Here is a 57,671-nt window from a genome sequence, read left to right on the forward strand (position 1 = left end):
GCCGGCCGCGGACCACCTCGACGACCACGCCTTCGCGCAAGCGGTGCTGAAGGCCGTGTTCGTCGGCCTGCCACTGCACGGCGTGAGCGGCCTCGACAGGCGGGTCACGCCGGACCTGTCGCGGATGCTGGCCGGCTACGTGCACGAGCGGATCGCCGCCGGTCGCGACGTCCCCGCCGAGGTGTGGCCGCTGATCGACCGGCATCCGCCCGCCGACGAGCTCGCGGCCATCACCGCCGAGCTCGACCATCCCGTCGCCGACCGCCGTGACGCCGCCCGCGCCGCCCTGCGCCAGCGGGCCGTCCGTACCTGATCGGAAAACCCAGATGCGCCTGTTCGACCCGCACGTCCACATGACCTCCCGCACGACCGACGACTACGAGGCCATGGCGGCCGCCGGGGTGCGCGCGATCGTCGAGCCCGCGTTCTGGCTCGGCCAGCCGCGCACGAACGTCGGCAGCTTCGTCGACTACTTCGACGGCCTGCTCGGGTGGGAGCCGTTCCGGGCCTCGCAGTTCGGCATCCGCCACTTCTGCACGATCGCGCTCAACCCGAAGGAGGCCAACGATCCCGGGCTGCGGCGCGACGTCCTGGAGCTCCTGCCGCGCTACCTCGCCAAGGACGGGGTCGTCGCGGTCGGCGAGGTGGGCTACGACAGCGCGACGCCCGAGGAGGACGAGGCGTTCGCGGCACAGCTCGAACTCGCCAAGGCCCACCGGCTGCCCGTGCTGGTCCACACCCCGCATCGCGACAAGCTCGCCGGCACCCGCCGCACGCTGGACGTCGTGCGCGAGGCGGGGATCGATCCGGCGGACGTCATCGTCGACCACAACAACGAGCTGACCGTCGACGTCGTCCGTGAGCACGGTTGCTGGGCGGCGTTCTCCATCTATCCCGACACCAAGATGGACGAGGTGCGGATGGTGCGCCTGCTCCAGCAGCACGGCACCGAGCGCATGCTCGTCAACTCCGCCGCCGACTGGGGCCGCAGCGACGCGCTGAAGGTCGCCAAGACGGCGCGGGCCATGCTCGACGCCGGCTTCGACGAGGACACCGTCGACCAGGTGGTGTGGCGCAACCCGGTCGAGGTCTTCGGACGCAGCGGGCGGCTCGACCTCGACACCCCGGCCGACGGCTTCGACGCGACGGCGACCTTCGCGGGCAACTCGGTGCTGCGGGGCGAACGGCCCGCCTGATGCGCCTGCGACACGCGGACGGCAGCACGCTCCACCTGGCCTACTGCAGCAACGTCCACGCCGAGGAGACCCCGGACGCGATCGCCCGCCGCCTGGCGACGATCGCCGGCCGCATCCGTGCGCGGACGGACATGGCGCGCATCGGCGTCGGGCTGTGGCTCCCGGCGGCCGCCGCCCACCACCTGCGCCGCGACGGCGACGCCCGTGCCCGGTTCCGCGACGACCTCGAACAGGCGGGCGTCGAGGTGGTGACCTGCAACGCGTTCCCGTACGCGGCCTTCCACGCCCCGGTGGTCAAGCGCGATGTCTACCGGCCGGACTGGGCCGATCCCCGGCGCGCTGCGTTCACCGTCGACGTCGCCCACGTCCTGGCCGACCTGCTGCCCGACGACGTCGCGCAGGGCTCGATCTCCACGCTGCCGCTGGGCTGGCGGGCGTGGCTGGACGCCGACGGCCGGCGGGCGGCCGCCGAGGCACTCACCGACCTGGGTCGCGCGCTGCAGGACCTGGCCGAGCAGCGCGGGCGCACCGTCCGCGTCGGCCTGGAGCCGGAGCCCGGCTGCACCCTGGCGACCGCGGCAGCCGTCACCGAGTGGGTGGCGGACCTGAGCCAGCCGATGATCGGGGTCGCGCTGGACGCCTGCCACCTCGCGGTGGAGTTCGAGGACCCCGCGAAGACGGTGCGCCGGCTCGCGCAGGCCGCCACGCCGGTGGTCAAGCTGCAGGTCGCCAGCGCGATGCGCTCGGCCGACGGGCGCCTCGACGACCACCGCGAGCGTCTCGGGCCCTACGTCGAACCCCGCTTCCTGCACCAGACCCGGGCCGCCCCCGCCCCCGACGACGGCCGCGTGCCGGGGACCGACGACCTGCCCGAGGCGCTGGCCGGCGGCCTGCCGGACGGGCGCGAGTGGCGCTCGCACGTCCATGCCCCGGTGCACCGTGCCGAGGGCACGACCCAGGACGTGCTGATCGCGCTGCTGGACGAGGTCGTCGGCGGGCCGGCGCCGGTCACCACGCACCTCGAGGTGGAGACCTACACCTGGACCGTGCTGCCGCCCGCCGAGCGGCCGGTCACGGACCACGACCTCGCCGACGCCCTCGCGAGGGAACTGACCTGGACGCGCGACGCCCTGCTCGCGCGCGGATGCACGGAGATCACGCCATGACCACCCCCGTCGTCGTCCTCGACGTGGTCGGCCTGACGCCGGCGCTGCTGCGGTCCATGCCGCGGCTGCAGGCGCTGGCCGCCGAGGGGTTCGCCGCCCCGCTGGACACGGTGCTGCCGGCCGTGACCTGCACGGTCCAGTCCACGCTGCTGACCGGCCGGCTGCCCCGCGACCACGGCGCCGTCGCCAACGGCTGGTACTTCCGCGACCTCGGCGAGATCCTGTTCTGGCGCCAGCACAACGCGCTCGTCCAGGGCGACAAGGTGTGGGAGCAGGCCCGCCGTGCCCGCCCCGACCACCGCACGGCCAACCTGTGCTGGTGGTATGCGATGGGCGCGAGCACCGACCTGACCCTCACCCCCCGGCCCGTCTACCACGCCGACGGGCGCAAGTCCCCGGACTGCTACACCTCGCCGCCGGAGCTGCGCGAGCGACTGCAGGCGAAGCTCGGTCCCTTCCCGCTGTTCCACTACTGGGGCCCGACCGCCGACCTCACCTCCTCGCGCTGGATCGCGGACGCCGCCCGACACGTGCTGCGCGATGACCCGGTCGACCTGCTGTTGGTCTACCTGCCGCACCTCGACTACGACCTGCAGCGCTACGGCCCCGACGACCCGCGCGTGGTCACGGCCGCCCGCGAGATCGACGGTGTCGCCGGCGCCCTCGCCGACGAGGCGCGGTCGGCCGGAGCGGCGGTCGTCGTGCTGTCGGAGTACGGGATCACCGCGGCCGACCGCCCCGTCGACGTCAACCAGCACCTGCGTCGGGCGGGGCTCCTGGACGTGTACACGCAGGATGGGATGGAGTACCTCGACCCGTGGACGTCGTCGGCCTTCGCGGTCGCCGACCACCAGGTCGCCCACGTCTACGTGCCGCACGCGGACCTCGTCCCGAAGGTCGCCGACCTGCTGCGCGGCCTCGATGGCGTCGAGGAGGTGCTCGACGAGGACGGCAAGCGGCGGGCCGGACTCGACCACCCCCGGTCGGGCGAGCTGGTCCTCGTCGCCGAGCCCGGCGCCTGGTTCACCTACCGGTACTGGCTGGACGAGGCCCGGGCACCGGACTTCGCCCGCACCGTGGAGATCCACCGCAAGCCCGGCTACGACCCCGCGGAACTGTTCTTCGACCCGGCCGACCGGTTCGCGAAGGCACGCGCCGGGCTGACGCTGGCGCGGCGCAAGCTGGGCTTCCGTGGCGTCCTGGACGTCGTCCCGCTCGACCCGTCGCACGTCCGCGGCTCGCACGGCCGACTGCCGGACAGCGACGACGAGGGGCCGATGCTGCTGTGCAGTGACCCGCGCTTCGGCCGGGACCGGTTCGCCGCCACCGACGTCGCGTCGTTGCTGCTGGCCCTGTCCGGGCTGGAGGCGCCGGTCGGCTGACGTCACGCCGGTCGGGCTGGTCGGCGGCCGGCCACGTCGGTCAGCGGTCGCGGTCGACCACCAGGCGCAGCAGGTCGAGCAGCGGCTCCCGGGCCGCCGGCGGCAGGTCCTCGACGGCACGCCGCGCGCGGTCGGTGCAGCGCTCGATCTGCGCGTGGACCTCGGCCAGGGCCCCGCTCGTGACGACGAGGTCCCGTACCGCCGTCAGGGCGGCCTCGCCGGCCTCCGGCGTCGCCAACAGCTGCTGCAGCCGTCGACGTGCGTCGTCTCGCGCCCGTGCCCGCGCGAGCACGAAGAGCGCGGTCGGGCGCCCCTGGCGCAGGTCCTCCAGCACACCCTTGCCGGTCCGGCCGGGACCACCGAACAGCCCGAGGACGTCGTCACGGAGCTGGAACGCCAGCCCGGCCGCGTCCCCGAAGCGGGCGAGTACCCCGCACCACGGGCCGTCGTCGGCGACGACGGCCGCGCCCAGTTGCAGCGGCCGGGTCACGGTGTAGCGGCCGGACTTCAGCACCGCGATCCGCAGCGCCTCCTCGGGCCGGTCGACGACCCCGCCGGAACCACGAACCTCGAGGTACTGCCCCGCGATCACCTCGGCGCGCAGGCGCCGCATCGCGCGCAACAGCGCGAGGCGGCGGGCGGGCGGCAGGTCGACGTCCTCGAGCAGGTCGTCGGCCCACGTCATGGCGAGGTCACCGACCAGGATGGCGCCACTCGCGCCGAACCACGCCGCGTCGTCGCGGACGTGGGCGTGCTCGCCCCGCGACGCGGCCAGCGACGCGTGCACCGACGGCACGCCGCGGCGGCGCGGCGAGCCGTCCATGACGTCGTCGTGCACCAGCGCGAACAGGTGCGTGAGTTCCACGGCGGCCCCGACCGTCGCGACCGCATCCTCGGGCACCCCCTCGCCCGATGACGCCGCTGCGGCGTGGGCACCGGCCGCGACGAAAGCGGGCCGCAGGTGCTTGCCGCCGGCCCCCGCCAACCGCTGGAGCTCGGTGCCGAGCCGGGCGGCGGCCGCGTCCAGCTCGGTCAGTTCGCGGGTGCGCTCGGCCAGGAACGCCTGGAGGCGGCGCGACGCCGCGAGGCTCACCGCGGGCGCCGCCGTCCCGAGCACCGTTCCCCCCTTCTGCCGAACTTATGGCCGAAGTTTGCCGACTTCCGTCGAAGCTAGCCGGTCGCGGGTGCGCAGGGAAGGGTGAACCGCAGAACCACCCGCCGTTCCCGGCCGACCGCCGGACCGGGTCGCTTACAGTGCCGCTCCGCGTGCGGCAGCGCGCGTCGTCCACCATGAGAAGGCGAGGCATGACGGCAAGCGGCAGGCGCAGCGGACGACGCGGTGGCAGCTCCCCCGGCGAGTTGCTGCGGCTGATCATGGACGGGCGCGCGACCACACGCACCGCGCTCGCCGAGGTCACCGGCCTGGCCCGCTCGACGATCGCCCAACGCCTGGAACCGCTGGTCAGCAGTGGCCTCGTGCAGGAGACGGAGACCGGCGTGTCGACCGGCGGTCGGCCGCCGATGGTGCTGACCTTCAACCGCGCCGCCGGCGTCATCCTCGTCGCGGACATCGGCGCCACGCTGGTCCGGGTGGCGCTCACCGACCTGGCCGGCACGGTCCTGGCACGCACGTCACAGGAGCTGGCCGTCGCCGCCGGACCGGAGATCGTGCTGGGCGAGGTGCAGGCGCGCTTCGACGAACTGCTCGCCCAGGTGGGCCGCGCCGACACGGACGTGCGCGGCATCGGCATCGGCGTGCCCGGGCCGGTGGAGTTCGCGCGTGGCGTCGCGGTCAGCCCGCCGATCATGCCCGGCTGGAACGACTACCCGATCCCCGTACCGTTCGCGGCGCGCTTCCATGCGCCGGTGCTGGTCGACAACGACGTGAACATCATGGCGTTGGGCGAATACGAACGCTGCTGGCGCGACAAGGTCAACGACCTGCTGTTCGTGAAGATCGGCACGGGGATCGGGGCCGGCCTGATCGTCGACGGACGGATCCGCCGCGGCGCCCAGGGGGCGGCCGGCGACATCGGCCACATCCGCGTCGTGGGCGCCGACCACGTCGTGTGCCCGTGCTCGAACGTGGGCTGCCTGGAGGCGGTGGCGGGCGGCGGCGCGCTGGCACGCCAGTTGCGCGAACACGGCAAGCAGGCGGCCGGTCCCGCCGAGGTCGTCGACCTGGTGCGACAGGGCGACCCGGACGCCGTCGGCCTGGTGCGCGGTGCGGGGCGACAGCTGGGCATCGTGCTGGCCGGGCTGGTGAACCTGCTCAACCCGGCGGTCATCGTGGTCGGCGGGCGCCTCGCCAACGTCGACCAGCAGCTGCTGGCCGGCGTCCGCGAGTCGATCTACTCGCGCTCGCTGCCGCTGGCGACCCGCAACCTGCAGATCGTGCGCAGCCAACTGGGCGAGAACGCCGGCATCGCGGGCGCCGCCGCGCTGGTGCTCGAGCACCTGCTGACGCCCGACGCGGTCGACGCCCGCCTGGCCAGCGGGGGCCTCGCCGGCGTGACCGGCGCATCGGCCGCCACCGGCTGACGGCGACCCGCGCGCCGGGTCGCGCGCGTCGATCCGAGGGCTGCGAGCGGCTGCGCGTGCCCCCCGGTCCGCGCGCGGCCGACCCCGCCGCGCCGCGCACCGCCGAGGAAGATCCCGGGTGCCGCCCGCGACGCCGTCGGCGGCATCGAAGTCGGCCCCGCGGCGGACCGCCGGCCGACTTCCATGTGCGTCCTCGCCACTTCTTCGCGCGATCACGAACGAAGCTGGGCATCTTTTGTTTGCTCTGCGACGGAAGACCACCTAGCGTCTGGTCACAACGGGGGATCCGTTGCCGTCCGGGGGTGGCCCGGACGGGTGATGTGTGATCAGGGAGAGGAGCGCGCATGTCCGCGACCAGACATCGATGGTCCGTGGTACTCAGCATGTTCGTCGTCAGCGTGCTGGCGCTGGCGACGTTGCCGACCCAGCCGGCCAGCGGCCAGGAGGGCCCGGACCCGGAGGACTGGGACAACTTCGCCAAGGTGACGCTGACCCGCGAGGTCGGCGAGCCGATGTCCATGGCGGTCCTGCCCGACGGGCGGGTCCTGCACACCAACCGCCAGGGGCAGTTCCGTCTGTACGACCCGCTGACCGCGTCGACGCGGATCATCACCAGCCTGCCGACCTACTCGTTCTCCGAGGACGGCATGCAGGGGATCGCCATCGACCCGGACTTCGAGGACAACGGGTGGGTGTACGTCTACTACTCGCCGGTGATCGAGGGCTTCCCGGAGGGGGCCGCCCCCGACGAGGTCGAGCCCGGCAGTGACACCAGCGTTTTCGACGACTACGTCGGCAAGAACCACCTGTCGCGGTTCCAGTTCGTCGACGACCCCGTCAACCCCTACATCGACCTCGACTCCGAGCAGGTGATCCTCGAGGTGCCGATCAACCGCGGCATCTGCTGCCACAACGGCGGTGACATCGGGTTCGACCACGAGGGCAACCTGCTGCTGTCCACCGGTGACGACACCAACCCGTTCCAGTCGAACAACTACGCCCCGATCGACGAGCGCGACTACCGCAACCCGGCCTTCGACGCCCAGCGGACCTCCGCCAACACCGCCGACCTGCGCGGCAAACTGCTGCGCATCACGGTGCAGGAGGACGGCTCCTACACCGTGCCGGAGGGCAACCTCTTCAACAGCGGTGCGTACGACCACCTGTTCCCCGACGAGGTGTACGACCCGGAGCTCGCGCTGCCCGAGATCTACGCGATGGGCTTCCGCAACCCGTTCCGGTTCTCGGTCGACCCGGTCACGGGCGTGGTGTACCTCGGCGACTACGGGCCGGACGCGAGTCAGCCCAACCCCGACCGCGGACCCCGCGCGACCGTCACGTGGCACGTCATCGACTCGCCGCGCAACGTCGGCTGGCCCTACTGCATCGGCGACAACTTCCCGTACATCGACTACGACTTCGAGACGGGTGAGTCCTTCGAGGCCTTCGACTGCGAGGGCGGGCCGGTCAACGACTCGCCGCGCAACACCGGCCTCGAGCAGCTGCCGCCGGTCACCCCGGCCGACGTCTGGTACCACAACAGCACGGTCACCGAGGCCTTCCCGGAGCTGGAGAGCGGCGGCGGCGGCCCGATGGGCGGTCCGGTCTACCGCTACGACGCGGACCTCGACTCCCCGTACGCGTTCCCCGAGTACTACGACGGCGTGCCGTTCTTCTACGAGTGGACCCGCAACTTCATCAAGCAGTTCCGCCTCGACGAGGACGGGCAGCTCGACGAGATCCGCGACTTCCTGACCCGCGGCGACGTCCGCGCACCGATGGACATGGAGTTCGGCCCCGACGGCTCGCTCTACATCCTGGAGTACGGCGGCGGCTTCTTCGTGGAGCACCCCAACGCCCAGCTCTCGCAGGTGATCTGGGTCCCCGACGGCCGCCCGCCGGTCGCACGGGCCAGCGCGCAGCCGACCTCGGGTCAGCAGCCGCTCGAGGTGACCTTCACGAGCCAGGGCAGCCACCACCCCGAGGAGGGTGCCTCGATCGTCGACTTCGCGTGGGAGTTCGGTGACGGCGCCACGTCCGACGACCCGAACCCGACGCACACCTACGAGGAGCCGGGTCGCTACACCGCCACGCTCCTGGTGACCGACGAGGAAGGCCGCACCGGCCGCGCCGGCGTCACCGTGGTCGTGGGCAACACCGCGCCCGAGGTGGACGTCCGTTGGCCGGCCGACGGCGGGTTCTTCGACTGGGGTGACGAGATCGACTACCGCGTCGTCGTGACCGACCGCGAGGACGGGGACATCGACTGTGACCGCGTGAGCATCAGCAGCGCACTCGGTCACGACCAGCACGCCCACCCGATGGCCGTCTTCCGCGGCTGCGAAGGTTCCTTCACCACGCCGCTGGACAGCGGTCACGGTGCGGACATGAACCTGTGGTGGCTGCTGTCGGCCCGCTACACCGACCTCGGTGCGGGCGACCTGCCGGCGCTGACCGGTGAGGACCAGGCGACGCTGAACCCGATGCGTCGGCAGGCCCAGCACTTCACCGACAGCTCGGGGGTCTCGACCCAGAACGCCCAGGACCCGGCCGAGGGCGGTGGCCAGCGTGTCGCCTCCATCGACCACGGGGACTGGATCGCGTTCGACCCGGTCAACTTCGTGAACATCGACGCCATCGACTTCCGCGTCGCCGCGGCGGGTCCCGGTGGCACGATCGAGGTGCGCAAGGACGCGCCGGACGGTGAGCTGCTGGCCTCCGCCGAGGTCGAGACCACCGGTGCGGACGACACGTGGACCAACGTCACGGTCGATGTCACCGACCCGGGCCGCACGTTCGAGCTGTTCCTCGTCTTCACCAACGAGGACGCCGGCGCGGACGAGCACCTGTTCGTCCTGAACTACTTCGAGGCGCAGGGCGAGGGCGTCGCCGGTGACCCGCCGGCACCGGTCTGCGAGGGCACCATCACGGTCGACGGGCACCCGACCGGCGTCCAGGACCGTGCCGCCGACGACGACTACTGCGCCGGTGAACTGATCGACGACGGCCGGACCTGGCCCAACCACGGGGCCCTGGTCTCGCACGTCGCCGAGGTCACCGACCAGCTCGTCGAAGACGGGGTCCTGACCCGTGCCGAGCGGCAGGCGATCGTGCGGACCGCGGCGCAGTCGAACCGCAACCGCTGATCCGATCCCGACACGACGCCCACCCGGTCCAGGCGGCCGGGTGGGCGTCACCCGTTCCAGGGAGAATCCGAGGTTGTCAGCGCCCTGGCAGCCTTGCCAGCGGGCTTACCACTCCGGCGACCCGAAGAGGACCTCGCGGCCGAGGTAGGGCTGCAGCGGCTCGGGAACCGCGACGCTGCCGTCCTCGCGCTGGTGGGTCTCCACCAGCGCGATGATGGCGCGCTGCACGGCCAGGGCGGTGCCGTTGAGGGTGTGGACCAGCAGGTTGTCGCCCTCACGCCGGCGGATGCGGGCCTTGAGCCGGCGCGCCTGGTAGTCGGTCGTGTTGGAGCACGACGTGACCTCGCGGTAGGCAGCCTGCCCGGGCAGCCAGGCCTCGATGTCGAACTTGCGGGCCGCGGACGCGCCGAGGTCGCCGACCGGGATGTCCACCACCTGGGCGTGGACGCCGAGGCCGGTGAAGATCTCCTCCTCGATGCCGAGGATGCGCTCGTGCTCGGCGTCGGCGAGGTCGGGGTGCACGAACGAGAACAGCTCGACCTTCTCGAACTGGTGCACCCGCAGGATCCCGCGCGTGTCCTTGCCGTGCGTACCGGCCTCGCGCCGGAAGCAGGGTGAGTAGCCGACGTAGCGGATCGGCAGCTGCTGCTCGTCGAGCAGTTCGTCCATGTGCAACGCGGCGAGCGGCACCTCCGAGGTGCCGACGAGGTAGTAGTCGTCGTCGCGGGTGAGGAAGATCTGCTGCTCGTCCGTGGGCAGGAAGCCCGTGCCGTACATCGCCTCCTCGCGGACGAGCACCGGCGGGATCACGGGCGTGTGCCCGTGACGCATCGCCACGTCGATCGCGTAGCGCACCAGCGCGAACTCCAACAGCGCCCCCTCGCCCTTCAGGTAGGCGAACCGGGCTCCGGAGACCTTGGCCGCCCGTGCGAGGTCGAGCGCGTCGGCCGCCTCGAGCAGCTCGACGTGGTCGCGGACCGGGAAGTCGAAGCCCGGCTCGTCGCCGAAGGTGCGCAGCACCACGCCGTCGCCCTCCTGCCCGTCCGGCGCGTCGGGGTGTGGCAGGTTGGGCACCGCGGCGAAGCGGTGGGCGTGCTCGCGCTCGACCTCGGCCAGCTGCTTCTCCAGGTCGGCGACCTCGGTCTTGAGCTCGGCCGCCGCCGCGATCAGCGCGGGCCGGTCGTCGGGCGCGGCCCGGCCGATCGACCTGGACGCGTTGCGCTGGTCGGCGCGGGCGCGGTCGACCTCGGCGATCAGCGAGCGGCGACGTTCGTCGAGCTCACGCAGGGCGAGGAGCTCGTCGCGGTCGTAGCCGCGGCGGGCGAGGGCGGTGGCGAGCGACTCGAAGTCGTCGCGGAGCAGGCGCAGATCGATCATGCGCGCGAGGCTAACGCCTCGTCGGCCCGCACCCGAGCCGACGGCCCACCCGAGCCGACGGCCCACCCGAGCCGACGGCCCGCCCGACCCGACGGCCGGCGACGCGCCCGTCGGGGTCAGCGCTCGGCGGGGGGCTCGCGCTGGATGCGCTCGCGCCACCGCGCGAGCCAGGCCGCCGACTCGCGGTAGGCGGCGTCGTCGGCGGCGATGCGGTCGGCCTCGGCGGTGCGGCGGGCGCCGGAGCGGCGGTACGAGCCCAGCACCTTCACGTCGCGGTGGGTGCGTTTGACGGCCGCCAGCGCGTCGCCGACCCGCTCGTCGGCGAGGTGGCCCTCGACGTCGAGGAAGAAGCAGTACTCACCGAGCTCGTGCTTGGTCGGCCGCGACTCGATCTTGGTGAGATTCAGCTCGCGTTCGGCGAAGATCTCCAGTAGTTGCAGCAGCGCGCCGGGACGGTTCTCCTCGATGAACACGACCAACGAGGTCTTGTCCCAACCGGTCGGCGCCGGCAGTCGCGTGCCGACGACCACGAACCGGGTGGAGTTGCCGCTGCGGTCGGCGATGTCGCGGGCGAGCACGGGCAGGCCGTACCGCTCCGCGGCGAGCGGGTTCACGATCGCCAGGCGCGGACCGCCCGCCTCGGCGACGTGCGCCGCCGCCCGCGCCGTCGAGGCGGCCACCAGCCGCTCGGCCTGCCCGACGTGCTTCGACAGCCACCGCCGACAGGCCGACAGCGCCACCGGATGGGAGTGCACCTCGGTCACCGCCGACAACTCGAGATCGGCGTCCACGGCCGCGGCGACCAGCGCCACGGGCAGCTCGAGTTCGCCTTCCAGCAGCAGGTCGGTGTCGAACGCGAGCGCGTCGAGGGTGGCCGTCACCGAGCCCTCGAGGGTGTTCTCGATCGGCACCACCCCACGGGCGGCGTCCCCCGACTCCACGGCACGCAGCACCTCGATCACGTCCCCGCACGGCACCAGCCGCGCGGGGTCGCCGTCACCGGCGACCAGCCGGGCGGCCGTCTCCGTGAAGGTGCCCTCGGGGCCCAGGAAGGCGATGCGGTCGCTCACGACGACGCCTTTCGATGTTTCAGGAGACACGACGGCGGCGCCGGGTACGGCCCGGCGGCACGACCGCGGGGCCACGACCCTCCAGGGCCGCGTCGACGGCGGCCTGTTCCTCGGTCGACAGGTGCTGCTCGCTGCTGCCGTCGGCGAGGGGCTTCGCGTAGCAGCGGGTCTCCGTGCGACCGTTGATCGCGGAGACCACCACGCCGCTGCCGCGCTCGTCGAGCAGCGCGGCAGAGAACGACAGCGCGCCGCCCATGTCGTCGAAGGCGTCGTAGCGCACGACGCCGACCTTGGAGACGGCGCCCCGCAGCAGTTCGCGCAGGTGCTCGGTGTTCGCGTGGATGGTTCCGACGTCGCGGCGCACGCCCTGCACCTCGGCGTCGATCCGGCCGAGGGCGCCGACCACGTCCTGGTCCGAGCCGCTGGCGCACGCGCGCCGCTGCTCGCGGCGAAGGGCGCGCACGCGCACGGCGAGCACCACCACGACGACGCCCAGCAGGACGCTCAGACCCGCGCTCGCCAACACGAGCCACGTCAGCAGTTGCGGATCCAGCTCGATCATCGACCCCTCGACGGGCGGTCTCGGAACACGGCGAAGCGGTCGACTCGGCGACCGGCGCGCGAAAGGGTAGCGGCGCGTGACGCCGGCCCCCGTCGGTTCCGCACGGCGGCCATCGGGCCCGCGAGGGGGTCGAACCGGGCGTTTCGTCCGCGGCCATGGCCGAACGACGGTCGGCCCGCGCGCGCAGGCGGAGCCCGCACACCGCCGCGGGGCGAGTCGCGACTTAGACTCCGCCGACCATATACCGGGACTGCATGGGAGGGAGCAGGTGTCTGCCCGCCTGCGAGCCGTCGTGCTCGCGTGGAGCGCGCTGGCCGCCATCGCTTTGATGGCCGGACCAGCGTTCGCTCAGGCCACCGCACCGAAGGACGCCGCCCTCGCGCAGGGCGACACGATGGTTCTCGCACAGGGAGGCGAGACCATCCGTGGCACGTTGCGCGACGGTGAGGGCGAACCGGTGCCCGACGTGGCGATCAGCGTCGCCACCGCCGACGGCGCCGAGGTCGGTGAGACCACGACCGACGGGGAGGGCAGCTGGGAGGTGGAACTGCCCGAGCCCGGCGACTACGTCGTCACGCTCGACGAGGCCACGCTCCCCGACGGCGTCGACCTGCGGGACGCGGATCGCAACCCGCTCGAGGTGAGCGTGCGGTCCGGCCAGAACCGCACGCTGATCTTCGCCCTTGGCGAGGGCGCCGCGACCGGACGGTTCACCGCCGCACTGCTCACCCAGACCGTCTCCGGACTGCGTTTCGGCCTCATCATCGCCATCACGGCGATCGGCCTGTCGCTGATCTTCGGCACGACCGGGCTGGTGAACTTCGCCCACGGTGAACTGGTGGCGCTCGGCGCCGTCATCGCCTGGTTCCTGAACGCGCCCAGCACGGCGGGCGGTGTCGGCCTCACGCTGATCGTGGCCGGCATCATCGCCACGGCGCTGTCCGCGGGGGCCGGTGGTGCGATCGAGCTCGGCCTGTGGCGGCCGCTGCGCCGGCGCCGGACCGGCCTGATCCAGATGCTGGTCATCTCGATCGGTCTGGCCCTGCTGCTGCGCAACGCCCTGCAGGTGTGGTTCGGCGGCTCCAGCCGCCCCTACTACGACTACACCATCCAGCAGGCCTGGACGCTGGGCCCGATCCGCCTCACGCCGCGCGACCTCACGGTCATGCTGCTGGCGACGCTCGCCCTGGTCGGGGTCGCCACGATGCTGCAGCGCACCCGCATCGGCAAGGCCATGCGTGCCGTCTCCGACAACCGCGATCTCGCGGAGTCGTCCGGCATCGACGTGCAGAAGGTGATCCTGATCATCTGGGTCATCGGCGGCGGACTGGCCGGGTTCGGCGGCGTGCTGTACGGCGTCGTGGAGAACGTCAGCTACCTGATGGGCTTCCGCCTGCTGCTGCTGATGTTCGCCGGCGTGATCCTCGGCGGCCTCGGAACCGCATACGGCGCGATGTTCGGGTCGATCGTGGTCGGGTTGATCACCGAACTGTCGACCCTGTGGTTCTCCACGGAGCTCAAGTACGTCTGGGCCCTCGGGGTGCTCATCCTGATCCTGCTGGTCAGGCCGCAGGGCTTGCTCGGCCGAGCAGAGAGGATCGGCTGATGGATGTCGACCTGATCCGCGTGATCCTCGACGGCCTGCGGACCGCCATCGGTCCGGTGGCGGCGGTCTACGCCCTGGCCGCGATCGGCCTCAACGTCCACTACGGCTATACGGGCCTGCTGAACTTCGGGCAGGTCGGTTTCATGCTCGTCGGCGCCTACGGCATGGGCATCGCCGTGTCCATCCACGCCATGCCGCTGTCGCTGGGCATCGCGCTGGGCATGCTCGCCGCCGTCGTGCTCGCGCTGCTGCTCGGCTTCCCCACGCTGCGGCTACGTGCCGACTACCTCGCCATCTGCACCATCGCGGCGGCCGAGATCCTGCGGTTCGTCTTCCGCTCCAGCCCGATGGCGGAGACCACCGGCGGCGCGTTCGGCATCCCGAGCCAGTTCGGCGGGTCCGGGTTCACCGGCTCGTTCGTCCGCGCCAACCCGATCCCCGAGGGCAGCTACGGCATCGGCCCGCTCGGGTTCTCGCACACCCGCCTGTGGGTGATGCTGGTCGCCTGGGGCGTGGTCGCGCTGGCCGCCCTGATGGTGTGGGCGCTGATGCGCTCGCCGTGGGGCCGGGTGATCAAGTCGATCCGCGAGGACGAGGACGCCGCCCGCTCGCTGGGCAAGAACGTCTTCGCCTACAAGATGCAGAGCCTGGTGCTCGGCGGCGTGTTCGGCGGTCTGGCCGGCATCCTGCTGGTCCTCAACCAGGGCGCGATGACCCCCGACCAGTTCCTGCCGCAGATCACCTTCTTCGCCTACACCGTGCTGCTGCTCGGTGGCGCGGCCACGGTGCTGGGACCGATCCTCGGCAGCGTGCTGTTCTGGTTCGTGCTGCAGAGCATGGACAGCCTGCTGCGCCAGACCGGGTTCGGCAACGCCGCGATCGGCGCCGTGCGGCTCGCACTCGTCGGCCTCGTCCTGATCCTGCTGATGGCCTTCCGCCCGCAGGGGATCATGGGCAACAAGCAGGAGATGATGCTCGATGCGTGAGACCGCCGCCTCGCGGGCGCTCGCCGAGGTCGAACCTCGTCCCGGCGTCCCCAAGCCCGACCCGATCCTGGTCGCCGACGGGGTCGTGCGCGCCTTCGGCGGTCTGCGCGCCGTCGACGTCGAGCACCTGGAACTGCAACGCGGCGCCATCACCTCGCTGATCGGCCCCAACGGTGCCGGCAAGACCACCTTCTTCAACCTCATGACCGGCTTCGACCGGCCGAACGAGGGCAGCTGGAGCTTCGACGGGCACGACCTGTCGAAGGTGCCGGCCCACAAGGTGGCCAACTACGGCATGGTCCGGACCTTCCAGCTCACCAAGGCCCTGACGCGCCTGACGGTGCTGGAGAACATGAAGCTCGGCGCGACCAGCCAGAAGGGCGAGCGCTTCCTGACGTCGCTGTGGCCAGGGGCCTGGCGCTCGCAGGAGCGCGACATCGAGCAGCGCGCCGACGAGCTTCTGGTGCGTTTCCGCATGGACCACATGCGCGAGCAGCTGGCCGGCACCCTCTCCGGCGGGCAGCGCAAGCTCCTGGAGATGGCCCGCTCGCTGATGGTCCAGCCCTCGATGGTCATGCTCGACGAGCCGATGGCCGGCGTGAACCCGGCGCTGACCCAGTCGCTGCTCGAGCACGTGAAGGACCTGCCCAACCACGGCATGACCGTCCTGTTCGTCGAGCACGACATGGACGTCGTCATGGACATCAGCGACTGGGTGGTCGTGATGGCGCAGGGCAGGATCATCGCCGAGGGTCCGCCCGAGGCGGTCTCCAAGGATCCGGCCGTGATCGACGCCTACCTCGGCGCCGACCACGGTGACGAGAGCCGCTTCACGCCGATCCCGTTCGCCGGCGCCCCCGCGCTGGACGCCGCCGGGCCCGCGATCGCGGAGGCCCCACCGGACGAGCACGAGGGCGAGGAGGAACTCGCCCACGGCGACCACGACGGCGTCCCGTCCGCGGGCAGCCACGACGCGGAGGAGCAGGCGTGAACGAGCCCCTGCTGATCGCCGAGGACGTCACGGCCGGCTACCTGCCCGGCATCGACATCCTGACCGGCTGCAACCTGACCCTCGCCGAGGGCGAGTTCGTCGGCATCATCGGCCCCAACGGTGCCGGCAAGTCCACCCTGCTGAAGTCGCTGTTCGGCCTGGTGGACGTCCGCGCCGGCGGTGTCCGCCTGCGCGGGCAGGACATCACCAACGCGCCCGCCAACAAGCTGGTGGCCCAGGGCGTCGGCTACGTCCCGCAGACCCGCAACGTGTTCCCCAGCCTCACCATCGAGGAGAACCTCGAGATGGGGCTGTACCTGAAGCCGAAGGAGTTCCGCGACCGGTTCGCCTACGTCGCCGACCTCTTCCCGCTGCTCGGCGACCGGCGCAAGCAGCGGGCCGGTGGGCTCTCCGGCGGTGAGCGGCAGATGGTCGCCATGGGCCGCGCGCTGATGATGCAGCCGTCCGTGCTGCTCCTCGACGAGCCCTCGGCCGGCCTGTCCCCGGCCCTGCAGGACGAGGCGTTCCTGCGGGCCCGCGAGATCAACGCCACGGGCGTGTCGATCGTCATGGTGGAGCAGAACGCCCGCCGGTGCCTGCAGATCTGCCACCGCGGCTACGTGCTCGACCAGGGCCGCAACGCCTACACGGGCACCGGACACCAGCTGCTCAGCGACCCCAAGGTCATCGAGCTGTACCTCGGCACCCTCGCCCAGCAGCAGGTGGACTGAGTCGCGCACCGCGTGTGCGCGAGCGCACGCGACCCCGGGATACCACGAACCCCCCGCCGTCGGACGGCCCCCGACGCGCGGGGGTTTCGCGTCTCCCGGAGGATGATCAGCCCTGTTCGGAGGCCCGGCCGGGTGGGTTTGGTCGTGTTCGCACCGTGCGGCGATGGTCGTCCAGATGCATTGCGCGGCACGAAGCGCGGACACCTGCCCGAACCGGACCGTGAGGAAACACCCATGAAGCTACGCGTCTTGGCTGCCTCGACGGCGGCCCTGCTGTTGCTCGCCCCGACCGCCGCCTTCGCCCAGGACGACACCGCCGAGGTCGTCGCCGTGCACGGCATCCCGCAGAGCGTCTTCGACACGCTCGGCGCCGACTCCACCGCCGTCGACGTCTACGTCGCCGGCAGCTACGACGACCCGCTGCTCACCTTCGAGTTCGGCGACGTGGAGACCCTCGACGTCCCGCCGGGCGCCTACGACCTCGAGGTGTTCCCCGCCGGTGGCGACACCAGCGGCGACCCCGTCATCTCGCTCAGCACGCCCGAGCTGGCAGCCGGCGCCAGCGCCTCCGTGGTCGCACAGCTGAACGAGGCCGGCGACACCCCGTCGCTCGAGGCCTACATCAACGAGAACGACGCCACGGGCATCCAGGTGTTCCACACCGCCGCCTTCGGCCCCGTCGACGTCATCGCCGGTGGCGAGCCCGTCCTGGAGGGCGTCACCAACGGTGACACCGCCCGCGTCGACGTACCGGGCGGCACCAGCGTCGAGGGTGTCGGCATCGCCCCGGCTGGCGGCGACGTCGCGCTCGAGGTCGGTGACGTCGAGGTGCCCGACGGCACGCTGGTCCTGGCCTACGCGATCGGGTCCGCCGACGACGAGTCGCTGCAGATCGTGACCGGCAGCACCGCCGTCGCCGGTGACGACGCCGCGGACGGCGGCGACGACGCCCCGACCCGCGTCGACGCCGGCTCGGCCGGCCTGGCCGACTCCGGCACCAGCACCGGGCTGCTGGCCGCGCTGTTCGCCGGCGCCGCCCTGCTGTTCGCGCCGGCCGCCGCCCGGGTGGTCCGTCGCCGTCGCTGAGCCGACCGCTCCCGTTCGGGGAGGAGGGGCCGACGCCCCTCCTCCCCCGCGGCGTGTCCGCCGCCCCCGCTGGGAGGCCGTGTCGGCGGGGCTCGGTGCGCTGCTGCTGCTGGGCTCGCTCGGGTCCGCCGAACTCGCGCGCAGCGGCGACACCGTCGGCGAGGTACCCGACGTCGCACGCGAAACCCCGCCGCCGTCCTCGGCCGCCGAACTCCCCGAGGCACCCCGGGCGTCGGCGCCGACGGCCCCGCCATCGCCGGCCGACGAACCGGGGGCCGACGAACTCGGGGCCGACGAACCGGGGGCCGACGACGCGGTGGCCGCCGAGACACCGCCGGCGGCCGACGGGCCGGCGACGACGGCGGCATCCGGGGCCGCAGACGACCCCGAAGAGGCACCGGCGCCGGTCGCCGACCCGGCACGTCTACGCATCGACGCCATCGGCGTCGACCACCGGGTCGTCCCGGTCGGCCTGGAGCCCGACGGCGCCATGGAGTTGCCCGCGGACGTGCGCGAGGTCGGCTGGTTCTCGCCGCGCGCCCGGCCGGGCGAGCGGGGCTCGGCCGTCCTCGCCGGCCACGTCGACTCGCGCTCGCAGGGGCGCGGCGCGCTGTTCGACCTGCGGACGCTGGCGGTGGACGACCGGATCGAGGTCGAGACCGTCGACGGTGAGCGCCTCGACTGGCGGGTCGTCGGCCGTACGACCTACGACAAGGGTGAGCTGCCCGTCGACGAACTGTTCGCCCGGGGCGGGGACCCGCGCCTGGTCCTGATCACCTGCGGCGGGGCGTACGACCCGGCGACCCGGAGCTATGCGGAGAACGTCGTGGTCATCGCCGAGCCCGCCTGAGCCGGCACCGCGGTCACGCCAGGGTGATGGCCCGGCCCTCGGCGAGCGCCTCGACGATCCGGGCGGCGCCGACGATCACGGCGCCGTCGACGAGTTCCCGGTCGCCCGTGATGCCGCGCTTGACCGCGCAGGCGCTGCAGAGCCAGATCTCGCCGCCGGCGTCCGTGAACTGACGCACCAGGTCGCCGAGCGGCGGCATGCCCTCCTCCTCGATGCCGTCCGCGACGCCGGGCAGGCCGAGGTTGACGGCCTCGACCGTGCAGACGACGACGGCCGACTTGCCGCTGACGGCGGCGGTGGCGGCGGCGATGAACGGCACGGTGGCGCGCTCGGGGGCGTCGGCGCCGTGGGAGTTGCAGAACAGCAGGGTGTCGGCCATCGGTCAGGCTCCTTCGTGGGGACGTCGAGGCGGCACCGTAGGCGTCCGGGCGGGACCGGGCGGACGCCGAGCGCGCAAAAGCGCTTCCCATCCTCCTACACGCGTAGTAGCGTCCCCCCGGGCACCGTGCGACCGCACGGGTCCGAGAGGCGCTCGCCGCACCGCCGGGTGGGGACTGGTGAGGCGGCGGCGACGACCACCCCATGGGGAGGGAGTAGATGAAGCGTTCGTTGTGGCTGCGCCGCATGGCGGCCGTCACCGCGCTCGCGCTCGCGGCCGCTGCCTGCGGCAACGGTGATGACACCGCGACCGAGCCCGAGCCGACCGAAGAGGAGACCGGTGCCGACACCGGTGCCGAGGAAGAACCCGCAGAGGAGGAGCCCGCAGAGGAGGAGCCCGCCGAAGAGGGTGACGGCCAGGCCGTCGAGGGCGACGGTGTGCTGAACCTCGGCTACATCCTGCCTGAGTCGGGCCCGCTCGCCTTCCTCGGCCCCCCGCAGATCCAGGCGGTCGAGCTCGCCATCGCGGACATCAACGCCGCCGGTGGTGTGCTCGGAGAGGACGTCACGCTGGAGTCCGGTGACGAGGCCGGTGACACCACCATCGCCTCCGAGTCGGCGCAGCGCCTGATCGGCGCCAACGTCAACGCCGTGATCGGCGCGGCGGCCTCCGGCATGTCGCTGTCGTTCGTCGACGCGCTCACCGGCGCCGGCGTCGTGCAGTGCTCGGCCTCCAACACCTCGCCGACCTTCACCGGTGGCGACTACGGCGGCCTGTACTTCCGCACCGCGCCGACCGACGCCCTGCAGGGCCCGGTGCTCGCCGAGGTCATCGTCGGTGACGGCAACACCAACCCGGCGATCATGGCCCGCGCCGACGACTACGGTCAGGGCCTGATGGACGCCACCGTCGCGGAGCTCGAGGCGCAGGGCGCCACGGTCGCCGCGGCCATCACCTACGACCCCGAGGCCGCGAACTTCGAGGCCGAGGTGAACCAGGTCGCGCAGTCCGGCGCCGACTCCGTCGCGCTGATCGCCTTCGACGAGGGCGCGCAGATCCTGGCCACCATGGTCGAGGCGGGCCTCGGTCCCCAGAACGTTCCGGTGTACGGCGCCGACGGTCTGGCCTCGGACGACCTGGCCGGCCTGGTCGACCCGAACGACGAGTCGATCCTCGAGGGCATGAAGGGCACGCGTCCGTCGCCGGACGCCGACCCCGAGTTCCTGAGCCGCTTCCAGGACGAGACCGGCCTGTCCGACACCACCTACGCCGCCCAGGCCTACGACTGCGCGATGATCATCGCGCTGGCCGCGGAGGCCGCGGGTTCGGACGACGGTGCCGCGATCGCCGGTGAGATGGTCAACGTGACCACCGGTGACACGGAGTGCGGCTCCTTCGAGGAGTGCCGCGACGCGCTGGAGGCGGGCGACACGATCGCCTACCAGACCGTGTCGGGCGTCGTGCTGACGGAGACCGAGTCCGGCAACGGCGAGCCCGAGTCGGGCACGTACGACGTCTGGGAGATCGGTTCCGACGGCGCGCTGTCCAGCCTCGAGACCGTCGAGTCGAACTTCTGATCCGACGTCTCGGGTGAGACACCCGGAGGACCCCGCCGCTCGCGGCGGGGTCCTCCCGCGTTTCCGGGGGTTGCCGGCCGGCGCGGCGGCAGCGACGGGCCTTCGGACCAAAGAGCGCCGCCCCCGGCTGGGAGAGGCCGGGGGCGGCGAAGCGCGCGGCTGGGAGAGGCCGGCGCGGGAGCGCGCGCGGTGTGGGAGAGCACCGTCGCGCGGGGCGCACCCGGTGGGGAGAGACACCGAGCGCGGGTCTGGTGCGGATCAGGCCTTGAGCTTGTCCGCGATGTGGTTGAAGTGAGCGGCGTACTTGAGGGCGATCTCGCGCTCGTCCTCGTCGATGCCCTCCTTGTCGTCGCCCATGGGGCTCCAGTGGGTCGGCCCGTACGGGCTGCCCCCGGTGCGGGTGCTGCCGACCTCCTCGGCCAGGCCGTAGCCGACCGGCACGATCACCATGCCGTGGTGATAGGCGAAGGTGGACAGCGACAGGATCGTCGACTCGTGCCCGCCGTGGATGGTGGCGGCGCCGGTGAAGAAGCCCACCGGCTTGCCGACGAGCCGCCCGGCCTGCCACAGGGGGCCGGTCTGGTCGATGAAGTTCTGCAGCTGCGCGGTGTTGGAGCCGTAGCGGGTGGGCGAACCGAGGATCAGTCCGTCGAACTCGGGCAGCTCGTCCACCGTTGCCTCGACCACGTCGGACTGGGCCTGGTCGGCGGCGGCGACGCCCTCCATCTGCTTCACCTCGTCGGGCAGCAGCGGATCCGGCACCCGGCGCAGCAGCCCCTCGCCGCCGGCCTTGTCCACGCCCTGCGCCAGGATGCTGGCGAGCTCGTAGGTGGAGCCGTACATGGAGTGGTAGACGATCCCGATCTTGGCCATGCGATGCCTCGGTGGTCGCGGTTGGCGTGTGAGTAGACAACCGGTCTTCGGGGCGGCCCGTGGCCTGTCTCCGTGGACGGACGGTCACACGCGTCCGGCCCCCGGCCGGGCTGCCGGCCGCCCGGGAATGCGACGGCGCTGCACCGGCACCGCGCTCAGGGCTGGTGCAGCCAGGCGTCGAACGGTTGACCCGTGAGGCGTTCGTACGCCTCGACGTACTTCGCGCGCGTCGCGGCGACCACGTCGTCGGGCAGAGCGGGGGCCGGCGGCGTGCGGTCCCAGCCGGTCGAGGTCGCGTAGTCGCGCACGAACTGCTTGTCGAAGCTCGGCGGGGTCGTGCCGGGTGACCACCGGTCCGCGGGCCAGTAGCGCGACGAGTCGGGCGTGAGCACCTCGTCGGCCAGGACGAGACGGCCGTCGAGCAGACCGAACTCGAACTTGGTGTCGGCCAGGATGATCCCCTGGGCGGCGGCGTGCTCGGCCGCGGCCGCGTAGATCGCGAGCGAGCGCGAGCGCAGCTCCTCGGCCAGGTCGGGCCCGACCGCTTCGACGACCGCCTCGAAGGGGACGTTCTCGTCGTGCTCCCCCAGCGCGGCCTTGGTGGCCGGCGTGAAGATCGGCGTCGGCAGCCGGTCGGCCTCGACGAGCCCCGCCGGTAGCGGCACGCCGCAGACGCGTCCATCGCGCTGGTACTCCTGCCAGCCCGAGCCGGCGAGGTGACCGCGCACCACGCACTCGAACGCCACGATCTGCACCTTGCGGACCAGCATGAACCGCCCCCGCAGGTGGGCGGCGTCGTCGGCCACGGCGGCCGGCAGGTCCGCCGTCGCGGTCGAGACGAGGTGGTTCGGGGTGAGGGCGCGCAGCCGCTCGAACCAGTAGGCCGACAGCCCGGTCAGCACCCGACCCTTGTCGGGGACCGGCGTGGGGTGCACGACGTCGTAGGTCGACACGCGGTCCGAGGCGACCAGCAGCAGGTGGTCGTCGTCGACGTCGTAGAGGTCGCGCACCTTGCCCGAGCGGAGGTGAGGCAGGGCGTCCAGTGGCACGGGCGACTCGCGGTCTCGGCGGGGGCACGAGCCTACTCGGGTGCCTCCTCGACCCGGCCGGCCGCGTCGGCCCCATCGACCCGGTCCCCGCCGCCCGCGAGCAGACCGGCGAGGTCCGCCGGCCGGTCGACGTCCGGCGGGGCCCCACTGCCGACCCGCACCACCGCGACGTCGTACCCGTCGAACAGCTGGCGGGCGCCCGCGTCCCCTTCGAGCTCCACCAGCCGCGGCCAGATCCGCCGGTCGAGCCCGACCGGGTGACCCGGCACGTCGGCGTAGCGGGCCCGCGCCAGCCCGTCGGGGGCCGCGGCCGCGGCGTCGGCCACGGCCGCGACCACCTCGGGCCGCACACCCGGCTGGTCGGCGAGCAGCACGACGACCACGCTCGCATCCGTCTGCGCCGCCACGGCCTCCAGGCCGCATCGCAACGAGCTGGCCTGCCCCCGTGCGTACTCCGGGTTGTGCACGACCACGACGTGCCCACCGCGGCGGGCGGCCTCGGTGACGGCCGCCCGGTCGTGGCCCACCACGACGAACACCTCGGCGAGCCCGGCGGCGTGGGCCGTCGCGACGGCGTGCGCGACCATCGGCAACCCCGCCACCTCGGCCACCTGCTTGGTCGCCCCGAACCGGCTGGCCCGCCCGGCGGCCAGGACCAGGCCGACGGCGACGGTGGGGACGGCGGGGATCGTCACGGGTCACCTCGTAGGCTCGGCGGCGTCGACACCAGGGGATTGGCATGGACGAGCATGCACGCCGGCGCGCCGCCGTGGTGACCGCCTCCGACGGCGTCACGACCGGTCACCGCGAGGACCGCTCCGGGCAGGCCGTCACCGAACAGCTCGGCGCGGCCGGGTTCACCGTCGTCGAGCGCGAGGTGGTGCCCGACGAGCGCGATCGCATCGCCGACGTGCTGCGCCGGCTGTGCGACGTCGAGCAGGTGGCACTGGTGGCGATCACCGGCGGAACCGGGTTCGGGCCACGCGACGTCACCCCCGAGGCGACCCGTGACGTGCTCGAGCGCGAGGCGCCGGGGCTGGCCGAGGCGATGCGCGCCGCGGGGCGTGCGCGCACGCCGATGGCGGACCTGTCCCGTGGAATCTGCGGCGCGCGTGGCCGCTCGCTGATCGTGAACCTGCCCGGCAGCCCGAAGGGCGCCACGGAGAGCCTGGCGGCGATCCTGGACCTGCTGCCACACGCGCTGGACCTGCTGGCCGGCGACACCCAGCACCGGTGAGCTCACCGCGGGCCGCCTCCACGACGGCCCGGTTGCGTCGGCGGTCACTCCTCCCGCTGCTGGCTGGTACGGCGCCAGAACACGAAGATCGTCACCAGCAGCGCGAGCACGGCCACGACCGGGGCGACGCGCTTGAACGTGGCCGCGCCCGCGACCTCCATCAGGTCGAGCGCGTCGTCCTCGCGCGAGAGGTCCGGCTCGATCCGCCGCCGCCGCGGGGCCGGTGGGGCGCCGTCCCACGCCGGGGCTGCCAGCGTGGCGGCCTCGGCACCCGTTGGCGCGCCGCCGGGCGCGCCGCCCGTCTCCACCGCACCGGCCGCCGCTTCCTCCAGTGCCGCCTCGGCCGCGGCGCTCGTCATGGCCGCCTGCGCCGCCTCGGAGGCGGGCGTGGCCACCGCGGCCGCCTCGCCGACGACCGACTCCTCGGCCGGGACACCCGTGCCGACACCGGCGCCGACACCGGCGCCGGCGCCGGCGTGCTCCTCGTCCAGCATGGCCCGTAGCCGCTCCGCGAAGGAGTCGATGATCTTCGTGCCGACCTCCGCCATCACCCCACGCCCGAACTGGGCCGGCTTGCCGGTGACGGTCAGGTCCGTCACGACGGTCACCACGGTCCCGTCACCGTCCGGGCGCAGGGCCGCGTGCACGTCGGCCTTCGCGGTACCGGTGCCGCGGGTCTCCTTGCCGTTCGCCTGGATCCGGGCCCGCTTGGCCTCGGCATCGGTCTCGGCGAGCTGTGCCTGCCCGCGGTAGGTCATGCTGATCGGTCCGACCTTGACCTTGACCCGTCCGGTGTAGACGTCGCCCTCGACCTCCTCCAGCTGGGCGCCGGGCAGGCAGGGCGCGACCTTCTCCAGGTCGGTGAGGATCGCGAAGGCCGTCTCCACGTCGGTGGGCACGGTGAACTCGTTGGTGAACTCCACGGGGCTCCTCCTGCGGTCTGCCGGTCGCGGGCCGGACGGCGACGCTCCGGGCGCTGCTCAGACGATGGCGGGGTCGCTGCTGCGGTGGATGGCGCCGTCGGTCTCGCGCAGCGGGCGGCCACTGCCGCCGTGACGCAGCGACACGATCTCCGCGGCGATCGACACGGCCGTCTCCTGTGGGGTGCGGGCGCCGAGGTCGAGCCCGATCGGCGAGCGCAGCCGGCCGAGTGCCGCCTCCGCCACGCCGGCCTCGCGGAGCCGCTCGAGCCGGTCCTCGTGGGTGCGCCGGCTGCCCATGACGCCGATGTAGGCCGCCGGGGTCTCCAGGGCGACCTGCAGCACCGGCACGTCGAACTTCGGGTCGTGGGTGAGCACGCAGATCACGGTTCGTGGGTCGACGGCGGTGGCGGCGAGGTAGCGGTGGGGCCACTCCACGACCACCTGGTCGGCATCCGGGAAGCGCAGCCGCGTGGCGAACCGGGCCCGGGCGTCGCAGACGGTCACGTGGAAGCCGAGGTAGCGCCCGATCGAGGCGACGGCCGCGGCGAAATCGATGGCGCCGAACACGAGCATCCGTGGCCGGGGCGCGAACGACTCCACGAACACCGCGACGTCGTCCATGCGCCGCTCGCCGCGCGGGCCGACGTGTCGCAGGCCCGTGTCGCCCTGGGCCAACATGCCGCGGGCGTGCTCCACGATGGCGCGGTCGAGGTACTCCGAGCCGGTCGAGCCGCTGACGTCCAGGTCGGTGATCGTCAGCGTGCGGCCCTCAAGCGACGCGTCCTGCGCGTGCTCGACGATCGTGGCCAACGCCACCGGTTCGTCGGCCTCCACGCGGGACGCGACCGCCGCCAGGTCGACGTCCAAAGGCGTCACCCGCCGCACGAACACCTCGATGGTCCCGCCGCAGGTCAACCCGACCGCGAACGCCTCGTCGTCGGAGATGCCGTAGCGGACCCGCTGGGGCACGCCGGTCCGCAGCACCTCGCTCGCCACCTCGACGACGGCGCCTTCGACGCAGCCGCCGGACACGCTGCCGAGCACCTCGCCGTCGGGGTGCAACGCCAGGACCGCACCGGGCCGGCGCGGAGCGCTGGCGCTGGTGGCCACCACGCTGGCCAGCGCCAGCGTCGTGCCGTCGTCCTGCCAGCGACGAAGGACTGCCAGTTCGTCACGCATCCCGCACCCCTCCCTCGAGCACGGCGGTCGCCGCCACCACGGTATGGCCTGTCGCTCGTTCACGCCGCGACGACGCGGGATCCGGCTCGGTCGCCGCACCGGCCACGACCGCCGCCAGCCGCTCCAACGACGCCAGCGAGTGGCCGGCCTGGAAGTGGTCGCAGTAGGGCAGGGCGGCCGCCATGCCGCCGGCGGTGGGCGCGAAGCCGGGTCGGCCGGCGCGCGGGTTGGCCCAGACCAGCCGATGGGTCAGCCGGCCGAGCCGCCGGACCTGCGTCCGCAGTTCGTCGACGTCGCCGGTCTCCCAGCCGTCGGAGAGCACGACGGCGACGGCTCCGCGGGCCAGCCCGCGCTGCCCCCAGCGGTCGAGGAACTCGTGCAACGTCGCGCCCAGGCGGGTGCCGCCCGACCAGTCCGGGATGGCGGCCGACACGGCCCGCATCGCGGTGTCCGCATCCCGGTGCGCCAGCGGCTGGGTCACGCGGGTCAGGCGGGTGCCCAGCGTGAACACCTCCGTCGGTGCCTCACGGCCGCGGACGGCGGCGTGGGCGAAGCGCAGCAGCGCGTCGGCGTAGCCCGCCATGGACCCGCTGACGTCGACCAGCAGCAGCACCCGGCGCGGTCGGGGGCGCGGACCGCTGTGTCGCAGCCGTCCCGCCTCGCCGCCGGCGGCCAGGACCTGGCGGACGGTGCGGCGGCGGTCGACGGCGCCGCGGCGTGCGGGTTGCCGGCGGCGCGAGCGGCGCACCTCGCCGGGCATGGCGAAGTGCGCCAGCAAGCGGCGCAACTCGGCCTGCTCCGCGTCGGTCAGGTCCGCGACGTCGCGGTGACGCAGCGCCTCGCGGGCGCTGGCATACCGGGTGATCGCGGTCACGGTCGGGGCGTCCTCGGGTGGCGCGTCACCGACGCCCGGTGCGGCCAGCGCGTCGGCGCCCACCTGCACCCGGCGCCGGGTGCTCGGCCGGCCGGTGACGGCCACCCCGGCGAAGAACGCATCGAAGACCCGGTCGTAGCGCTCAAGGTCGTCGGGACCGGCGCACAGCGTCACGCGGCCGGCCCAGTACACGTCCCGAACCCGGTCGACGCGCAGCGTGCCCAGCGCGGCCACGAACGCCTGCACCCGTGAGGGGTCGGCGTCGACGCCGGCGGCGCGCAGCGCCCGGCCGAAGCCGATGGCCACCGGCGAGAGCGAGAGCGGGACCGGGTCAGCCATCGGCGACCGCCCGCGCCACGAGGCTGGACACGTCGATCGCGCGGGCGCGTTCCTGGTCCTCGCGGAACTTCAGCACCGACCCCAGCGTCGCGCTCGCCCGGTCCGCGTCGAGGTGGTCGGCACCCAGCGCCACCAGCGCCGCGGTCCAGTCCAGCGTCTCCGCCACCCCGGGCGGCTTCAGCAGGTCCTGGTCGCGCAGCGTCTGCACCGCGGCGACCACCTCGCGGGCCAGCCGCTCGCCCACGCCCGGCAGGTGCGTGCGCACGATCTCGACCTCGCGCGCGTAGCTGGGGTGGTCGAGCCAGTGGTAGTAGCAGCGCCGCTTGAGCGCGTCGTGGACCTCGCGGGTGCGGTTGGAGGTCAGCACCACCACCGGCGGGGTCGTCGCGTGGATGGTGCCCAGTTCCGGCACGGTGACCGTGAACTCGCTCAGGATCTCCAGCAGCAACGCCTCGAACTCGTCGTCGGCGCGATCGACCTCGTCGATGAGCAGGACGACCGGGTCGGTCTCCAGGGCCTGCAGCAGCGGACGCGCCACCAGGAAGCGGCGGTCGTACAGCTCGGCCTCCAGGGCGTCTTCGTCGGCGCGCCGCCCGGCCGCCTCGGCCGCGCGCAGGTGCAGGATCTGAGCCGGGAAGTTCCAGTCGTACAGCGCCTGCGAGGCGTCGATGCCCTCGTAGCACTGCAGCCGGAGCAGCGGCGCGTCCAGCACCTGGGCCAGCGCCGACGCGGTGGCGGTCTTGCCGACGCCGGCGTCGCCCTCGAGCAGCAGCGGGCGGCGCAGCGCCAGCGCGAGGAAGGCGGCGGTCGCCAGGCCGTCGTCGGCGAGGTAGCCCACCTCGCGCAGCCGCTCGGCCAGCGACGGCGGGTCCGACACCCCATCGGGCAACCGTCCGCCGGGGAAGGTGGTGGCCTCCCCCGGCGGGCGGCCCCGCGAGGTCCCGACCTCGTTCAAGAGGCGGCGGCCTCCACCGCCCGGCGGGTCAGCACCCGCGCGAGGTGCTGGCGGTACTCCGGTGTGGCGTTGAGGTCACCCGACGGTGAGGTGCCCTCGGCCGCCGCTTCGGCGGCCGAGCGGATCGCGTCCGTCCCCGCCCCGGTCAGCGCCTGCTCCGTGGCGGAGGCGCGCAGCGGCACCGTCGCCATGTTGGTCAGCCCGACCCGGGCCTGCGAGATCGACCCGTTGTCGCGCTGCACCAGTGCCAGCGCGCCCACGATCGCCCACGCCTGGCTGACGCGGACGAACTTCTCGTAGCGGTAGCCCCAGCTGCCGTCGAGCTTCGGGACACGGACCTCGACGAGCACCTCGTCCTCGGCCAGGGCCGTGACGAGGTAGTCCTGGAAGAAGTCCGCGGCGGTGACCTCGCGCTGGCCGTCGGGGCCCTGGACGAGGAAGGTCGCCTCCAACGCCAGCGCGGTGGCCGGCAGGTCACCCGCGGCGTCGCCGTGGGCCAGTGCCCCGCCGATGGTGCCGACGTGGCGGACCTGGGCGTCGCCGACCATGCCGGTGACGTGCGCCAGGACCGGGCAGTACTGCTGCACGAGCGGGTCGTCCATCACCTGCTGGTGGCGGGTCATCGCGCCGATCGCCAGTCGCCCGTCGTCGGTCTCCTGGACGCCTCGCAGCGCGTCGACGCGGCCGAGGTCCACGAGCACCTCCGGCGCGGCCAGCCGCAGCTTCATCAGCGGCAGCAGGCTGTGGCCGCCGGCGATGACCTTGGCCTCGTCGCCGTGTTCACGCAGCGCCGCGACCGCATGGTCGACGGACTCCGCCCGCACGTACTCGAACGGTGCCGGGATCATGCCGCACCTCCCTCGGTCGTGCCGGTCGAGGCACCGGCCCCGCCGCCACCTCCGCCGCCGTCCCGCGCGGCCCGGATCGCCTGCCAGACGTTCTGCGGCGACGCTGGCATCGGCACCTCCTTCACGCCCAGCGGGCGCAGCGCGTCGATCACCGCGTTCATGACCGCCGGGGTCGACGCGATCGCGCCGGCCTCGCCGACGCCCTTGACGCCCAGCGGGTTGGTGGTCGCCGGCGTCTCGGTCCGGTCGGTGCGGAACGTGGGCAGGTCCGCCGCCGACGGCACGTAGTAGTCCACCAGCGTGCCGGTGACGAGGTTGCCCTCGTCGTCGTGGATGGCCTCCTCGAACAGGGCCTGGGCGATGCCCTGCGCGAGCCCGCCGTGGACCTGTCCCTCGACGATCTGCGGGTTGACGACCTTGCCGACGTCGTCCACGGCGACGTAGTCGCGCAGGTGCACCGAGCCGGTCTCCGTGTCCACCTCGACGGCCGCCAGGTGCGTGCCGTGCGGGTAGGAGAAGTTCTCCGGGTCCACGGTCGCGTCGGCGTCCAGCGACGGCTCGATCCCCTCCGGATAGTCGTGCGAGGTGAACACGGCCAGCGCGAGGTCCTGCAGCGACGTCGACACGTCCGGCGAGCCCCGCACGGAGAACGTGCCGGCGTCGAACTCGAGGTCGTCCTCGCTGGCCTCCAGCAGGTGGGCGGCGATGCGCTTGGCCTTGGCCACCACCTTGTCGCAGGCAACGCGCACGGCGTAGCCGCCGACGACCAGCGACCGTGAGCCGTAGGTGTCCAGCCCGCGGTGCGACACGGCCGTGTCGCCGTGGTGTACCTCGATGTCCTCGTACGGGATGCCGAGCGCATCGGCCGCGATCTGCGACCAGGACGTCACGTGCCCCTGCCCGTGCGGCGAGGTGCCGGTGATGACCTCGACCTTGCCGGAGGGCAGCATCCGGACGCTGGCGGTCTCCCAGCCGCCCGCCCCGAAGGAGAGCGACCCGAGCACCCGCGAGGGCGCCAGTCCGCACATCTCCGTGTAGGTGGAGATGCCGATGCCGAGCTGGACCTGGTCGCCCGACTCGCGGCGGCGTGCCTGCTCGGCCCGCAGCTCGTCGTAGCCGAACAGCTCCTTGGCGCGCGCCGTTGCGGCCTCGTAGTTGCCCGAGTCGTAGGTCAGCCCGGCGATGGTCTCGTAGGGGAACTCCTCGTGCTGGATCCAGTTGCGCTCGCGCAGCGCCATCGGGTCCATGCCCAGCTCCACGGCGGCCTCGTCGATCAGGCGTTCGATCGCGAACGTGGCCTCGGGACGGCCCGCGCCGCGGTAGGCGTCGGTGGGCGTCTTGTTGGTGAACACGCCGGTGCACCGGAACGACAGCGCGTCCATCTTGTAGATGGCGTTGTACATGAAGGCGCCCAGCAGCGGGATGCCCGGGGTGACCAGCTGCAGGTAGGCGCCCATGTCGGCCTTGAGGTCGACCTTCAGCCCGCGGATGCGGCCGTCCTCGTCCAGGGCCAGCGACAGGTCCTGGATCTGGTCGCGGCCGTGGATGGTGGCCTGGTAGTTCTCCGAGCGCGTCTCGGTCCACTTCACGGCCCGGTCGAGCAGCCGCGCCAGCACCAGGCAGACGGCCTCCTCGGCGTAGACGTTGAGCTTGGAGCCGAACCCGCCGCCGACGTCGGGAGCCACGACCCGCAACTCGTGTTCCGGGACCCCGCAGGTCAGCGCGAGCATCAGCCGCAGGATGTGGGGCACCTGGGTCGCGGACCAGACCGTGTACTGGCGCTGGTCGGCCGGGGGCGCCGCGACGACGGCGCGCGGCTCGATCGCGGTCGGCAGCAGGCGCTGCTGGATGAACCGGCGCGTGACGACGTGGGCGGCCCCGTCGAAGGCGGCGTCGACGTCACCGTTCTCCAAGGGCCAGACGAAGCACTCGTTGGAGTCCAGCGTCGTGTCGGCGAGGTCGGCGCCCTCGGCCAGTGCGGCCTCCATGTCGGTCACGACCGGCAGAGGGTCGTACTCCACGTCGACGTACTCCACCGCGTCGGCCGCGAGGTAACGGTCGGTGGCGACCACCACGGCGACGGCGTCGCCGACGTAGCGGACCTCGTCCGTGGCCAGCGGCAGGTGCAGCGGCGTGCGCATGTTCTCCGTGACCGGCCACGCGCAGGGCAGCCCGCTCTCCCAGTACTGCTGCAGGTCCGCGCCGGTGTAGACGGCGACGACGCCGGGCTGCTCCTTCGCTGCCGACACGTCGACGGACACGACGCGGGCGTGCGCCATCGGGCTGCGCACGAACGACGCGTGGAGCATGCCGGGGACGCGGATGTTGTCCGTCCACCGGGTCTTGCCGGTGACGAGGTGGGCGTCCTCCTTGCGCAGGCGGGCGACGCCGAGGTTGGCGGTGGGCGGGTTCTCCAGCGTCGTCACGGCGTCACCTCCACGTGCTTGAGGTCGTCCGCGGCCTGCTCGCTCTGCGCCACGTCACCGAACGCGATCGTGCCCTCGCCGACGCCGGGCACCTCCTCGCCGCGCAGTTCCGCGGCGGCCCGCAGCACCGAGCGGACGATGTTCACGTACCCGGTGCACCGGCAGAGGTTGCCCTCGAGCCCGTGCCGGACGTCCTCCTCGGTCGGCGACGGGTTGCGCTCGAGCAGATCGATCGAGGACATGATCATGCCGGGGGTGCAGTACCCGCACTGCAGACCGTGCTCGGCATGGAAGGCCTTCTGCAGCGGGTGCCAGCCGCTGGTGGCGTCACCGTCGGCCGGTGGCTGCGCCAGCCCCTCGATGGTGGTGATGTCGGCGCCGTCGGCCTGCACGGCCAGGATCGTGCAGCTCTTCACCGACTGTCCGTCGAGATGGACCGTGCACGCCCCGCAGTTCGACGTGTCGCAGCCGACGTTGGTGCCGGTCTTGCCCAGCACGTCGCGCAGGTAGTGGACGAGCAGCAGCCGAGGTTCGACCTCGTCGTCGTGCGCCGCGCCGTCCACGGTGATCTGGACTCTGGTCACGTTGCCCTCCCGTCAGCGTCGCGCCCCGCGATGGGGCGGCGTCCCAGCGTGGACACGCCGACGGTTCGGCCGTGACGGCGCGCGCACGATGGAGCGACGTGCCCCGCCGTCCCGGCTCCCGACCGGGGTGGCGCCGCCATGAGCACGCGCCGGCACGGTACGCCAGCGCCCCCCCGCTGTCACCAGCTTTTCGTCCCGCGGTCCAGGGACGCCGACCCCGGCCGCCGCGACGGAGGCTCAGCCGCCGATGTAGGACATCAGCGCCCGGGTCTGTCCGTCGTTGCGCGTCCTTACGGGAAACCCCTCGTGACCTGCACAAACGCGGGCCACACGTCTGCCAACGGTACGCGCCGATTCGCGCCGTAACTCGTGCTCCTGCGGACTGTGTGCGGACTGCTTGCGGACCCCTGTCGTCGAGCGAGCGGGCCGCCTTCAGGGCGGGGAGCTTACTGCACGTCCGACCGAGAGGCCTTCTCGACCGGCATGGCGAGAGCGCGATGGCGCGTTGTCGGAGCGACACAACAAGCCGGCGCCGAACCTTCGGGTCGAGGTGGGCGGGATGATCCCCGCCCACCGCAGTTCTCGTACGCGGCCACCGGCAGCATGGGTGACGGCGGGTGGCGAGCGACACCGGATCATCCAGAACGACGCTCTTGGCGTGCCTGACATCGCGGCCGCTGTGCCGTCCAGCGTCATTCGTGTCACAGCGGCACTGCCGACGGCGACAGTCCCTATATAGACGCATGTTGGAGAGGCGCCAGCGGCGGGGCCGCCGTTCCGGGCGGCTCAGGTTCGAAGGAGTGAAGATGAGCCAGGCGCCACCGATCGGAGACCGTCCCGCTCTCGACGAGCCGCTGCCTGTCGCCACAGGAACTGGCGGACTACCTCGCGATCCCGGTCGGCCACGGTCTACCAGTGGCGCCACCGAGGAGATGGACCTCGCGGCTTCAGGGTCGGGAAGCACGTCCGCTACCGATGGTCGGAGATCCTGGTCTGGCTGCACGAGCACGCCGATCCGGCACGCTGACGCGGACTGCGCGGAGACGCGCCCGAGGCAACTGCGCTTCGCGGGGCTCGTACGGGTTCGGGCATGACGCTCAGCGAGCCCCCCTTCACGATCTCGGGCGCGGACCGTCCATGTCGCTGATGCTCGTGACTCACCGACTACTCACCGCCAAGGATGGCCTTCGCGCACTCAGGGCCGTCATGCAGGAGGAGACGCCGCCCGGGTCGCTCGGCCCCACAGATCCAGCGCTCGTCGAGCGGGCGATCCGCAACCTCGCGCCTCCAGACGACGGACCGATACTGGCTCCTGGTCCTCGAAGCCGCGCAGAGCCGGACCGTCGGGTCGGGGCCGTCGAGGCCTGGCTGGTCTCGGGAGACTCGAAGAGGCGGCAGGTTGTTCACAGCCCTCCTCGCGGATGTCTGCTCATGTCCCGCCCCCCATGTACCGTTCCTCGAAACCTGTCGTCGCAGAGAGACCCCAGAGCCCAGGAATGCCAGTCCAGGAGTCGTTCGCTCTCGATCGAGCCGCTGAAGCCCCGACCACGGTGCTTGGGCAGCAGTATTCGTCGCTTGAGGCAGCGCACAGGTCCTTCGAGGATCGCCTCCGCAGCCGTCTCGACGAGATGCGCGACGTCCCAGGCTTCCCAGAAGCCACCGACACTGATGTCTTAGACCTCTCGGTCGCTCCGCACTTCACGGCTTGCCCGAACCCCTTTCTTGGGGAGTACGTCGAACTGCACCGGACTAGCACGTCCGAGTCGCAGTACCCACGGGGCCCATACGTCGGGACCCTGGATGCCGGCTCGCGCGACGCCGTGTACAGCTTCCACCCGTATCACACCAAGGTCCCACCGGATGTCATCCGACGGTTGATTGAGCACTACACCCAGCCAGGCGATTTGGTGCTCGATGCTTTCTGTGGTTCTGGCATGACCGGTGCGGCTGCGCGCCGGATTGGACGCAACGCGGTCCTCGTGGATCTCTCACCAATGGCGACGTTTGTCGCAGGGGCCAACGTCGTCTCACACGATCCCGTGGTCTCCGTAAATGCTATGAGGAATATTTTGCACGAATCGAAGGCCAAGTGGGGCCATCTCTTCCAGACCGAGGAAGGCGGGCACCAGCTGGCTGTGAATTACTTCGTGTGGAGCGACGAGTTCACCTGCCCAGATTGCCAGGGCGAGTTCTGCTTCTTCCCCCATGGAGTCATCCACCACGGGAACAAGGTCGAAACCCGAGACCAGTTCCCGTGCCCCCACTGCGATGCTGACCTCAACGTCCGCCGAGTGCAGCGGATAATCGAAGACGGCCGGAAGCGGAAGCGACTCGTCTGGGTCAACGCCGGCAAGCGTCAACAGCGGATCTCCCGTGAGCCGAACGCGCACGACCTACAACTGGCTGCTGAGGCATCAAGAGTCGAACCGGACGCGTGGTACCCGACCGACTCGATTGATCCCGCGGGGTACTCGGCGCGACTCGCACAATTGGGCGACAAGGCCATCGTTGACGTCACGCGTTTCCTCGCGGAACGGAACTTAATCGCTTTCGCCGACTTGTGGGCCCGTGCGGACGCTCTCGAGGACCCCGGACTGAGACAGATCTGCCGCGCGACCTTGACGAGCATCTTCACGGTGATCTCCGAGCGACAGGGCTACTTCGGAGGCGGCGGTGGGATGTCCGGCAATTTCTACATGCCCATCGTGCGCATGGAGAAGAACATCTTCGACGTACTCGAGAGAAAGCTTGGCAAGCTTGAGCAGGCCGAGAAGGAGAAACTCGGAGCCACGGGCACAGCGATTGTTTCTACGCAGTCCAGCACTCAACTGACGCAGATTCCCGACGACAGCATCGACTACATCTACACCGACCCCCCCTTCGGTGCGAACATCATCTACAGCGAACTCAACCTCGTGCTCGAGGCGTGGCTCCGCGTCAAGACTAACGAGAAACCCGAGGCGGTAATCGATGAGTCGCGCAGACGTGAGGCCGATGACTACTCGGCCTTGCTCCGCGCGTGCTTCGCCGAGATGCATCGCGTACTGAAGCCAGGTCGCTGGATGAGTGTGGAGTTTCACAACACCGACCCCGCTGTGTGGAAGATCATACAAGACGTCATCCGTGAAGCCGGGTTCTCCGTCGAACACGTGGGGATGCTCGACAAGGGAACGAGCACGATCCTGTCGGACATTCGACCGGGAGCCGCCAGGCATGACCTCATCATCACCGCTCGCAAGGCGGGGGGACATCGGGCGGACGATCCGTTAACCGATGGGGATGCCGCTCAGCCCGACCTCTGGGGCTTCGTTGAGGAACGCCTCCAGCAGCTGCCCATCCCTGGTCTCCATGATGATGCCCACACGCGACGAGAGCGGTCGGGCCACGTCATCTTCAGTCGGATGGTGGCCTGGCACCTCGAGAATGGTCGAGAGGTTCCGATCTCAGCCGCTGACTTCTACCGCGAACTTGAGCGGCGATTTCCCAAGCGCGATGGACTGCACCTCCTACCCAGCCAACTCCCGCTCCTCGAGGGAGAGTCGGAAACTTCGGCTGGAGAGGCTGCGGAGGAGTATCGCCTGTTCTAGGCTTGCCCCGTTCAACAAGGGGCTTGACTATGGCCAACGGCGACCTTCGCCGCATCGAGTACCTCATCTTCGCACGCCTCCAGTCGCTCGCGCTCGATGTCTTGGAGAACGCGGGTGCCAATGAGGGGAACCAGCACATCCCGATGCGAAGAATGCGTCAGGAGTTCGAGGAGCTCGCCGGCGGGCCACTGCCGTGGGTGACTGAAGGCAAGAGTGACTGGTCCGAGATCTCGATCGCCGCTGTTCCAGGCCAAGAGGAGGACTACCCAGCACAGCAACTCAAGGTCCAGTACCAACACGGCGCACGAGAGGAGCTCAAACTCCCTCGTCAGCGGAACGAACCCCTCAAGGTCTGGTCGGACCCGGTCAGAGCTGCTCGGCCCGCTGTTGACCGCGCCTACATCTTTCTCGTGCGAGATGGAGGCGGACAGGTTCACGCACGATACATCGCTGATGAGTCTGCCCTGCCGGACGAACTACTCGCGCGGATCCGTAGGATCGGTGAGCCGACGGGCGCCATCAATCTAAAAGACGAGGGGACGTACATCCTGGAGGATGAGACACTCGCCCGGATCCTCGTTGCCCTGCGTCAACGCAAGAATGTCATACTGTATGGACCACCTCGAACCGGCAAGACGCATCTAATGCGAGAGGCTGAGCGGGCCTTCCTGGAGGGAATTAGTCCGGTCAGCTTCGATCCTGATGACCTTGCGCATCCGTTCAAAACGCAGCCGGAAGGCGTCGTAGAGAATCGCAGCGGGAAGAGTTGGTTCCTCACTTTTCACCAGAGCACGACTTACGAGTCCTTTGTAGCTGGGCTGATGCCCGAGATTGATGAGAAGGGCTCGCTTCACTACCGCGTCCGCACTGGCCCCCTCTTTTGGGCGTCCGAGCATGCACTGGACGGGGGCGCCTCTCTACTGCTCATCGACGAACTCAATCGCGGCAACACTGCCGAGATCTTCGGCGAACTAATCACAGTAATCGAGCCCGACAAACGTCTAGGTCCGGATGGCACCGAGAAGCCATTCGAAACGGTTAAGCCGCACCTTCCGTATCACCCTGACTCCGACAGCTCGGACGCGATCGACGATCAGGGCGGCTTCCGAATGGCATACCACGTCTACACTCTGGCATCCATGAACTCAGTGGATCGAATGGTCGCGCCACTCGACAGCGCGTTACGGGGAAGATTCCAGATTATCGAAGTCCCACCGGACTACGCATTCCTACGAAAACGATTCAGCGATGTCCTCGCGGGTATTGCGCATGAGCCTCAGCAAACCGAATGGCGAATCACATTCAACCTCGCATACAGGCTACTTGCCACAATCAACCGCAAGATCTCGGTGCTGCGTGGACCTGACTTCCGGCTTGGCCACGCCTACCTGATTCCCATCTTCGCCGGAGGCAGGTCCGTTGCAGAAAGGCGACGAGACCTCTCGGCCGTTCTACTTGAGCAAATGGTTCCCCAGCTGGCCGAACTCTTCAGAACCGATCCGGTCGCTCTCTATGAACTGCTCGGGGGGGAAGCAAACGAGGGAAGGCTGTTCACTCGACACGGCAGCGAGCAGCTCTCCGGAGATGGAATGCTTGATGTTCCGGGATGGATTGAACTCCGTCCGATTCCCAGGGAGAACGAGCAACTGATGGCGGAGATCGTCGCCAGCATTGCTGGAGTTGATCCTCAAGCTCCGTGGGAAGAGGACCTGCCCGACCAGGAGGAACCTCCGGAGTCGGGTGCGGAACCAGAAGAAGGTGAGGCAGCTGATGACGCAGATGGCGACCAGGGGAAGGGATTCTGATGACGCTGCCCGACGGGAGGCGCTTCGACCGTTAGGCCTAGCGTGAAGCTGCGTTCATGAACGGGGTTGAAATCGCGAAGCCGCTGGGTGCCGTGGAGAATGAGTGGCTCGATATCCGGTCGCTCCCGTCCCCGTACCTGATTCCACGCGATCAGCAATTGCTTTCGCGTGTCACGCGAACCGCTACCAACCGTATTGAGTGGGAGCCCGACGGTCGTCGCGTACGCTTCCGGGGTATGGCCGGAATCGTGTCTTTCGGAGGCGGCGTCATTCCTGTCCGCCCAAAGTTTGCCTCGGGCCACGACTGGCTGCCGGCCCTGCTGAAGGTTGCGGCTTTGATCGGCCGATCGCGGGTCCGCAGAGCGTTCTCATTAATTCCAGGAAGACTGCCCGCCTCGTATCTGAGTCCCGACTTCGTAGACCTCGTCGCTTGGGTCTTCGCATCAGATCTCATGGCCGCACTTCGGGACGGTCCCCTTATGGTGTACCGAGGAACGGTTGAGAACCGCCACGCGTTACGCGGGCGGCTGTTGGTCCATCGTCAGACGACGCAGCTCCCACACCAGCGACATCGCCTACCTTGTTCGTTCGCGGAGATGAGCAGCGACAACGAACATGTCCGGCTCCTCGCCTGGAGTGCCCATGAACTCATGCGTCGGTCTCAGCTTGCCTCAACTCGGTACGCCCTAGGCCAGGTCATCGAGGCACTACCGCAGCCGCAGGTTGACCCGACTCTCGTTGACACCTTGGCTCCGCTGCCGCCTGGAGCAAACCATTACGCTGGGCCAATTACGATTGCTCGTGAACTTGCCCGGGTTCGCTCGATCTTGTCGCCAGCCGAGAGGTCAATCACCCAAGGCGACCATCGCAGAGTTGCATCATTCCTGGTTGACATGGCGCGAGTATTCGAAGGGCTTGTCAGCGGATTGTACTCTGCGATAGCCCGCGAGCGGGGGTGGAGCCACTCTTCCCAAACTCAGATGCTATTCGCTGTTCGACAAAGCGAAGGAGCAGGATCTAATCGACGATTCCTGCGTCCTGACGACGTTATCCAAACGGATCTTGGGGTGTCGCTGACGTCAGACTCGAAATATCATGGGCGTGTTAGCAGAGACGACGAGGAGTATGGAGTCGGCCGTCTAGCGCCGGCCGTCTTCTACCAGCTCACCTCGGCGATGCTGGCTAGAGGTACTACTTGCGGGCTATTGGTCCAACCACGTGTTGAATCGCTGGCGTCTGACGTTGCCGATCTCGAAGAGTGGCACGTCGACTCGGCGCTCCTGGGAGACACTCTGAAGGTCGTGCTGGTACGGCTCGATCTGCGAGTGCTGACCGAAGACCAAGGAGCAAACACGCTCCGTGCGAAGCTGGCGGAAGGTATCGACGCGGCACTCAATCTCGCTAGTTGACTGTGCATCTCTCGCGTGGTCCACGTTGTGCCTACCTCCGAGGATGAAATCTCCCTTCGCCTAGGTCTGATCTGACTCCTAGAAGCGCCACCCTCGGCGGCTGCCGTCAGCTAGACCGAGCTCCGGACAACGGGCCCCCTCCACCCGGTCGTCGTCGCTTTCGACGGCCAGGGTCGTGCCGGTGTGGGTCGCCCGGTTCGAGGCGCGACCAGGCATGTTCGGCCGCCTCCGACCTCGCGGCGGACGTAGTGCGGCGCGTTCGGAGCTGGCCATCTGGGCGCTGGCGGCTGCCGTTCGTGGCTGCCATGGCTGTGCGTGACGCGGCTACGGGAGCTCGCGCGAAGCGAGGCGTGGGCTGCTGTGCGGGCGCAGTTCGGCTCGGCTGTGGAGACGGTTGTCGACGAACACGAGGTAGTGCGGCTCGGTGGGGACGCGGGTGATGAGGTCCGGCCGCTGTCGTCGACGTAGTCTCCGTGTTCGTCGACATGCACCTCGAGCAGGTCCGGTAACGACGGCCGGGCCGACGGTCGGGCCGACGGTCGGGGGACGGCTTCCAGGCGCTGCTCTATGCGAGCGGCATGGCAGGCGTCGGTGAGCGTTGGGGTTTGGGCGATCGGGCGCCGGTCGACGAGCGTGATGTAGTCGCCGGCGGGGAGTCGGGTGAGAGCACCCGGCCGGTGCTGTCGGCGAAGTCGCCGTGCTTGTCGGGAGCGACAGCGACCCATCGGTGTCCGGTCACGGTCGCGGCGGTAGGGACCGGTTTGCAGGTGCAGGGCGTCGTCGCGGGTGAGCGTGCCGGCACGGATCTGATCACGGACGGCCACCGTGGTGCCGCCCCAGATGCCGATGTCACCGATCTGGTCGTGCACGAGGGCGGTGTCCAGGCACGTGCGGGCCGTGCGGACTGGCGGAGTCACGCCGTAGCGTCATCGCAGGTCAGAGCACATTTCTGTCGCTCAGCCGCCGATGTAGGACATCTCGACGCGTGGGCCGGTCAGCCCGGCCTCCGCGCGCAGTTCGGAGGCGCGGTCGGTGCGGGCCGACCAGACCGCGGTGACGGCCGCGGCCACCTCGGCGTCGTCGGCACCGCCGCGCAGCAGCGCCCGCAGGTCGTGGCCCTTGGCGGCGAACAGGCAGGTGTACAGCTCACCGACGGCGGACAGCCGCGCCCGGCTGCAGGTGCCGCAGAACGGGCGGGTGACCGACGCGATGATGCCGACCTCGCCGGCACCGTCGAGGTAGCGGAAGCGCTCGGCGACCTCGCCGGGGCGCGCCGGTTCGACCGGCTCGATGGGCCAACGGGCGCCGACGCGCTCGGCCACCTCGGCGGCCGGCACGACACGGTCGCGCAACCAGCCGTTGGTCGTGCCGACGTCCATGAACTCGATGAACCGGAGCGTGACGCCGGTGTCGCGGGCCCAGCCCGCCAGCTCCTCGATCTGGGCGTCGTTGACGCCGCGCTGCAGGACGCAGTTGACCTTGATCGGGTCAAGCCCGGCCTCGCGTGCGGCCGCGATGCCGTCCAGCACGGTCCCGACCGGGGCGTTGGTGTCCGCCAGCTGCCGGAAGGTCGCGTCGTCCAGCGCGTCGAGGCTGACCGTGACGCGCCGCAGGCCCGCCTCGGCCAGCGGCTGCGCGAACCGGCGCAGGAGCACGCCGTTGGTCGTCATTGCCAGGTCGTGCAGCCCGTCGATCGGCGCGAGCTGCGCCACCAGGCCGGGCAGGTCGCGGCGCAACAGCGGCTCTCCCCCGGTCAGCCGCAGCTTGCGCACGCCCAGGCCGACGAACACGCGGGCGAGCCGAGCGAGCTCCTCGAAGGTCAGCAACTCGTCGCGCTCGAGGAAGGCGTGGTCGGGCCCGAACACCTCTCGGGGCATGCAGTAGCGACACCGCAGGTTGCAGCGGTCGGTGACGGACACGCGCAGGTCCTCGACCGGCCTGCCCAGCCGGTCCAGCAGCGGTGTCGTCGCGTCGTTCCCCACACGCGCACGGTACCGCCGTCCGCTTCGTGTGCGGGGCGAGGAGCTCAGCCACCTCCACGGAGGGCGTCGGCGAGTTCGTCGCGGCTCATGGCGGAGCGTCCCTGCAGGTCGCGCTCGCGGGCCAGTTGGAGCAACTCGGCCTTGGTGGCCGACGCCAGCTGGAACGCCGACGGCGGCAACTCCTGCCCCGCCTTCAGGGCCCCGAGCTCGTCGGCGAGGTCGGCCCGCACGAGCGCGGCCGCCAGCACGGACAGGTCGTCGTCGCCCAGCCGTCCCGCGAGCCCGCGGGCGGTGTGGGGCAGCCCGAGCGCCTCGGACGCCCGCGTGACGGCCTCGTCGGCGAACGGTCGGACCTCGTGCCAGACGGTCTGGACCTCCCGCAGGAACACGTTGGCGCCGACGGTGCCGATGCCCTTGCACTCCTGGAGCAGCTCGTACTCGCGGGCGGGCTCGCGGCCGGCGGCCTCGCGGAGTGCCTCGAGGTCGCCGTCGTAGCGTTCGAGCAGCAGCTCGGCGGTGTCCCCGAGGTAGGTGGCGGTGCTCTCGTCGTAGCGGACGTAGCCACCGGCGCCGAGCGCGTCGACCCGCTGTTGCCAGCTCGCGTCGCGCATCCGTCGGGCGCTGGTGAAGCCGGCGTCGAACAACGACCGGGCCGCGGCCACGGCGATGCGTGTGCTGATCCGTGCGCTGATCAGCAGCGCGGCCACGCACAGTTGGAAGCGCGCGTCGGCGCCGCCGCCCTCCAGGTCGATCCCGAGTTCGGCGGCGAACGTCTGGCCGTGGCGGCGCAGCAGCACCACGAACAGGTCCTCCCGGCGTGCCATGTCGCACCTCCTCGCGCACGACCGTAGGAGCGCGAGCCGTGCCGCTCCTGTACGGCCGCCACCGGCCGCGTTGCCGGTCCTGGGCGGGCAGTAGCCTGGTCGCCTGCCGAGTGGAGCGGTCAGCCGTGGAGATCGAGGTGCGCCTGTTCGGTGGGCTCGCCGAGCGTGCCGGTGGCGCCCGCACCCGCGTCGAGGTGCCCGACGACGCCACCGTCGCGCAGTTGCGCCCCGCCCTGGCGGCGCGGCACCCCGCGCTGGCGCCGCTGCTCGCCCGGGTCAACGTGGCCGTCGACCTGGAGGTCGCCAAGGACGACCATCCCCTGGCGGGTGCCCGCGAGGTCGCCGTGCTGCCGCCGGTGGCCGGCGGCTCCGGTGACCACGGCGGGGCCGGTGACCACGGCGGGGCCGGTGACCACGGCGGGACCGGTGACCACGGCGGGGCCGGTGACCACGGCGGGACTGGTGACCACGGCGGGGCCGGTGAGCACGGCGCTGGCGGGGACCTCGCGGAGGTGCGGATCCTCACGGGTCTGCGCCGACCGCCGCTGGCCGTGGAGGAGACCGTCGAGGCGCTGGTGACGCCGGACGTGGGGGCGACGGCGGTGTTCCTCGGCACCGTGCGGGACCATGCTGCCGACGTCGACGACGTCGTCCGCCTCGACTACTCGGCTTACGAGGAGATGGCGGACAAGGTCCTCGCCGACGTCGCGGTCGAGATCGTGCGCGAGCATCCGCAGGTCCGTGGTGTCGGGCTGTTGCACAGCGTCGGCGAGTTGCCGGTCGGCTCGCACACCGTGCTGATCGTGTGCACGTCGCCCCACCGCGCGCAGGCCTTCGCCGCCTGCGAGGACGCGCTGGAACGGGTGAAGGACCGCGTGCCGGTGTGGAAGCGGGAGGTCACGCGCGACGGCGAGCACCGCTGGGTGGGACTGCCCGACGGCGAGGAGCACGCGGAACCGGCTGGCGACGGGCCGACGTCCGACGGCGACGGGCCCTCGGCGCCCGACTACTCGGCATAGACGACCCGCCGCTCCCGCTCCAGCGGCCACGACGCCCGTGTTCGTGTCGCCTCGCCCCCTGGCACGTGCGCGATGCCCGCGGTCCACGGGCACGCCGCCCGCGACCACCCTCGGCCGGCGCAGGGCTCCGAACGTCAGGCCTTCGGCGTCCACTGGTTGGCGCGCTCGCCGGGGGCGGCCTTCTCCGCCGTCTCCGCCACCCGCCTGGCGCGTGTCTCGGCCCGTTTCGCCTGCACGATCCACTCCAGGATGGCGCGCTTGGCCGAGCGGGGGAACGCCTCCCATCGTTCCCGGCTGCCGGGGTGGGCGTCGAAGGCCGCAGCGAGGTCGTCGGGCACCTCGAGGTCCTCGACCGCGTCGAGGAGTGTCCAGCTGCCATCGGCCTGCGCGGCGGCGAGCACGGCGGCGCCGGCCGGCGCCATCCGGCCGTCGGCCTCCAGGCGGGCGATGCGCACCTTGTTGGGTCGTGACCAGCCGCTGCCACGCTTGCGCGGGCTGAAGCGCAACATCGAGCGTTCGTCGTCCAGTCGACGCGCGACGGAGTCGACCCACCCGAACCGCAGCGCCTCGGTGACGGCCTCGTCGTAGGTGGGCGCGGGGCGGCCCGTCGGGGTCCGCCAGGTCACGAGCCACGCCCCGGTCGCGTCGGCGTGGTGCGCGGCCAGCCAGTCCGCCCACTCCTCGACCGTCTCCACATGGACCCGCGGGTCCCCGTCGCCGACGCGTCCCTGTCCTCCGGTGGCCACTCCCGTCCTCCCGGTGCCGCTGCCGGCGCCACGCTACGCCGCCGACGAGGACGGTTCGTGTCCGGGTTCACCGGGGATGGACGTCGATCTCCACGGCCTTTACCGCCGCCCAGACCTCGCGGCCCTCCGACAGGCCGAGCTCGGCGACGGCAGCGTGGGTCACCTCGGCGACCGCCGCGACGGGCCCGCCGAGGTGGACGCGCACGCGGGCGCCCTCGACGTCGAGTCCCTGCACCCGCGCCGGCCAGGTGTTGCGGGGACTGCCGTGCGGACGCTCGGCGTGCAGCGCGACGGCGTGGGGGTGGAACAGCACGTCGACCGGCCCCTCGTGTGGTTCGGCGACGGTCAGGTGCGTCCCGGCCACCTCGACGCGGGTGCCCTCGGCCCGACCCTGCAGCAGGTTCAGCCCGACCAGCCGGGCGATCCACGGCGAGCGCGGGCGGCGGGTCACCTCAGCGGGGGTGCCGACCTGGCTGGTGCGACCGTGTTCGAGCACCAGCAGGCGGTCGGCGAGGGTCAGCGCCTCGACGGGGTCGTGGGTGACCAGCACGGTCGGCCCGGTGAAGGCCCGCAGGTGGCCACGCAACTGCGCGCGAACGTCCTGGCGGGTGTCGACGTCCAGGGCGGCGAGCGGCTCGTCGAGCAGCAGCGCGGCCGGGTCTCCGGCCAGCGCCCGCGCGAGCGCGACGCGCTGCGCCTGCCCGCCGGAGAGGTCACGCGGGCGGGCATCCGCCCGGTCGGCGAGTCCGACCCGCGCCAGCAGGTCCCTGGCCAGGTCGCGGGCGGCCGCTCTGGGGATCCCGCGCGCCCGGGGGCCGAACGCGACGTTCTCCAGCACGGACAGGTGCGGGAACAGCAGGTAGTCCTGGAAGACCATCCCGACGTCGCGCCCGGCGGCCGGCACCCGGACGCCCGTGGCCGTGTCCTCCACGACCGTGCCGCCGAACTGGACCTGCCCGCGCGCCGGCGGCAGCAATCCGGCGAGGCAGCGCAGCAGCGTGGTCTTGCCGGCCCCGTTCGGCCCCAGCAGGGCGATCACCTCGCCGTCGGCCACCTCGAGCACGGTGTCCAGGACGAAGGCGCCGCGCTCGACCACCACCTCGGCCTCGAGGCTCACGTCGTGCCTCCGAGGTAGCGGTCGCGCAGCGCCACCAGCACCCCGACCGACACGACCAGCAGGACCAGCGACAGCGCGATCGCGGTGTCGGCGTCGCGCTCGAGCTCCAGGTAGACGGCCAGCGGCACCGTCTGCGTGCGGCCGGGGAGGTTGCCGGCGAACGTGATCGAGGCCCCGAACTCGCCGAGCGCCCGCGCCCACGCCAGCGCCATCCCGGCCAGCAGCGACGGGGCGAGCAGCGGGAGGGTCACCCGGCGCAGCACCGTCCACCGCGAGGCGCCGAGCGTCGCGGCGGCGTCCTCGTAGCGCCGGTCGACCGAGCGGAATCCGGCCTCCACCGTGACGATCAGGAACGGCATCGACACGAAGGTCACCGCCAACACGACACCGGCGGTGGTGAACGGCAGCGTGACGCCGGTGAGGCGCTCCAGGGGGGCGCCGAGGACGCCACGCCGCCCGAAGGCGGTCAGCAGCGCCACGCCGCCGACGACCGGCGGCAGCACCATCGGCAGGATGCACAGCGCCCGCAGCAGCCGCTTGCCGGGGAAGTCCGTCCGGGCCAACAGCCACGCCAGGGGCACCCCCAGCAGCACGGACAGGACCAACGACACCAGGCTCGTGACGAGCGACAGCCGCAGCGCCTGCAGCACACGCGGCTCGGTCAACAGGTTTCCGAGCGTCGGCCACGGCGTGCGCAGCAGCAGGCCCGCCAACGGCAGGAGGAAGAGCCCGAGGCCAGCGACCAGCGCGACGGCGACCGCGGCGGGCAGGAGCCGTTCGCCACGGCGGCGCGGCCCCGGTCCGTGCGCGGCACCGGGGTCGACGAGGGGGCGCGTGTCGAGACTCACGGACCGCTTCCCGGCTCCGCCCGGAAGGGGATCGTGCCGGCTCACGGGACGCCGAACCCGTAGCGCTCGAGCACCTCGGTGCCCTCCGGTGAACGCAGCAGGTCGACGAACGCCGCAGCCGCGTCCGGGTTGCGCGCGTCCGTGACGGTCGCGACCGGGTAGGTCGCGAAGACGTTGTCGCCGTCGGGAATGTCGATGCCCTGCACGGTGTCACCGGCGACGACGACGTCACTCTCGTAGACGATGGCCGCGTCCGCCTCGCCCAGGACGACCTTGCCCAGCACGGCTCGGACGTCCACCTCGAGGCTGGCGGGGGAAACCTCGACGCCCGCCTGCTCCAGGGCCTGGGCGGCGTACTGGCCGGCCGGGACCTCCTCACCGGCGAGCACCAGGACCACGTCGTCGCGTGCGAGGTCGTCCAGCGTCCGGATGCCCAGGGGGTTGTCCGGCTCCACGACGATCGCGAGCCGGTTCGTCGCGAAGGGCACCGGTTCGTCGACGAGGCCCTCCTCGGCGACGGCGTCCATCTGTGTCCCGCTGGCCGAGGCGAACACGTCCGCCGGCGCTCCCTCGACCAGTTGGCCGGCCAGCGTCTGCGAACCGGCGAGGTTGAAGGTGACGGTGAGCTCCGGGTGGGCGTCCTCGAGCAGGCTGCCGAGCTCCTCGAACACGTCCGTGAGCGAGGCCGCGGCGAAGACGAGCAGCTCACCACGCAACGGCGTCGAGGTGGTCTCGGTGTCGGCGTCGGCGCGGCCCGAGTCGGCGGCGTCCGGATCGGCCGCCCCGCCTTCCGGCCGACCGGTCGTGCCGGCGCAGGCGACGGCGAGCAGCAGCGTCGCCAGGACGGTGAGGGCCGTGACGAGCCGGACGCGCATCACGCCGCCTCGAGGTCGTAGCCGGGCAGGACCGCGAGCCGGCGGCGCAGCCGGGCCGACCCGAGCAACTCCCCCAGCGCCAGGGCGCCTGGATGATCCGTCGCGCCGGCGTCGACCCAGACCTCGACCCGGTGGGTCTCCAGCGGGCGGAACACCAGCCCCAGCGCCAGTGCGACCGGCTCGATGGTGACCGCCGGCACGCCGGATGCGCTGGCCTGCCGGGCCGCATCGAGGTGACCGGTGGCGAGCGGGCCCGGCGGTGGGCGACGGTCCTCGGCCTGCAGCGCCCGCTCGTAGGCCCGCTGCGCCGCCGCGCCGGCGTCGCGTTGGACGACGGGGCCCAGCCCGGCGAGCGCGTCGTCCAGCCCGCTCTCCGCGCCAGCGGGAACGGCGAGGCCGGTCCGCCAGGTCGCCAACGTCAGGCGGTGGACGCGGTCGGGCTGCTGCGGTTCGGGTGGCTCGGCGTCGTGGACGACGGCGGCGTGCGCGCGGCCGGTAACCAGGGCGAGCCTCGCGGCGGCCGACGAGGCCAGCACCGGCACGAGCCGGCCGCGACCGCGAGCGGGGCCGAGCCCGGCCAGGAGCCCCAGCGCCGGGTCGCAGCCAGCCACGAGGAAGCCGTCGGTGTCCGCGCCCGGCAGGGTCTGGACCCGGCCCTCGTGGACGACCGCGTCCGGTACCGGCCACACCTCCCCGTCGTCGACACCCGGCAACGGCACGCAGACGTGGTGGTCGCCGACCTGCACGACCCGCACGGGCTGGCCGTCGGGCAGTTCACCGCCCAGCACGTGCAGCGCCCGCGGGGGCCCGATGGCGAGCAGGTCCTCGACGGTGGTCCCGAGCGCTGCCGCCAGCGTCAGGGCGGCGTCGACGCGCGGGAGGTGCTGGCCGGCCTCCAACGCCCCCAGGGCCTGACGGCTGATGCCGGCCCGTTCGGCCAGCTCGGCCTGGCTGAGGCCGAGCCCGCGCCGCAGCCGACGGACCCTGCGGCCCACGTGTGCGGCGTCCACACCGGCCTCCCGCCGCCCGATGCCCGATTGCTGGCACTAGTGTGCCAGAGTCCTGGCAGCCTCGTCATTGCGGCCGCGCGCCCGGCGCTGCGGGCACCCCGTCTCCCGGCTCGCTCGGCGGGGAGATCCGTCGCGCCACGCCGTCGCATCCGCCGCGACGAGGTAGGTGCCGCTTCCGCGCCGCCGTGCCCGTGTGTCACACCCGCTTCGTAAGGTCGTCGCCTTCGGCGACGGGGAACGAAGATGCACGTGGCGAGCACGATGGAGCGGACCGGGCTGGCTGCCGGAAGCGCTTCCGCGGGAGCGGCCGGCAGCGGTCGAGGAAGCGCTTCCGCGGGAGCGGCCGGCGCAAGATCGCACACGGACACCCACGTGAGCGATCAGCCGGGAGCGGCGGAAGCCGGCGGGCCGCCGGTCGGGCTGGGCGACCTGGCCGTCGCCGAGCAGCGCGAGCTGGGGTGGGAGCAGTTGTTCGCGCACGCCCGCGCGCTCGGTCCCGATCCACGGTTCGCGGACCTCTCCGACGACCAGCTCGAGGTCACGCTGCACACGAGGGCCGTGGAGGCCACGATCGTCCTCGCCCGTCTCTTCGACGTCCTCGCGGAGTTCGTCGTCCGCGGCATCTGGGCCGACCAGGGCGCCCGCACCCCCGGCGCCTGGCTGTCATGGAAGCTCGGCCTCGGCGCCTCCACCGCCCGGGAGTGGGTCCGGGTCGCGCTGCGGCTGCGCGAACTGCCCGCCATCCGCGACCGGTTCGCTGCCGGCACGCTGTCGTATTCGAAGGTCCGCGCCCTGACACGCATCGCGCTGCCGGACGCGCAGGAGTGGCTGCTGGCGTGGGCCGACCACGCCACGGCCGCCGAGCTCGAGCGCGTGGCACGTGGTCTGCGCGGTGCACAGCGCGGCCGGCTCGTGGCCGACGACCCCGACCACGGCTGGACCTACCGACTCACCACGCGGCACGACGGTCTCGCCGAGCTCACCGTCGTCGGTCCGGTCGAGGAGATCGTCGAGTTGGAGCTCCGCTGCCGCCGGGCAGCGGAGCAACAGTTGGCCGACCGGCGTCGAAGCGGCCCCGCCGCCAGCGAGGAACCGACGGACGCCGGCAGCGCTTCCGCGGAAGCGGTCAGCGTGCCCGAACCGCCCGACGATGACCGAGAGCCGTGGGTGACGGCGGCCGACGTCGCCCGCACGTTGGCGGAAGCGGTCGTCGTCCGGACCGACGGTGGTCCGCCGGACACCAGCGGCCTCGACCGCCACACCCTCGTGCTGCAGGCGCCAGCCGACGCGCTCGCGGCCCTGAACCCGCCGACGGGGCACGACGTCCCGCATCCACGACAGGATCCCGTGCCGGTCCGCGACGCCGCCGGACGCATCCGCAGTCTCGACCGGCGCGTGCTGCGCCGTCTGGCCTGCGAGGCCGGGATCGTCCTGGCCGTCACGAATGCGCACCACCAACCGATCGACCTCGGCCGACGACGACGCGATCCGTCGGCGGCGCTGCGGCGGGCGGTCTTCCTCCGCGACCACCACTCCTGCCGCTACCCCGGTTGCGGAAGCACACGCAACCTCCACGTCCATCACGTACGCCACTGGGCGGACGGCGGCCCCACCGACCTCGCCAACCTCATCACCCTCTGCGCGCACCACCACCGCCACCTCCACCGCCGCCACGACGACGGCCGGGGCATCGAGGTCCGCGTTCGCCCCGACGGCCGGCACACGTTCACGCTCGCGGACGGCAGCCACCTCCCACACGCCGGCCCGGCCCGCGCGGTGCAGGAGGCGATCGAATCGTGGCAGACGGCCACCGCGCAGGCGCCCGAGCCGCCACCCGACATCGCTTCCGCGGAAGCCGGCGCCGGATCGCCGCCGCTCGCGCCCATCGAGTGGGACGGCCCCGGCAACTACGACCTCGACCTCGCCGTCGCCGTCCTCCAGGAACACCTCGACCGCGTCGTGCCGCCCGAGCGCCTCGTCGCCGCATGACGACCACTCCCGAGAGCGGCCCGGACTCACGAGGCAGCCGATGGCACGCCGATCGGACGCCGGTCGAAGCCCACCAGACGCCGGTCAGACGCCGGCGGCGATGTCGGTGCGTCGGTGGAGCCCGTCGAACGCGATCCGGTCGGCCGCCTCGTAGGCACGTGCGCGGGCGTCGGCGACAGTGGCGGCACGGGCGGTGACGTTCAGAACCCGGCCGCCGGCGGTCACCAGTCGGCCGTCGTCGTCGCGGCGGGTACCCGCGTGGAAGACCTGTACTCCGTCGAGTGTGTCGGCGTCCTCGACCCCGGAAACCGGCACCCCCGTCCGGTACTCCCCCGGGTAACCGCCGCTGGCGAGGACCACGGTCACCGCCGCGTCCTCGTGCCAGGCGACGTCCACGTCCCGGACCGAGCCCGTGGCCGAGGCCCACAGCAGTTCGCCGAAGTCGCTGGCCAGCCGGGGCAGGACCACCTGCGTCTCCGGATCGCCGAAACGGGCGTTGAACTCCAGCAGTCGTGGGCCCGTGGCGGTGTCGACCAGGCCCGCGTAGAGCAGACCCCGGTACGGGGTGCCGCGGTCGGCCAGTTCCTGCAGCACGGGGAGGAAGACCAGCTCGCGCAGGCGGGCGACGTCGTCCAGCCCGAAGCCGGGCACGGGTGAGTACGCCCCCATGCCGCCCGTGTTCAGCCCACCGTCGCCGTCCAGCGCCCTCTTGTAGTCCTGGGCAGGCGCGAGCAGCGCCACGTCGGTGCCGTCGCAGACCCCGAACAGGCTGCGCTCGGGGCCGTCGAGGTACTCCTCCACGACCAGGTTGGCGCCGGCCTCCCCGAAGATCCGCCGCACCAGCGCGTCGTCGATCGCCTCACGCGCCTCCTCGACGAGCTCGCAGATGCGCACGCCCTTGCCGGCGGCCAGCCCATCGGCCTTGACGACGTAGGGAGGGGCGAAGCGCTCGAGCGCCGCGATGGCCTCGTCCCGGTCGGAGGTGGCGACGTACCCGGCCGTCGGCGCGCCGGCGGCGACCATCACCTCCTTGGCGAACGCCTTGGAGCCCTCGATGCGCGCCCCCGTCGCGACCGGGCCGAACGCCGCGATGCCGCGCGCCTGCAGTTCGTCGACGACCCCGGCGACCAGCGGCGCCTCCGGGCCGACCACGACCAGGTCGATGCGGCGCCGCTCGGCCAGCGTGGCCACCGCGTCCGGGTCGGCCGCGTCGATCGCGTGGACGGGCCCGAGCTCGGCCAGGCCGGGGTTGCCGGGCGCCGACTCGACCGCGTCGACCGACGGCGAGGCGGTCAGGCGCCACCCGAGCGCGTGCTCGCGCCCGCCGCCGCCCACCACCAGCACACGCCTACCCACGGACGAGCTCCTCGACGATGCCTCGACGGCGGGCGAGCCTACGCGTCACGACCCGGGACGCCGATTCGCGGTGTGTCCACAGCCACCGAACCCGCGACGCGGCGTCGGCACGGATGCCCTGGGAGGCTTGCGCTCCGTACCTCGGGGAGCCACCATGCCGGACGAGCGTTCCAGACACGATCGACGCCAGGCCCTGGCGCGGGCCATCGGCGCGGAGGAGGCGGCCACCCTCATGGAGCAGCTGCCGCCCGTGCCGTGGGACCGCCTCGCCACGAAGGACGACCTCCGGGCCTTCGGCGAGCGCACGGACGTCCGGTTCGAGGCCCTGGAACACAAGCTGACGGCCGAGTTCCGCGCCCAGATCATCGAGCAGAATCGCCTGCTGTTCTCTTCTCCATGATCGCGGCGATCTTCACCGCCGCCAGCCTGGCGTTCGCCGCGGCCAGATTCTGAATTTCGCCCGGCAGGCTCAGGACGTACCGGTGGGGACCAGCGGAACGTCGCGGCGGATCAGCGTCTGCGAGCGCTTCGGGCCGACCGAGACCCAGGTGATCGGCGTCTCCGCCTGCTCCTCCAGCAGGTCGACGTAGTCGCGGGCCTCCTGCGGCAGGTCCTCGTAGCGGGTCACCTCGGAGATGTCGCTGCCCCAGCCGGGGACGTCGCTGTAGACGGGCTCGGCGTGGTGGAAGATCGACTGGTGCGGCGGGAAGTTGTGGAACTCCTCGCCGTCGTGCCGGTAGGCGGTGGCGACCCGCAGTGTCTCGAACTCGCTCAGCACGTCCAGCTTGGTGAGGAAGATGTCGGTGAAGCCGTTGACGCGGTTGGCGTAGCGGGCGAGGACGGCGTCGAACCAGCCGACCCGGCGGCGCCGGCCGGTGGTGGTGCCGTACTCGCCGCCGACGTCGGTCATCCGCTCGCCGGTCTCGTCGAACAACTCGGTCGGGAACGGCCCGGCGCCGACGCGCGTCACGTACGCCTTGGTGATGCCGATGACCCGGTCGACGTGGCGCGGACCGAGCCCCGCGCCGGTCAGCGCCCCGCCCGCCACCGGATTGGACGAGGTCACGAACGGGTAGGTGCCGTGGTCGAGGTCCAGCAGCGTGCCCTGCGCACCCTCGAGGATGATGTGGCTGCCGGCCTCCAGCGAGGTGTGGATGAGGTCTGTGGTGTCGGTCAGGGTGCCGCGCAGCCGGTCCGCGTAGCCGAGGTACTCCTCGGCGATCTCGTCGGCGCTCATGGGCAGCCGGTTGTAGATCTTGGCCAGCTGCTCGTTCTTGTGTTCCAGCGCGGCGTCGAGCTTCTGGCGGAAGATCTTCTCGTCGAACAGGTCCTGGAAGCGCAGCCCGATACGGGCCGCCTTGTCGGCGTAGGCCGGACCGATCCCGCGCTTGGTGGTGCCCAGCTTGGCCTTCCCCAGCCGCCGCTCGGTGAGCAGGTCGAGCTCGCGGTGGTAGGGCATGATCAGGTGCGCGTTGCCGGAGATCTTCACCCGCGCGAACGCGTCGAGACCGCGTGCCTCCAGCCCGTCGAGCTCTTCGAGCATCACTTCGGGGTCCACGACGACGCCGTCGCCGATGACGGGGGTGACGTGCGGGTAGAGGATCCCGCTGGGGATCAGGTGCAGCTTGAACACCTGGTCGCCGACGATGACGGTGTGGCCGGCGTTGTTGCCGCCCTGGTAGCGCACGACCAGATCGGTCGTGTCGGCCAGCAGGTCGGTCGCCTTGCCCTTGCCCTCGTCGCCCCACTGGGCACCGACGATGATGGTCGCAGGCACGCTTCGGTCCTTCACGCTTCGAACGCGGCGGAGCGCGGCCTCGCGGCACGACTCCGGCGGCCCCGTATCGCCCCCGACCGCTGCCGGGGTGCCAGGACGGGCGGCCCCGCGTCGGGGGCTGCCGTTCGGTCATGACGGACCGCCGTGACGGCAGCCTACCGGCCGAACGGCCTTGGCGCGCCGGCTCCGCCGCTCGTTCGATTGGCTTGCCTGCTGGCCCGACAGCCGATCGGGAGGAGGTCTGCCGTGTCCGACGTGAAGCGGCCGCGTCGGGACGACGAGTCCCGCGCCAGTTCCCGCACCGACCTGCCCTCGGACCCCAGCGACCGGGAGTCGGGGCGGGCGCGGTCCACCGGCCCCGTCGACCCCGAGGAACTCCTCGACGTCCCCGAACTGGGCGAGCTCACCGAGCCACGTCGGATCACCCGGCGGGCCGTCATCGGCCGCTGGGCCGGCCCCGTGGCGGCGCTCGCCACGTACTTCCTGCTGCCGACCGGCGACGGCGGTCTGACGCCGGGCGGGCGCGCCACGACGGCGGTGGCGGTGCTGATGGCCGTCTGGTGGGTCACCGAGGCACTGCCGCTGGCCGTCACCGCGCTGGTGCCGGTGGTCCTCATGCCGCTGACCGGGGCGTTGGATCTGGACGCGACCCTCGCGCCGTACGCCAACGACCTGATCTTCCTGTTCCTCGGCGGGTTCGTGATCGCCATCGCCATGCAGCGTTGGGGCCTGCACCGCCGTATCGCGCTGCTGACGGTCCGGGCGGTCGGGACGAAGTCGAGACAGATGATCGCCGGTTTCATGCTGGCGACCGCGTTCCTGTCCATGTGGGTGTCCAACACCGCGACCGCCGTGATGATGCTGCCGATCGGCGTGTCGGTGCTGGGGCTGGTCGCGAAGCGGGTCTCGTCGATCCCGGGTGACGGCGAGGGCGAGCCGCTGACCGGCGAGGGCGCGCCGAACATCGCGACGGCGCTGATGCTCGGCATCGCCTACGCGGCCTCGATCGGCTCGCTCAGCACCATCATCGGTACCCCGCCGAACGCGTTCCTCATCGGCTACCTGCGTCAGGAGCAGGGCGTCTCCATCGGGTTCGGGCAGTGGATGCTCTTCGCGCTGCCACTGTCGGCGGTGTTCCTGGTCATCACGTGGATCGTGCTGACCCGCTTCCTGTACCCGCCGGAGATCGACGACGTGCCCGGCGGCCGCGAGCTGATCCAGTCGGAGCTCGACGAGCTCGGGCCGATCTCCCCCGGCGAGAAGCGGGTCGCCGTCGTCTTCGCCGCCACGGCGCTGGCGTGGATCCTGAACTCGCTGCTCGGCGACGTGTGGGCCGACACCTTCCTGGCCAACCTCGACGACGCGATGATCGGCATCGCCGCCGCCATCATCCTGTTCCTGATCCCGGTCGACCGCGAGCACGGCACGTTCGTGCTCGACTGGACCGCGGCACGCGAGCTGCCGTGGGGCGTGCTGCTGTTGTTCGGTGGTGGGCTGTCGCTGGCCGCGGCCGTGTCGGAGAACGGCGTGGACGAGTTCGTCGGCCAGCAGCTGCAGGCGTTGTCGAACGTGCCGGTGTGGGTGCTGATCGCCGCTGTCGTCGCGTCGGTGATCCTGCTGACGGAGATGACGTCCAACACCGCCACGGCCGCTGCCCTCGTGCCGATCATCGGCGGCTCGGCCGCGGTGCTGGGGCTCGACCCGGTGGCGCTGGCGGTGCCGGCCGCGCTGGCGGCGACGTGTGCGTTCGCCCTGCCCGTCGCCACGCCGCCCAACGCGATCGTGTTCGGCTCCGGCCACGTCACCGTGGCACAGATGGCACGGGCCGGCGTCGTGCTCAACGTCATCGGCGTGCTGCTGATCACCATCGTGACGCTGACCCTGGCCGGCCCCGTGTTCGGCACCGGCTGAACCGCGGGCGACAGGAGCTGATTATCAGCTGGGGCTGGCGAGCTGGATGAGGTTGCCGCAGGTGTCGTCGAGGACGGCCGTGGTGATGCCGCCCATGTCCAACGGTTCCTGGGTGAACCGCACCCCGTGGTCACGCAGGCGTTCGTACTCCGCCTGCACGTCCTCCACGGCGAACGAGGTGTAGGGGATGCCGTCCTCGACGAGCGCCTGCTTGAACGGTGCCGCCGCCGGGTGGGCGTCCGGTTCGAGGACCAGTTCCACTCCGTCGGGATCGGCCGGCGACACCACCGTCAGCCACCGGTGCTCGCCCAGTGGGATCTCAGTCTTCTTCTCGAAGCCGAGCACGTCGGTGTAGAAGCTCAGCGCCTTGTCCTGGTCGTCGACGAGCACGCTGGTCAGGTTGATGCGGATCATCGTCACTCCTTCGGAATCGGCCACCGCTCGAGGATCATCCGCATCGGCGTGAGGTCGAGGTCGTGGAACTTGTAGCGGCCGTCACGTCGCGTCGTGACGAGTCCGGCCTCCTCGAGCACCGCGAGGTGCTGCGAGATCGCCTGGCGGGATGACTCGATGCCGTGTCGGGTGATCAACCGCTTGCACAGTTCGAACAGCGTCTGGCCGTCCTTGGCGTGCAGTTCGTCCAGGATCGCTCGCCGGGTCGGGTCGGCGATCGCCTTGAACAGGGCATCGTCCATGCCCCGACAATACGCAAGTCTGTACTTGCCTGTCAACCAGCTACTTCGGCCCCGGCGCGCTGCGCCCGAACGACACGAACCGACGGATCCGCCGGGGAGAGGACGGCGGATCCGCCGGTTCGGCGGTGCCCGCGCGGCGTGGGCGCCGGGGGCGGATCAGGGTGGGCGTCGAGGCTGGTCCGAGGTGCGACCCCGGGCAAAGCGGGAGTCGGCGTGCGGGTCGTGCGTCGGCGTCAGGGGCGGACGTCGTCGGGGTCGTCGGCCGGCACGGTCGATTCGTCGCGACCGAGGTCGTCGGCGCCGTCGCGGGAGTCGCGGCGTGCGGCCGACACGACCAGCGCCAGGCCGAGCAGCACCAGGACGGCCGGTCCGATCCAGCGCAGGTCGGCGAGGGTGATCAGGGCCACCTCGGTCAGGCCGAGCACGCCGACCGCGGCGAACAGGGCGCCGAAGACGAAGGACAGCAGGTCGAAACGGTGGGTCTCCATCACGGCTCCAGTTCCAGGACGTCGTCCTCGGGTGCGGCGTTCTCGTCGGTGGCGGCGCCACCCTCGAACTCGGGTGCGGGGTCGCTGTCTCGCCCGTCCCGCTCGACGCGGATCTGGCCGAAGCCGACCTGGACGTCCAACGTCAGGCGCACGTCGCTGCCCGGCACCTCGTCGACCACGGTGCGGTCGAGGCCGACGCCGTCGGTGCGCTGACCGAGCAGGGTCATCTGCCCGGCACCGCTCTGCGCATGCACCTCGACGGTGACGTCCTCGGGCACGTAGACCGTCACGTCACCGAAACCGGTCTGCACGGTGACGTCGCGGTCGTCGGTGAACTGCACCTCACTGAGGTCGATGCGCAGTTCACCGGCCCCGAGCGTGTAGGTGTCGCGGACCTCGGCCTCGACGGCCGGCGTCTCGAAGCGCTGCCCCGCGGGCTGTCCACCGGAGGTGAAGGCGTCGACGGGAAAGGGACGCAGCAACTGCAGCACCAGGACGACCGGCAGCAGCAGGAGTCCCGCCCCGATCAGACCACGGCCGCGGCCCACCACGCTGCCGACGAGCAGGCCGACACCGACCACCAGCAGCGCTGCGGAGACGATCTGGCCGGGGCGCAGCGCGGTGGCGTCCGCGACGTTGAGCAGCCACAGCACGCCGACGGTCAGCAGGGCGGCGCCCAGCGTGATCCGGGTGAGGATCCCGCGGGACTCGGGCACCGGTGGCGGCGTCCAGTCGCGGCCGTCGCCGCCGCCTTCGCCGGGCGCACGCGGCGGGACGCCCGGTGGAGGCGGTTCCCAGGCCGGCGGCGGCTCGATGCGGCGGGTGTCGCCGGGGCCGTCGGTGGGACGGTCGATGCGCACGGTGTCCGTGCGGGCGTCGTCACTGGACATGGAGGTCTCCGGTCGGGAGGCGAACGAGCGTGGGTCGGACGCGGGCACGGGCGGCGAGGCAGGGGCGAAGGCGGGTGGCTGGCCGCCGCCGGGCGAGGTGCCACCGAACGGTGGCTGCCCGCCGGCAGGCGGTGCGCTCGGCCGGCCGGGTGGCATGGCCGCCGGGCGGTTGGGCGAGCGGTCTGCCGCCCGCCACAACGCGATGCCGAAGGCGATCAGCACCAGGGGCACCAGGACCCCGCGGTCGGCGACGAAGGGGAACGGTCCCCGTCCGGGGAAGGGCCCGTCGAGCAGCCACAGGGCCCCGATGATCAGCGTCGCGATGCCGATCCAGAACAGCGGATCGCGCCCGCCGATGTCCTCGCGTCGCGGTGGCCGCGGCGCGGCGGCCTCCGCGTCGGACTCCTCGGGGATGAGCACCCAACCGAGCACGTAGGCCACGATCAGGATTCCCTGGGAGAACAGCGTCAGGACGACGAACAGGATCCGGGCGACGGCGACGTCGATGCCGAGGTGGTCGGCGACGCCGGCCAGCACGCCGGCCAGCAGCTTGCCGTCACGGCGGCGCCGCAGGGGCGGGCGCGGCGGCGCGACCGGCCCACCGGGAGGAGGAGTGGAGGAGGACACGGGAGCACTCGAGAGGTCGGGGGCCCAACGGAGGGCCGACGGGCGCTGATGCTGGTCCCATACTGCGCCGAAGCTCGTGGCGCGACCATCCGGAACTCCCCTGGGCCGACCCTGACGCGGGTCCGGAATCGCCGGGGGCCGGCCCCCGAGCGGGCGCGCGCCCGCATGTGCGACCCTTGACGCGGCACCGCTCCACACGCGGGTCCGCCACCACTTCCCAGTGCTCCGCCCACCGGAGACGTTCCCGATCGACGACCGGCCCATCGCCCGTCCGGCACCGCCCCCCGCTGGTGCCGGGCCCGACCTGCCGCCGCCACCGCCCAGGGTGCGCGGCGAGGTCGGCGCGCCCGGCGTCGCACCGACGGGCTCCCCCGTCGCGCCGCCCGGCCCACCACCCGACGCGCGGCGTGCCGTGGGGCACCCGGGGGTGAGCGCTTCCGCGGAAGCCGATCGCCGCGCCGGTGCGCTGGGGCGCGGGCGCATCATCGGCGGGGTGGCGGCGGGTCTCGGCGCGCGGCTGGGTGTCGACCCCGTCCTCATCCGCATCGTCTTCGTCGTGCTCAGCCTGGCCGGCGGCGCCGGTGTCCTGCTCTACGGCGTGCTGTGGGCGTTCACCTCGATCGGCTCGGCGACGCCCGTCGAGGGGCGCCGCCCGGCATCGCTGCAGCAGGCCGCGGCACTGGGGCTGATCACCCTCGGCGTGCTCTTCCTGCTGCGCGAGCTCGGCCTGTGGTTCGGCGACTCCCTGGTGTTCCCGGTGGCCCTGGCCGCGATCGGCTCGGC

The 57,671-nt window shown here is 71.9% G+C and carries 50 protein-coding genes (2 of these 50 cut by a window edge); 22 read left to right on the plus strand and 28 right to left on the minus strand.

The features are described 5' to 3' along the window. The 4 genes in view from ACERM0_RS14445 to ACERM0_RS14460 are tightly spaced (at most 13 nt apart) and all read left to right on the plus strand, a layout consistent with a single transcriptional unit that may run on beyond the window. Window positions 1-313: the end of an EboA domain-containing protein gene (locus ACERM0_RS14445; protein WP_373679315.1), read on the plus strand. Its footprint begins 431 nt before the window's first position; 313 of the gene's 744 nt are visible here — the last part of the coding sequence; its start codon lies beyond the left edge, outside the window; its stop codon occupies window positions 311-313. Between the two features lie 13 nt (window positions 314-326). Beyond that, the gene (locus ACERM0_RS14450; protein WP_373679316.1) at window positions 327-1,196 is read left to right on the plus strand and encodes a TatD family hydrolase; all 870 of its coding nucleotides are present in this window, start codon (window positions 327-329) and stop codon (window positions 1,194-1,196) included. Continuing rightward, the gene (gene eboE / locus ACERM0_RS14455; protein WP_373679317.1) at window positions 1,196-2,362 is read left to right on the plus strand and encodes a metabolite traffic protein EboE; all 1,167 of its coding nucleotides are present in this window, start codon (window positions 1,196-1,198) and stop codon (window positions 2,360-2,362) included. The genes ACERM0_RS14450 and eboE overlap by 1 nt, the downstream gene beginning before the upstream one ends. Next, on the plus strand, window positions 2,359-3,744 hold the full coding sequence (locus ACERM0_RS14460) for an alkaline phosphatase family protein (protein WP_373679318.1): 1,386 nt from the start codon (window positions 2,359-2,361) through the stop codon (window positions 3,742-3,744). The genes eboE and ACERM0_RS14460 overlap by 4 nt, the downstream gene beginning before the upstream one ends. A gap of 40 nt (window positions 3,745-3,784) precedes the next feature. Here the strand turns inward: ACERM0_RS14460 and ACERM0_RS14465 are convergent, their stop codons facing one another. Continuing rightward, the gene (locus ACERM0_RS14465) at window positions 3,785-4,861 is read right to left on the minus strand and encodes a polyprenyl synthetase family protein (protein WP_373679319.1); all 1,077 of its coding nucleotides are present in this window, start codon (window positions 4,859-4,861) and stop codon (window positions 3,785-3,787) included. Between the two features lie 188 nt (window positions 4,862-5,049). On the opposite strand from ACERM0_RS14465, the gene ACERM0_RS14470 reads away from it, so the two are divergent. Both ACERM0_RS14470 and ACERM0_RS14475 read left to right on the plus strand, forming a co-directional pair. After that, on the plus strand, window positions 5,050-6,285 hold the full coding sequence (locus ACERM0_RS14470) for an ROK family protein (RefSeq protein ID WP_373679320.1): 1,236 nt from the start codon (window positions 5,050-5,052) through the stop codon (window positions 6,283-6,285). A 344-nt stretch (window positions 6,286-6,629) separates the two neighbouring features. Continuing rightward, on the plus strand, window positions 6,630-9,431 hold the full coding sequence (locus tag ACERM0_RS14475; RefSeq protein WP_373679321.1) for a carbohydrate-binding protein: 2,802 nt from the start codon (window positions 6,630-6,632) through the stop codon (window positions 9,429-9,431). Between the two features lie 105 nt (window positions 9,432-9,536). Here the strand turns inward: ACERM0_RS14475 and serS are convergent, their stop codons facing one another. The 3 genes from serS to ACERM0_RS14490 form a co-directional block, all read right to left on the minus strand. Further along, window positions 9,537-10,808: a serine--tRNA ligase gene (gene serS / locus ACERM0_RS14480; protein WP_373679322.1), complete on the minus strand. Its 1,272-nt coding sequence runs from the start codon at window positions 10,806-10,808 to the stop codon at window positions 9,537-9,539. Between the two features lie 116 nt (window positions 10,809-10,924). Next, a complete protein-coding gene (pheA, locus tag ACERM0_RS14485; protein ID WP_373679323.1) occupies window positions 10,925-11,878 on the minus strand; it encodes a prephenate dehydratase in 954 nt (317 codons plus the stop codon). A 19-nt stretch (window positions 11,879-11,897) separates the two neighbouring features. After that, window positions 11,898-12,440: a DUF4446 family protein gene (locus ACERM0_RS14490; RefSeq protein ID WP_373679324.1), complete on the minus strand. Its 543-nt coding sequence runs from the start codon at window positions 12,438-12,440 to the stop codon at window positions 11,898-11,900. 268 nt (window positions 12,441-12,708) lie between these two features. Between ACERM0_RS14490 and ACERM0_RS14495 the strand changes: the two genes are divergently transcribed. The 6 genes from ACERM0_RS14495 to ACERM0_RS14520 all read left to right on the plus strand — a co-directional run bounded on the left by ACERM0_RS14495 (window position 12,709) and on the right by ACERM0_RS14520 (window position 18,690). Then, on the plus strand, window positions 12,709-14,046 hold the full coding sequence (locus tag ACERM0_RS14495) for a carboxypeptidase regulatory-like domain-containing protein (protein ID WP_373679325.1): 1,338 nt from the start codon (window positions 12,709-12,711) through the stop codon (window positions 14,044-14,046). After that, the gene (locus ACERM0_RS14500; protein WP_373679326.1) at window positions 14,046-15,032 is read left to right on the plus strand and encodes a branched-chain amino acid ABC transporter permease; all 987 of its coding nucleotides are present in this window, start codon (window positions 14,046-14,048) and stop codon (window positions 15,030-15,032) included. The genes ACERM0_RS14495 and ACERM0_RS14500 overlap by 1 nt, the downstream gene beginning before the upstream one ends. Then, window positions 15,025-16,023, plus strand: coding sequence for an ABC transporter ATP-binding protein (locus ACERM0_RS14505; protein ID WP_373679327.1), 999 nt, complete (start codon window positions 15,025-15,027; stop codon window positions 16,021-16,023). The genes ACERM0_RS14500 and ACERM0_RS14505 overlap by 8 nt, the downstream gene beginning before the upstream one ends. Further along, window positions 16,020-16,754 (plus strand): ABC transporter ATP-binding protein, encoded by a 735-nt coding sequence (locus ACERM0_RS14510; protein WP_373679328.1) that lies wholly within the window; start codon window positions 16,020-16,022, stop codon window positions 16,752-16,754. The genes ACERM0_RS14505 and ACERM0_RS14510 overlap by 4 nt, the downstream gene beginning before the upstream one ends. Window positions 16,755-16,988: 234 nt before the next feature. Next, window positions 16,989-17,840, plus strand: a complete 852-nt coding sequence (locus tag ACERM0_RS14515) for a hypothetical protein (RefSeq protein ID WP_373679329.1) — start codon at window positions 16,989-16,991, stop codon at window positions 17,838-17,840. A 79-nt stretch (window positions 17,841-17,919) separates the two neighbouring features. Continuing rightward, window positions 17,920-18,690: a sortase domain-bontaining protein gene (locus ACERM0_RS14520; RefSeq protein ID WP_373679330.1), complete on the plus strand. Its 771-nt coding sequence runs from the start codon at window positions 17,920-17,922 to the stop codon at window positions 18,688-18,690. A 13-nt stretch (window positions 18,691-18,703) separates the two neighbouring features. Here ACERM0_RS14520 and ACERM0_RS14525 read toward each other — a convergent pair whose 3' ends face one another. Continuing rightward, window positions 18,704-19,069, minus strand: coding sequence for a DsrE family protein (locus tag ACERM0_RS14525; RefSeq protein ID WP_373679331.1), 366 nt, complete (start codon window positions 19,067-19,069; stop codon window positions 18,704-18,706). A gap of 218 nt (window positions 19,070-19,287) precedes the next feature. On the opposite strand from ACERM0_RS14525, the gene ACERM0_RS14530 reads away from it, so the two are divergent. Continuing rightward, window positions 19,288-20,646, plus strand: a complete 1,359-nt coding sequence (locus ACERM0_RS14530; protein WP_373679332.1) for an ABC transporter substrate-binding protein — start codon at window positions 19,288-19,290, stop codon at window positions 20,644-20,646. 258 nt (window positions 20,647-20,904) lie between these two features. Here the strand turns inward: ACERM0_RS14530 and wrbA are convergent, their stop codons facing one another. The 3 genes from wrbA to ACERM0_RS14545 all read right to left on the minus strand — a co-directional run bounded on the left by wrbA (window position 20,905) and on the right by ACERM0_RS14545 (window position 23,263). Next, entirely contained in the window at window positions 20,905-21,519 is a 615-nt protein-coding gene (wrbA, locus tag ACERM0_RS14535; RefSeq protein WP_373679333.1) for an NAD(P)H:quinone oxidoreductase, read from the minus strand. 155 nt (window positions 21,520-21,674) lie between these two features. Then, window positions 21,675-22,568: a phosphoribosylaminoimidazolesuccinocarboxamide synthase gene (locus tag ACERM0_RS14540; RefSeq protein ID WP_373679334.1), complete on the minus strand. Its 894-nt coding sequence runs from the start codon at window positions 22,566-22,568 to the stop codon at window positions 21,675-21,677. 32 nt (window positions 22,569-22,600) lie between these two features. After that, entirely contained in the window at window positions 22,601-23,263 is a 663-nt protein-coding gene (locus tag ACERM0_RS14545) for an NTP transferase domain-containing protein (protein ID WP_373679335.1), read from the minus strand. A gap of 44 nt (window positions 23,264-23,307) precedes the next feature. Here ACERM0_RS14545 and ACERM0_RS14550 point away from each other — a divergent pair, with 44 nt between their 5' ends. Continuing rightward, complete coding sequence (locus tag ACERM0_RS14550) at window positions 23,308-23,805, plus strand: molybdenum cofactor biosynthesis protein B (RefSeq protein ID WP_373679336.1); 498 nt, start codon at window positions 23,308-23,310, stop codon at window positions 23,803-23,805. A 44-nt stretch (window positions 23,806-23,849) separates the two neighbouring features. Here the strand turns inward: ACERM0_RS14550 and ACERM0_RS14555 are convergent, their stop codons facing one another. The 7 genes from ACERM0_RS14555 to ACERM0_RS14585 are packed head-to-tail and all read right to left on the minus strand — an operon-like array spanning window position 23,850 to window position 31,933. Further along, window positions 23,850-24,728: an SRPBCC family protein gene (locus ACERM0_RS14555; RefSeq protein WP_373679337.1), complete on the minus strand. Its 879-nt coding sequence runs from the start codon at window positions 24,726-24,728 to the stop codon at window positions 23,850-23,852. 57 nt (window positions 24,729-24,785) lie between these two features. Then, entirely contained in the window at window positions 24,786-25,907 is a 1,122-nt protein-coding gene (locus ACERM0_RS14560; RefSeq protein ID WP_373679338.1) for an XdhC family protein, read from the minus strand. Beyond that, on the minus strand, window positions 25,900-27,120 hold the full coding sequence (locus ACERM0_RS14565; protein WP_373679339.1) for a VWA domain-containing protein: 1,221 nt from the start codon (window positions 27,118-27,120) through the stop codon (window positions 25,900-25,902). Before ACERM0_RS14565 ends, ACERM0_RS14560 begins: the two co-directional genes overlap by 8 nt. After that, on the minus strand, window positions 27,113-28,075 hold the full coding sequence (locus ACERM0_RS14570; RefSeq protein ID WP_373679340.1) for an AAA family ATPase: 963 nt from the start codon (window positions 28,073-28,075) through the stop codon (window positions 27,113-27,115). Before ACERM0_RS14570 ends, ACERM0_RS14565 begins: the two co-directional genes overlap by 8 nt. Next, the gene (locus tag ACERM0_RS14575) at window positions 28,072-28,923 is read right to left on the minus strand and encodes a xanthine dehydrogenase family protein subunit M (protein ID WP_373679341.1); all 852 of its coding nucleotides are present in this window, start codon (window positions 28,921-28,923) and stop codon (window positions 28,072-28,074) included. The genes ACERM0_RS14570 and ACERM0_RS14575 overlap by 4 nt, the downstream gene beginning before the upstream one ends. Further along, window positions 28,920-31,349 (minus strand): xanthine dehydrogenase family protein molybdopterin-binding subunit, encoded by a 2,430-nt coding sequence (locus tag ACERM0_RS14580; protein WP_373679342.1) that lies wholly within the window; start codon window positions 31,347-31,349, stop codon window positions 28,920-28,922. Before ACERM0_RS14580 ends, ACERM0_RS14575 begins: the two co-directional genes overlap by 4 nt. Then, the gene (locus ACERM0_RS14585; protein WP_373679343.1) at window positions 31,346-31,933 is read right to left on the minus strand and encodes a (2Fe-2S)-binding protein; all 588 of its coding nucleotides are present in this window, start codon (window positions 31,931-31,933) and stop codon (window positions 31,346-31,348) included. The genes ACERM0_RS14580 and ACERM0_RS14585 overlap by 4 nt, the downstream gene beginning before the upstream one ends. A gap of 1,496 nt (window positions 31,934-33,429) precedes the next feature. Here ACERM0_RS14585 and ACERM0_RS14590 point away from each other — a divergent pair. Genes ACERM0_RS14590 through ACERM0_RS14600 form a run of 3 tightly spaced genes read left to right on the plus strand, consistent with a single transcriptional unit; the run spans window position 33,430 to window position 38,734 of the window. Next, entirely contained in the window at window positions 33,430-35,520 is a 2,091-nt protein-coding gene (locus ACERM0_RS14590) for a DNA methyltransferase (protein ID WP_373679344.1), read from the plus strand. Window positions 35,521-35,549: 29 nt separating this feature from the next. Beyond that, window positions 35,550-37,325, plus strand: a complete 1,776-nt coding sequence (locus ACERM0_RS14595) for an AAA family ATPase (RefSeq protein WP_373679345.1) — start codon at window positions 35,550-35,552, stop codon at window positions 37,323-37,325. Between the two features lie 56 nt (window positions 37,326-37,381). Continuing rightward, window positions 37,382-38,734 carry a hypothetical protein gene (locus ACERM0_RS14600; RefSeq protein ID WP_373679346.1) on the plus strand — a complete coding sequence of 451 codons (1,353 nt, stop codon included), beginning with the start codon at window positions 37,382-37,384 and terminating at the stop codon, window positions 38,732-38,734. Between the two features lie 956 nt (window positions 38,735-39,690). Here ACERM0_RS14600 and moaA read toward each other — a convergent pair. After that, the gene (gene moaA, locus ACERM0_RS14605; protein WP_373679347.1) at window positions 39,691-40,716 is read right to left on the minus strand and encodes a GTP 3',8-cyclase MoaA; all 1,026 of its coding nucleotides are present in this window, start codon (window positions 40,714-40,716) and stop codon (window positions 39,691-39,693) included. 44 nt (window positions 40,717-40,760) lie between these two features. Further along, a complete protein-coding gene (locus ACERM0_RS14610) occupies window positions 40,761-41,540 on the minus strand; it encodes an endonuclease (protein ID WP_373679348.1) in 780 nt (259 codons plus the stop codon). 125 nt (window positions 41,541-41,665) lie between these two features. Here ACERM0_RS14610 and ACERM0_RS14615 point away from each other — a divergent pair, with 125 nt between their 5' ends. Beyond that, the gene (locus tag ACERM0_RS14615) at window positions 41,666-42,559 is read left to right on the plus strand and encodes a molybdenum cofactor biosynthesis protein MoaE (protein ID WP_373679349.1); all 894 of its coding nucleotides are present in this window, start codon (window positions 41,666-41,668) and stop codon (window positions 42,557-42,559) included. Between the two features lie 134 nt (window positions 42,560-42,693). Here ACERM0_RS14615 and ACERM0_RS14620 read toward each other — a convergent pair whose 3' ends face one another. The 5 genes from ACERM0_RS14620 to ACERM0_RS14640 form a co-directional block, all read right to left on the minus strand. Next, a complete protein-coding gene (locus tag ACERM0_RS14620; RefSeq protein ID WP_373679350.1) occupies window positions 42,694-43,305 on the minus strand; it encodes a YdeI family protein in 612 nt (203 codons plus the stop codon). 67 nt (window positions 43,306-43,372) lie between these two features. Next, a complete protein-coding gene (locus ACERM0_RS14625) occupies window positions 43,373-44,422 on the minus strand; it encodes a sulfate/molybdate ABC transporter ATP-binding protein (RefSeq protein ID WP_373679351.1) in 1,050 nt (349 codons plus the stop codon). Further along, the gene (locus tag ACERM0_RS14630) at window positions 44,419-45,270 is read right to left on the minus strand and encodes an ABC transporter permease (RefSeq protein WP_373679352.1); all 852 of its coding nucleotides are present in this window, start codon (window positions 45,268-45,270) and stop codon (window positions 44,419-44,421) included. The genes ACERM0_RS14625 and ACERM0_RS14630 overlap by 4 nt, the downstream gene beginning before the upstream one ends. Before the next feature lie 41 nt (window positions 45,271-45,311). Beyond that, complete coding sequence (modA, locus tag ACERM0_RS14635) at window positions 45,312-46,145, minus strand: molybdate ABC transporter substrate-binding protein (protein ID WP_373679353.1); 834 nt, start codon at window positions 46,143-46,145, stop codon at window positions 45,312-45,314. Then, window positions 46,145-47,140 (minus strand): helix-turn-helix domain-containing protein, encoded by a 996-nt coding sequence (locus tag ACERM0_RS14640; RefSeq protein WP_373679354.1) that lies wholly within the window; start codon window positions 47,138-47,140, stop codon window positions 46,145-46,147. The genes modA and ACERM0_RS14640 overlap by 1 nt, the downstream gene beginning before the upstream one ends. Before the next feature lie 387 nt (window positions 47,141-47,527). On the opposite strand from ACERM0_RS14640, the gene ACERM0_RS14645 reads away from it, so the two are divergent. Next, a complete protein-coding gene (locus ACERM0_RS14645; RefSeq protein WP_373679355.1) occupies window positions 47,528-49,144 on the plus strand; it encodes a DUF222 domain-containing protein in 1,617 nt (538 codons plus the stop codon). An 84-nt stretch (window positions 49,145-49,228) separates the two neighbouring features. Here the strand turns inward: ACERM0_RS14645 and purD are convergent, their stop codons facing one another. Next, window positions 49,229-50,500 (minus strand): phosphoribosylamine--glycine ligase, encoded by a 1,272-nt coding sequence (gene purD / locus ACERM0_RS14650; protein ID WP_373679356.1) that lies wholly within the window; start codon window positions 50,498-50,500, stop codon window positions 49,229-49,231. A 154-nt stretch (window positions 50,501-50,654) separates the two neighbouring features. Between purD and ACERM0_RS14655 the strand changes: the two genes are divergently transcribed. Beyond that, window positions 50,655-50,900 carry a hypothetical protein gene (locus tag ACERM0_RS14655; protein WP_373679357.1) on the plus strand — a complete coding sequence of 82 codons (246 nt, stop codon included), beginning with the start codon at window positions 50,655-50,657 and terminating at the stop codon, window positions 50,898-50,900. A gap of 69 nt (window positions 50,901-50,969) precedes the next feature. Here ACERM0_RS14655 and ACERM0_RS14660 read toward each other — a convergent pair whose 3' ends face one another. Further along, complete coding sequence (locus ACERM0_RS14660; protein ID WP_373679358.1) at window positions 50,970-52,277, minus strand: adenylosuccinate synthase; 1,308 nt, start codon at window positions 52,275-52,277, stop codon at window positions 50,970-50,972. Window positions 52,278-52,670: 393 nt separating this feature from the next. On the opposite strand from ACERM0_RS14660, the gene ACERM0_RS14665 reads away from it, so the two are divergent. Next, window positions 52,671-54,188, plus strand: a complete 1,518-nt coding sequence (locus ACERM0_RS14665; protein ID WP_373679651.1) for a DASS family sodium-coupled anion symporter — start codon at window positions 52,671-52,673, stop codon at window positions 54,186-54,188. Window positions 54,189-54,212: 24 nt separating this feature from the next. On the opposite strand, the gene ACERM0_RS14670 is transcribed toward ACERM0_RS14665, so the two are convergent. From ACERM0_RS14670 to ACERM0_RS14685, 4 genes are all read right to left on the minus strand, one after another. Further along, a complete protein-coding gene (locus tag ACERM0_RS14670) occupies window positions 54,213-54,599 on the minus strand; it encodes a VOC family protein (protein WP_373679652.1) in 387 nt (128 codons plus the stop codon). 5 nt (window positions 54,600-54,604) lie between these two features. Beyond that, window positions 54,605-54,883, minus strand: a complete 279-nt coding sequence (locus tag ACERM0_RS14675) for an ArsR/SmtB family transcription factor (protein WP_373679359.1) — start codon at window positions 54,881-54,883, stop codon at window positions 54,605-54,607. A gap of 233 nt (window positions 54,884-55,116) precedes the next feature. Further along, complete coding sequence (locus ACERM0_RS14680) at window positions 55,117-55,371, minus strand: hypothetical protein (RefSeq protein ID WP_373679360.1); 255 nt, start codon at window positions 55,369-55,371, stop codon at window positions 55,117-55,119. Then, on the minus strand, window positions 55,371-56,888 hold the full coding sequence (locus ACERM0_RS14685; RefSeq protein WP_373679361.1) for a PspC domain-containing protein: 1,518 nt from the start codon (window positions 56,886-56,888) through the stop codon (window positions 55,371-55,373). Before ACERM0_RS14685 ends, ACERM0_RS14680 begins: the two co-directional genes overlap by 1 nt. A 427-nt stretch (window positions 56,889-57,315) precedes the next feature. Here ACERM0_RS14685 and ACERM0_RS14690 point away from each other — a divergent pair, with 427 nt between their 5' ends. Further along, a protein-coding gene (locus ACERM0_RS14690) for a PspC domain-containing protein (RefSeq protein WP_373679362.1) crosses the window boundary here: on the plus strand, window positions 57,316-57,671 show its 5' end (the start). Its footprint extends 901 nt past the window's final position; 356 of the gene's 1,257 nt are visible here — the first part of the coding sequence; its start codon is at window positions 57,316-57,318; the stop codon falls past the right edge of the window.

The sequence above is a fragment of the Egicoccus sp. AB-alg2 genome (genome assembly GCF_041821065.1).
GTDB lineage: Bacteria > Actinomycetota > Nitriliruptoria > Nitriliruptorales > Nitriliruptoraceae > Egicoccus.

Coding starts and splice junctions, on each gene's coding strand:
- ACERM0_RS14475 (WP_373679321.1), top strand. CDS start 6,630: ATGTCCGCGACCAGACATCGATGGTCCGTGGTACTCAGCATGTTCGTC.
- ACERM0_RS14525 (WP_373679331.1), bottom strand. CDS start 19,069: ATGGCCGACACCCTGCTGTTCTGCAACTCCCACGGCGCCGACGCCCCC.
- ACERM0_RS14550 (WP_373679336.1), top strand. CDS start 23,308: ATGGACGAGCATGCACGCCGGCGCGCCGCCGTGGTGACCGCCTCCGAC.
- ACERM0_RS14680 (WP_373679360.1), bottom strand. CDS start 55,371: ATGGAGACCCACCGTTTCGACCTGCTGTCCTTCGTCTTCGGCGCCCTG.
- serS (WP_373679322.1), bottom strand. CDS start 10,808: ATGATCGATCTGCGCCTGCTCCGCGACGACTTCGAGTCGCTCGCCACC.
- ACERM0_RS14460 (WP_373679318.1), top strand. CDS start 2,359: ATGACCACCCCCGTCGTCGTCCTCGACGTGGTCGGCCTGACGCCGGCG.
- eboE (WP_373679317.1), top strand. CDS start 1,196: ATGCGCCTGCGACACGCGGACGGCAGCACGCTCCACCTGGCCTACTGC.
- ACERM0_RS14490 (WP_373679324.1), bottom strand. CDS start 12,440: ATGATCGAGCTGGATCCGCAACTGCTGACGTGGCTCGTGTTGGCGAGC.
- ACERM0_RS14600 (WP_373679346.1), top strand. CDS start 37,382: ATGAACGGGGTTGAAATCGCGAAGCCGCTGGGTGCCGTGGAGAATGAG.
- ACERM0_RS14470 (WP_373679320.1), top strand. CDS start 5,050: ATGACGGCAAGCGGCAGGCGCAGCGGACGACGCGGTGGCAGCTCCCCC.
- ACERM0_RS14655 (WP_373679357.1), top strand. CDS start 50,655: ATGCCGGACGAGCGTTCCAGACACGATCGACGCCAGGCCCTGGCGCGG.
- ACERM0_RS14675 (WP_373679359.1), bottom strand. CDS start 54,883: ATGGACGATGCCCTGTTCAAGGCGATCGCCGACCCGACCCGGCGAGCG.
- ACERM0_RS14595 (WP_373679345.1), top strand. CDS start 35,550: ATGGCCAACGGCGACCTTCGCCGCATCGAGTACCTCATCTTCGCACGC.
- ACERM0_RS14500 (WP_373679326.1), top strand. CDS start 14,046: ATGGATGTCGACCTGATCCGCGTGATCCTCGACGGCCTGCGGACCGCC.
- ACERM0_RS14575 (WP_373679341.1), bottom strand. CDS start 28,923: ATGATCCCGGCACCGTTCGAGTACGTGCGGGCGGAGTCCGTCGACCAT.
- ACERM0_RS14505 (WP_373679327.1), top strand. CDS start 15,025: ATGCGTGAGACCGCCGCCTCGCGGGCGCTCGCCGAGGTCGAACCTCGT.
- ACERM0_RS14530 (WP_373679332.1), top strand. CDS start 19,288: ATGAAGCGTTCGTTGTGGCTGCGCCGCATGGCGGCCGTCACCGCGCTC.
- wrbA (WP_373679333.1), bottom strand. CDS start 21,519: ATGGCCAAGATCGGGATCGTCTACCACTCCATGTACGGCTCCACCTAC.
- ACERM0_RS14565 (WP_373679339.1), bottom strand. CDS start 27,120: ATGGCTGACCCGGTCCCGCTCTCGCTCTCGCCGGTGGCCATCGGCTTC.
- ACERM0_RS14560 (WP_373679338.1), bottom strand. CDS start 25,907: ATGCGTGACGAACTGGCAGTCCTTCGTCGCTGGCAGGACGACGGCACG.
- modA (WP_373679353.1), bottom strand. CDS start 46,145: ATGCGCGTCCGGCTCGTCACGGCCCTCACCGTCCTGGCGACGCTGCTG.
- ACERM0_RS14515 (WP_373679329.1), top strand. CDS start 16,989: ATGAAGCTACGCGTCTTGGCTGCCTCGACGGCGGCCCTGCTGTTGCTC.
- ACERM0_RS14590 (WP_373679344.1), top strand. CDS start 33,430: ATGCCAGTCCAGGAGTCGTTCGCTCTCGATCGAGCCGCTGAAGCCCCG.
- ACERM0_RS14610 (WP_373679348.1), bottom strand. CDS start 41,540: ATGGCACGCCGGGAGGACCTGTTCGTGGTGCTGCTGCGCCGCCACGGC.
- ACERM0_RS14450 (WP_373679316.1), top strand. CDS start 327: ATGCGCCTGTTCGACCCGCACGTCCACATGACCTCCCGCACGACCGAC.